The following is a 56792-nucleotide window of genomic DNA, read 5'->3' as shown; positions in this document are numbered from 1 at the left end:
CCTTTTTGATGGCTTTTTCGGCTGTTTTAGAGGTTTTCTCCGTCTTGGTGGTCTGCTCTGCCTTTTTTGCTTTGGCATCGGCTTTCGCTTTCTTTTCAGCCTCTTTCAGCCCTGCGATACGTTCGTCCAATCGGGCGTTTTTCTTGCCGTATTCCTCTTTGTGAGTGCTTACAATTTCTTCCGTCTTTTCGGGCAGATGTTGTTTTGAGAACGCTAATAACATACCTCCTTTTTCATCGCCTACGGTTCTTGTGCCGTCCGTAAGGTGGCTATACAGATAATCACGGCGTACAATGGTTTTCTGTTCTTCGGTCAGCAAAGATGCGATATTGAGTTTCTTCTCGTCCGTCAGATAGCCGTAATAGTCGTTTTCTTTCAGTCCTACGGCTTTGTAGTTATGACGGCGTAACTTGGTAAGCATAAAGAAATACATTGCCGTTTCTTCATCGGCGGTAAATGCCGACTGTGGTATCTGTTCTGTGCGCAAAAGTTCCTTTAAGCCCTCGGCGGTCTTTTCGTCCGCCAGTTCGTTATTCCGCTTTTTCTTGGCTGTAAGGTCGGAGATTAACTGCTCGTTGCTCTTGGTGTCTTTGGTGGCAACCTCTTTGTAGTACATTCTTACATTACTATCGCCGATTTTAGCATACACACGGATTTTGCCCTGCTCTTTCAGTTCTTCAAGGTGTGCCGTGTGCTTGGTGTACTTTTCCTGCTCCTTGCCGTATTTCTCCTGTGCCTTGTCGTAATCTTCGGGCTTTTTGTACTCGGAGGCTTGCGGTGCTGTCGGTGCTGTGGGATATGAGTTAAGGTTATACGTTTGCACGTTCTTAAACTCATAACCGCCCTTTTTGATTATTTGGGTAGCCTCGTTGTCGTGGCTGTACTGTTCGCCGACAAAAACGAGTTTCGGGTCGGCAAGGGCTACGGCTTGCGCCTGTTCTACAAGGTATGCCGTTTGCTTGTCCGACAAACATTTTTTGTTGGTACACTTGCCACAACCGCCATTCTCGGCGAACAGGTCGAAATTACTTGAATTGTGAATACATTTAAGGCACTTGGATTTATCGAAACTATAATTATCGAGGTTGTTCGTATAGCAGTTCCGTATCTTGCCCTCCAACGCATTAGCAGAGATATTACACCATTCGCCTGCGCCGTCCTTGCCTAATCGGTCGTTCAAAATATCCTCCTGTATCTTCTTGTCGTACTTGCTAATGACTATCCCTGCCGATGCTGTCAGTTTGCCCTCTTTTACAAGGTTGGCAATACCTTTAATGAGGTCGCAAAGTTTCAGCGTTTGATAGATATGCCTTTCGCTTTTACCATATGCTACGGCGAGGCTTGCAATATTGTACCACTTTGTGTCTATAAGGCGTTTGTAAGCCTCTGCCGCCTCCATTGGTGGCACGTCCTCACGCTGTAAGTTCTCGGAGATTGAAAGGTCATACGCCTGTTCGTCTGTTACTTCCCGAACGATGCAGGGGATTTCTGAAAGTTTGAGCATACGGCACGCCCTAAAACGGCGTTCCCCGCAAATGATTTCGTAATGTTCGCCTTTCTCGCCCTTGCGCCGTACTGTAATGGGCTGTATCAGTCCATGAACGGAGATACTTTGCGCCAACTCTTTGAGCGCATCGGCGTCAAAGGTTTTTCGAGCGTTGTAATTGCTTGGCTCTATGAGGTCGGATGCGATGTTTACGGCTTTGCGCTGTCCGTTGTCGGGAGTGCGTACCACTACTGCGGTTACTACTTCGTTTGCTTTCTCTGCTACTGCTACGGCTGTGCCGTTGTTTTTAATTGCTGTCATAACTGTAATTTTTGAATGATTATTAATTGTTATTTGCTTTTTGCTATTTTTTGATTTAACCACTTATCCCGCCTTTCTCGGCACTCCGTAAGGGTCGGCATCACTACGCTAAAAAGTTCTCCGTCCGTATCCCGGTAATCGTATTGGTAGAGCCATTTCCCGCGAAAATCCTTGTAACGCTCGTGATTTTCTTCTCCTGCTGGGCATACTGATACTCCATGCAGGTTCATTTTAGGCTGTGTCATATTACTGTCTGTTTTTAGGGTTATTGGCACAAATGGGGCATATAACAAGGATTTCCAAAATGTCGTTATCCTCTTTGTCGGTTACATCGAAACTGCATCTTACGCTGTCGCATCCGCATTTTCGGGGGGTATGCTCAAATGAAAAACTGTTATTCGGATAATTGTTTGCATACTCGTTTAACGAGCCTAACGAGTTGAAATACTTTGGTTTCATGTCTTTATGTTTTAGAAAATTAATACTATCAAAAGGAGGATAAAGCCCACGATAACGATAAGGGAAATAAGACAGGACAAAACGCCTTTAATGATTGCCCACGCTAAATAAATCCCTGCGACAACCGCCACGAACGACCACCCCCAGAGGGCAAAACCCGCCACCGCAAAAGCTATTTTCAAAACCCAACCTATGCTGATTGGAAGGTTTGAGAATCGTTGTTTCCTGTTTTTTTCTGCTGTTCGTATCATAATTCTGACTTTTTTTTAGAACGCTATGCCGTATCGGAGCCGGTTATGAGTGATCGAGTTTCAGGGGCAGAGAAAGGTAGTGTTTAGCCGATGCAAGTTTTTCGAGAATAAATACGCTCGCCGGAACGGAAAGAGGAAGATTTTTCACGAAACCGCTCTGCGGCTTGAACTTGCTTCGGCGTGAGGAACACGGAAATACTTTCGCGCATGAAATCGAACACTTCATCGGCTAAGTCGGCATTCCGCTAAAAGAGGAAGAAGTTATAAGATACGGGCAGTAGAAAAAATCACCTTTACCCCCGGATAGTCTGAACAGGGAGTACAAAAAAGGGGCATATTTTGACCGCCGCCGGAATCTGTTTGCACTTTAGGTATAGACAAGTGCAGACGAAAGCTACCAGCCCATAAGGGATTGGTATGTATTGTTTTTTAATGACTTACCTTTGTTATCCCGTAATCATAGTATTAACGAAAAAGGTAAATATTATGGAGATAATAAATATAGAAGCCCGCACTTTCGAGGCAATGCTTGGGCGTTTTGAATCGTTTGTTCAGAAAGCCGAAAAACTGATTGAAAGGAACAAAAGCAAAGAACTTGACGGTTGGCTGGATAATCAGGATGTTTGTCTTATTCTGAATGTCAATCCCAATACATTACAGTATTTGCGAGATAAAAGGAAACTGGCTTATACGAAGTTTAATCGAAAGATGTACTATAAGCCCGAAGATGTGGAGCGGTTTATCAACAATCTGAAATCGGAGTAGATATGAGTACAGAGCTTGTAACAAAAGATAATGAGCGGATAAAATCTTTATTCTGTTCGCTCGATAGATTGTTAGACAGGATCGAAACCGTAATGACAGGGTATGAGCCGTCTTTGAGCGGAGAACGGTTTTTGACCGTTGCACAGGTATCGGAAAGGTTGAAAATCAGCCGGAGGGCATTACAGGAATACCGAACCAAAGGCAAAATCCCTTACCTTCAACTGGGTGGTAAAACCTTATACCGGGAGTCGGATATTCAAAAGTTGTTGGAACAGAACTATCGTGAGGCATGGGAGTAATTTATTGTCAGTTCGCTTTGCCTATCAATATTAAGCCCCAAAATCGTTTTGATTCCGGGGCTTAATATTGAATGACCTTACACTGCCTTTCTGCGTTCCACCTACCTTTCTATATTGGAATTGCTGTTATTTTTTCTCATTTATCCATTTGTCTATAAACTCATTAACCTTCAATATGTAATCAAGGGCATCTTGTTCGCTATTTGTTTGCCCTGAATGGCTTGCCAAGTTTCTTATTTCACGTATGTCATCAATTAAGTTTATTTTTAAGTCTGCTGGTGCCTTAAATCTGTTTGCTAATTCGATTGGGAGTTGTGCATATTCGCTGGCATTGCACTGAGGTAATGTTGTTGAGCCATTCTTAAATTTCTCTAAAGAACCTTGCATTACCCCTAACATCCATTTTTTTGAATTATCAATACTTAGGAATATTTCTTTTAACTCGTTTTCAACGGCACGTCCATATTGTATTATAACTGGGGCAAAATCGCTGCTTGTGTCGATGTTTTTTAACAGAAATTGCCCTGATATTAAATATTTTACACTAATTGGTGAAAGTTTAGAGGTGTCAAAGCGTTGAGTTATTATTTGTTGATAAACACTTATGTCAAGTTTGTTTGTATAGTCATCAATTTTTTGTTCTAATTCGGATAGCTTATTTTCATTCTCTTCTTTTGTCCTTTTTAGTTCTTCAAAATCGTGCAAAAACTTATCTCTTTGAATATTCAACAAACTTAATTCAAGAGTATCATTTTCGTCAAAAAAACCTCCATCAAAAATTCGATAATCAATGCTACCGTCTGGTTGAATATTAATGTTGGAGATCTGTTTTTTATCTTGACTTACATCTTCTGGATGCCTTACATAGAATATTTTAATTTTCTCTCCGCTTATCTTATTATTTGCCACTAAGGTTTGAAGCTTTCTTATTATATACTCACTATGAGTTTCAATTACAAACTGAATATTAAATTGATTGTTTGCCTCAACAAACATTTCTGCTAATAAAGATTGCCACTTGGGATGAAGATTTGTTTCAGGTTCTTCAACCAGCAACATACTTGGAATATAGATATCATGCATATATTCTCCTTCATCATCATAATCCTCAACCGTTCTTCTGTTTTTTTCTGCTAATACACTAATTTGAATCAGAATTAATATAAGTTGTTTTATGCCATATCCAAAATCAACTAAGTCTCGTTCTATATTATTTAAAGTAGTAACAGAGACGGTGAGGAGCTGATGCTTTTGTGTGTAATTAACATTAATCCTATTCCCTATTCTAAAAGCTTTTAGGTATTTATCAATGAAACTTGAATATTGAAATTCTTTCGAATTATAATCTTTCAATAATTTAATAAATGGGGAGATGTTTTTGGCAATATAAATCCGTGAATTTTCTTCTCTTATGGTTGATAAATAGCTTATCGAATTAATTCTTTGAATTAATTTCTTCCAACTAACGTCAAAACAACTCTCAAGAACTGAAAATTTGTCATCAACATTTTTAGAACTATTCCAATTTAATTTTTCTTTCAAAATTTTCAAAGCATTATGATAGACCAGATCCTCTATCTCTGGACGTGAAAAAAAATAATCTTCTGCTTCTAAATCTCTTTCTCCAATATGTTCTTTACCACTAATTGAATCTTTCTTATCAATCTCATTTTTTATAAAATCATCCCATATATCAATATCAAGTTCACCCTTGAAAGAATTTATGAACTCCGAAAGGATTAACCAGCTATTTTCAAGATGCTTATCCGCGCTTTCAAGCCACATCCTTTTGTTCTTGCTTTCTAAATATAGTTTATAAACTCCCAATATTTCTTCTAAATACTTTTTAAGGTTATCCAATTTAATATTCCAGTCTATATATCCAACCAATGGATTTTCAGTGGGCGGAAAAAGGAAATAGGATGAAAAAATATCTATTTTCTCTTTATCTTGTTTTGTTTTCTTTTTTTTATATTCTTCTTGTTCGTTTTTGAATTTCTCGTTATAAGCTTCTTTTTCTAAATCCGTAGCTTCTCGATATTTAAAAGAGAAAATTTTCGAATTATCCTTTTTATCAATAATCTCAATCTCTCTTAATTTTGCATGGTATGAATTTTTGGAAGAAGGCACTACAAATTTTAGAGAAATATAAAAGCTTTTTATTCCTAAGAAGAGAAAAGGCAAATAAATAGCAACTTCCCTATTTTTCTTATTAAATAATACATTATCAAAGTCTCCTAATAAATGCTCCTGCGCTGTTAAATCTAAATCAAAAGGAGTGTCATTTCCTTGCATGCTATCTTTAAGCATCTGGAGAAACTTAATAATTGAACTCTTTCCGGCATTGTTTGCTCCCGTAAGGACACTTATTGGGGCGATCTCCTCCAAAAATCCCTTTTCATCATCAAATATCCTGAAATTCTTTATTCCAATAATGTCAATTGGTTTCATAAATAGATTATTTTTTATTTATTAAATAACACGCAGAACCTAAATATTATCTCAATAAGTCCTTAGCGTCCACAAAAGTACCAAATACTTGCGAATCAGTCGCATTTCTATCTTAGAACCTTTGTCCTCTCTTAAAAAAGGACTACTGTAAGGTGTGGGATAACATGTTGTCATATTATTTTAAGCCCCGAAATCATTTGATTCCGGGGCTTAATGTTGAATGACCTCACATTGCTTTTCGCCGTTCCATCAGCTTATCCATATCCTCGGAAATTTTCTGGTCTGTTACTTTCGCATAAACTTGTGTTGTAGAAATATTGGTATGTCCCATCATCTTGCTGATACTTTCTATGGGAATACCCTCTGAAAGCAAGAGCGTTCCGAATGTGTGGCGGCTTTGATGATAGCTCATATTGCCCTTTACACCAGCAAGGAATCCGATTTCAGTAATGCAATACCATATCTGGTCGCGGTTAGGCAATGGGAACACAGGCTTCGTATCGTCTTCCGTATTGTAGAGCGACAGGATTTGTTCGGCAACCGGATGTAAGGGAATGTAGGCTTCAACCTGTGTCTTTTTTCGATGGATTCTGATAAAAGGCTTACCCTCTGCCGTTCGTCCGATATGGCGGGGGTACAATCCTTTCAAATCGACATAAGCAAGTGCCGTAAACGCAGAAAAGATAAAGGCTCGGCGAATCAACTCTTGAAACGTATTTGGCATCGGCTTTTCCATAATCAGCTTCAATTCATTTCTGCTTATGTGCTGTAATTTGGGCGGTTCTTTCTTTTCATACTTCACATCAGCAATCGGATTAAACCGGAGAATCTCTTGGTCAACGGCAATGTAAATCAATCGGTTCAGCCATGTAAAACAATGGTTGATATGTCCCGACTTATATTCTTTGCCTTTTAGAAACAGTTTATAGCCTTCGCCGAACTCTTCGGTAATATCAGTAAAAGCAATATCTTTCATTTTCAAGGAAAGAAGATATTCCCGTAAGTTATTTTGAGAAATCTTAGACTGGCGGTAGGTAGAGGTAGAGTTTATTTCCAATGAACGTACCCTTAGCCGTTCACGTTCCGCCTCGCCCGCCAATAATAGCATAGTGGGGACAGTATGTATTTCGAGAATCGCATTTTTAAGTAAGTCCACACTGACAACACCATATTTTTTTAGCGTGTTCTCATAAGCCTGTTCAATGCGCTGACGAAATGCTTTCAGTTGGTGGTTGGCTTTTTCGTCTTTGACTTCTCCCTTTTTACTTTTCCAATCGTTAGGGTTACAAAAAATACCTGTTGTAATTACGGTTTGTTCGCCATCAACAGTAATACGGCAAAATATGGCGGTTGTACCGTCTTTTTTCACTTTACCCCGGTTTATGTAGAATAATATTTTAAATGTAGATCGCATGATTGTAATGTTTATTGATTGTTATAGAACTAATTTTAAATCTTTGGTTGCCTCGATGTATTTGTCCATATCCTCAAAGAGTTTTTTCGGGGTAACACGGGCGTAAATCTGTGTGGTCTTTATATCCGAATGACCAAGCATCTTGGAAACGGTTTCTATGGGAACACCGCCTTCAAGCGTAATCAGGCTGGAAAACGAGTGTCGCCCCATATGATAGGTCAATGCCCCTGTCATTCCGATTAGCTGGCGTATGCTTTGGAGATTCCATTTCAGGGCGTTATATTCCATTTTAGGGAATAAGGTTTCTCTTGATGGATTCTTATACTTTTCGATTAACCCGATGGCTTCGGGAAGCAGCTTCACCCGGCACAGCTTGCCGTTCTTGCCACGTTGATATTTGAGCCATAAATCGCCCGCATCGTCTTTAGACAGGTTATCGTTGGTTATAGATACTACATCGACATAGGCAGTCCCGGTATAGCACGCAAAAAGGAACATATCACGGGTGGTAATATGCGACCATCGGTGTTCTTCAAACTGTAAATCCCGTATCTTTTCAAATTCTTCACGGCTTAGGGTACGAGGTGGATTAACTTTTTGCTTTAGCAAAGGATAGTTTACAAAGTAATGCCTATCGGAATGCCCCACCTTGAAGGCAATCCGGCAGATTTTCTTTAATATCGCCAAATAGTGGCGCACAGTTTCTACACCTAAATTTCTTTCAAGAATGAGATAATCCTGAAACTCCCGGATAAACTGTTCGTTTAGCTGGCTGAATGCAAGGTCTTTGACGTTGTAGTTTTTGCTGACAAACTCGCCTAATCTTCTCCGGGTGTAGAGATAATTAGGGACTGTACGGTGGGAAACATCTATTCCGACACGCGCCCTTACCTCTTCAATATGGCGGTCAAAGAGCCGGAACAGTGTCATCTGTGTAGCTATGCCACCTTGAAACTGGTTCTTTACATCTGTGGCATCGAACGGTATATTTCGTTCGGTTAGAATGCTGTAAGCCTCGTTGATACTAAGCAGTAGCTTATCTATCTTCTCGTTAATTTCGACTGCTTCCTGACTTTTTCCGTTCAAACGGCTGGCTCGCGGATTCCAAAGCGAGAGAGTGCAGGAGAGTTTGCTACTGAACTGTGCAACGGTATCGCCGACAGTTATTCTTCCCATAATCGGGGTCTTTCTTGACTTGTCAAGAACACTCTTTTTCAGGTAGAGTAATACCTTAAATTTTTCATCTTTCATACGCTTATATTTTGTGGGTAAAGTTACCCGTTTTATAAGCGCTCTTAATCATGTAAAATGCAGCATATCAGCGCAAAAGAATAATTCCAATTACCTGTTTTCTCTTGGAAACAGACAGGCTAACGATTTGGTAACTGAAATGTAGCACAAATCTGCTTCAAGATAAACATTTCAAATAGCTTTAGAATAATGCAAGCCTGTTCATTTCAAATATATTACCTGCCGAACTACTTCAATCTGCTTTAGTATAATTCACTGCTTTTTATACATGTTAGAAGACACACTTTCGCCACTCTTACGCTTACAAAAGGAGTTTCCATTGAAAGTGTATCAAAAATGTTAGGTCATACAAACATAAAAACTACCCAAATTTATGCAAGAATTACCGATGTTAAGGTAAGCAACGATATGGCTTCTTTTGCTGAAAAACTTGAAGAAAGGCGAATCAAATCTAAATCTAATTTAGATAAACTTTTTGAATGCCTTTCATTGCATGAAAAAATGGCTTTATTTAATCTTCCCGGCACTCTGTCTGATGATCCCGAAAGATTAAAGCGTATATCTGTCATGTGGCATAGCCTTTCAGAAGAAGAAAAATTATCTCTCTGGTCTAATACTTTTGAAAATGAAGGCAATCTCACTTTTAAATCGGAAAAAGCCAATACTCAATTAGCTGTTTAACCCACTAATTTTTAATAGTAATGAAAAAAAATGAATATTCAACAGTAATAGCTCTGTTCGACGAGTATAATAAGAATGTATATAAGGTTAAAGCCTTATCTACCTACCTGAAATATGAAGCGGTGAGAAACTATATCGCTGATTACATTAAACAACGATATGGGAAAGTTGATTACTTGCTGTCCGAAATCGACGTCAATTTCATAATAGGTTTTGAAAATTACCTGATGAAGTTTCGCAAATATAACGTAAACACAGCCGCCAAGAAAATAGAATTATTCCGTCGTATTGTAAATATAGCCTGTGAAAAACAGGCTATATCCAACAACCCTTTTAGCCATTACCGGATTAAAAGGCAAGAGGTAGTTCGTGCCTTCCTTTCGGAAAAGGAGTTACAGTCTATTTTGAGCAAAAAGTTTTCGACTAAAAGACTTGAACAAGTAAGGGATGTATTTATCTTTTCCTGTTTTACAGGTCTGAATTATTCAGACTTATCAATGCTAACAACCGAAAATTTTGAAACAGATAAAGACGGTAATCCTATTATCAAAATTATGCGGAGCATGACATATACACCTGTTATAATCCCTTTGCTTTCAGTTCCGCAGAAAATTTTGAATAAGTACAGTCAAAATTTACCGATAGCAAGTAATCAAAAGATGAATGATTATTTGAAAGAAATCGGTGATATTTGCGGTATTGGTAAAAATCTCACTTTCAGGGTTGCAAGAAACACATTTGCGACTACTATTACCTATATGAATGGGGTACCCATTGAAACAATATCCCGAATGTTAGGACATACCAATATAAATACAACCCAAACATTGGTACGAATGGATAACGGAAAGATTGGGCGGGATATGTTGAAATTATCAGAACACCTTACAGGTATGGATACTGCATTAAACCTCTAAAAATATTTATCATGGAATTACAAATTATTCAAAGCAAGATTTATGAAATCCGAGGTATGCGAGTTATGTTGGATTACGATTTGGCTGAATTATATCAGGTTGAAACCAAAAATCTGAAACGTTCTGTTCGTCGGAACATAGACCGTTTTCCTCCGGATTTTATGATTGAACTCTCAAAGGAAGAGTACGATTTTTTAAGGTGCAATTTTGGCACCTTAGAAAATCAAGGACAAGGGCAACACGTAAAATACTTACCTTTTGCATTTACTGAACAGGGTATAGCCCAACTGTCAAGCGTTCTTAACAGCACGTTGGCCATTCAGGTTAATATATCTATTATCAGAGCTTTTGTCGCTTTACGACAATATGCACTGGGTTATGCGGAATTAAATCGTAAATTGGAGGAATTTATGGTGGAAACAAATATGCAGTTTAGTGATATTTACCAAGCTCTTACCGAACTTGCATCACAAAAGGAACTGGAAAATAAACCCCGTAAGCGTATTGGTTATAATGTTCAACAGGATGAAGAATAATATATTATGGAACGAGGATATATAAATATTAAAGAAAATAGTGAAAATCAACTGATTGTTGAAGCAAAACTTGTAAATTGCACCCTGTGGGTAACGAAACATCAAATTGCCGACTTATTTAATGTATTTGTCAATACGATTGGTAACAATCTACGGAGTATATTCAAATCCGGCTTGCTCCGTGAAGAAGATGTTACCCGAATACATAAATTTGAGAGCAACGGGCACCCATGCGAAACGGTACTGTATAATCTGGAAGCACTGATATTTGTCAGCTACCGTGTAGCATCTTTTGAAGCAAAAGCATTTCGGGAATGGGTAATGAAAGCATTAACCGAATATACCCGGACTGATAATAAAAAATCAACAGAAGTTCTGATAGTATATAACCTACACTCAAAACTTCCGGCTATTTCGATGAATTAATAAACGTTTAATACATTTAGATATGAAACACGTATTTTATTTACTTATCGCTGTTTTTATGGTTTCCTGCGGTTCAAACTCATCAACGAGTAATTACGAAAAAACCATTACTGATAACCTGTTAAAAGGGAGCGACACAAAAGAAAATCTCAACTTCAAAATTATTGAGATTAGCGAAACCGGCAACGTTACGGTTGCCGACAGTATCGCCTATCTTACTGATGAATTTCAGAAAAATAATCAACCTAACATCAGTAAGATTGAGCTGGCTAAAAAAATGAGTGAAGATCTACTGGCAAGAGAAAAAAATCAAGCTAAAATTGATAAATACAATGCTGATATTGCACGGATGAGCAATACTATTGATTCTCTAAAAAATCTTACTCCGGATAATCTTAACGGATATGACAGTAAGAATCCGAATGATGTTCTTGCCGTAATTGTTAGATGCAAATACTCAATCGCTCCGGGTGGAACAGCCGTTGAAGAAACATTTGATTTCTACTTATCTCCTGACGGCAGCAAATGCTACGGAAAAACCAGAGCAAAATAAAAATACATATCACAATCCAAATGGAGCCTGTATCGTAAAAATCGGTACAGGCTTTTTTTGTATATAGCTTTCCTTTCTGTGAGGAAAGTTCTGCGTTTTATTATGATAAACGCAAAGCAGACAACCAAATTTCCTTTTTTCTGTACTTCCCTCGGTATAATTTCTTCCTCATTTAGTTATGACCATAAAAAAGGAGGGGTTCGGAGTGAACGAGTATCAGGCGCGAATTTATTTCATGTTTATTGGCTGCACAAGATCAGACGTGTTTTTAAAAAAATCTTCCTCGATTCAAAATCTCTTTTGTAATAGATTTTAAGAAATTATCCGGGCAATAATTATAGCCTCTTTTCTTAAAGAAATGTATCTGCACCCCAATCAGGTACAGGAAAGCGAGTGTATTTTTTTGAAAAATCTTGATGCTGCCAAAAAGCACTGCGTGAGTAAGGCACCTGAAACTCGATCACACCTCACCCTCTCCATACTGGCATAAAAAAAAAGTCAGAAATTATGAGAAGTACAGAAAAAAATAGGAAACAACGACCGACAGCCTACCATCCAATTAGCATAAAATTGGTTTTAAAAATCGTTTTGGCGGTTTTGGGCTTCTGTGTGTGGGGAACAGGGTTTATTTGGGCTTTAGTGGGCTTGTATCTCTTTCTTCCTGTTATACGGGGTATCCTCTCCTTTTTCGTGGGTATGGGTGCTATAATCCTCTTTATTCTCGCAATGCTGACCTTTTTATAATCCCTTAAAATTTAGAGTTATGAGCAAAGTATTTTTATTAGGAGCAAACAAGGAAATTGACAAGGCTATACAGGTTGTTCAAGTCAATCAGGTTATCCAAATGGAGGGTTATAGCTATGACAGATATGTAGTCTATGACATCGTTAAAAATAACTGGGGTATCACTTACAAGCTGATTAACCTACGGAAAAAAGTTTTTCAGACAGCAGACATAATCAGACCATTAAGCGAAAAATTCGGTATCGGTTATTATTACGACAGCGAAAATCCTGAATTTATGGATGGTTTTGAAGTGGCGTTACTTCTTCAGGAAGCGAAAGACATAGTTAAAGCGGAAACAGACGAAGCCGAAAAAGAGAAGATAAGAGTAGAAGAAGTTAAGGTAATAGGGCGTAAACGTTTTGCCGAGATATTTCCCGAAGATGCGCAAGCGGTAATCGTGGCACGTCTGAAACAAAACGAAAGCGATAGTCAAACCGACTATTACGGAAGTAGCACACAACGCACCGTCATTTTAGGCTTTTCCAAACATAAAAGGGATATTTTTTCCGAAATGCGTAAATACGCATCAAACTTCGAGGAAACCGCCTATTTAGCCGAGTTTAACGAGGATTACGAAAATAGGGAAAAATACTCTATGGGTGCAGGGTATTATTTAGGAGAATATAGGCATAGCGGTTGGATAATTAAAAAAGTGCCAGTATATAACCGTGAACGCACTATTGAAGATTTTGCATACACAGCAGGAAGCGAAGATAATATACATATCAGTAAGTCCAACACAACGCCACCAACCAACCAGACAGGGGAAAGTAAATGCGGTTGTACAATGGTTGAGTATTCAGCCAAAGCAGTAGCGGTATTCGGGGAAACCAAAGCAATTAAAGACGAACTAAGAGCAATGGGAGGACGCTTCAACAGTCGATTAACCTTTAATGGGAAAAAAATTAAAGGATGGATTTTCCCGAAATCACAAGAGCAAAGGTTAGCCTATTATTTCGGATTGGATTAAACAATGTAGAACACAGGGCAGAGCCTATCTGCCCTACTAAAAACAATCACCATGAGAGTAGATATAGATATGAAATTCATCCACAGGTATAATAAAAACCTATCCTGTATAATTCTCGCAGAAACTGCAAAAGGGTGGAAAGTCAGCCAAACGGAAACCTTTGCCAACCCAAGAAAGAAGCCAAAAGTAACCGTCCAATTCTATCATGCAATTTGGTTTGATGACCAAAAAGGAGAATGGGACGCAGTAAATAATTAACAATCAAAAAACAATATATCATGTATTACGGATTAAAGAACCCCAATAGAAAACAAGAGTTCATTAATAGAATGAACCAACAAATTAAAGTAAATGAGAACCTTATAAAAGGTTTGGAAACGTGTGAGCCGTTTATCAGAGCCTTTAATGGCAAGGTAGCCAATTCAAAGCTAATTAAAGCCATATACACCGCAGAGAACCCGAACAACCTTTCTTACAGCATCACCGAAAAAAGAGGATGTAAAGGCATTGCAATCGGTATATCTGACAATAATCACAGAATGTATGCAAGTGTGGAGGGCAAAACATGGAATTATCTGACATCATACAACTGCGTTTTTCTCCTGCCAACAACCAAGCCTGATGAAAATTCACAAGACAGGATAAATGCGGATGAAGCAATCAAGCAAATTGAAATAGAAAAAGAATACCTCACAATTCTAATACAAGAATGTAAAGCCGATTTACAGATGTATGATGAAGAAATAACCGCATGGGAAGAACTTGAAAGGCAGATTGAAGCCTATGAACAAAAGTTCTCACCCAATCTGCGAGGAACTATAACAATGAGTGCAAGATAAAAGAAGTCAAACACGGGGCAGTAACCCTGCCCCACAAAATAACAGTCATGAAATACAGAGAATTGTCAGCATACGAAAAATTGCAAAAGATACAGGACATCAATTTTTGCAGGGCAGAACGCCACAATGTAGCTATATATCTGAACGCATTAAGACGTAACGACAGGGCGATAATAGAGGAATACGAGAGTTTTGGAAATACCCCTCGCCAGTTATTAATGAATAAACGAGAGTACGAAAGACATTTAGTATTTGGCTTCATTAAAAAGGAATTTAACGAATACGGTTGGTTGGAAAGACCTGATTTTTTGGAACGTGAAGAAATACAATTCCCACATCGGGACGGTTGGGCGGTATCTAACCATATCACACTGGGTAAAGGCTTAAACGGAAAATGGACTTATGGAATGAGTTACTCTCACAGTACAGGCGGATCAGGCTATGGGCTTAATGTATGGGGTAAAATATTCGACAATAGAAAAGACTGCCTGAAAGCAGCATTAAATGAAATGCTTACAGGACTTGAAAAAGACAGCAGTAAGACCGACCGATATGCAATCAATGTATTAAAACAAGCGAAAGCCTTATTTGACGAGATTACAGGGCGTAAACCTGTACAATTAGAATTATCATTCTTTTAATAAATCCAATCAATATGAAACCGAATAAAATAGCAATTATGTATAAGGGAGTTGTACATTTCCTGAACAGGGTAACAGGCGAAAGCAAGCATTATCAAATAGCTTTTGAAACTGACCGTTGGAGCATCCGTTTTTATCTGTTACAGAACGGTCAAATCCGAATAATCATAAATAAGTCTATCAAAAAGAGCGAAACGGAATATCATACGCATTTCTGCTATGACTGTTATTGCACACTTGATAAGAATGGTTTATTTCTCGATGACGTTCACGATCCTGCCACTTGCCGAAAGATAACCAACCCTACTAAATGGTTTACCATTGAACCCATGTTAAGGGATATTCACAACCAGTTAAAAGAAGAACTGGAAGCCTTGCACCCTTTCGACCTGATACACGATATAAGAGATTTAGAACACTTCATATACAGGAAAATGGAAGAATACGGAAAGGTAGAATTTACCGTAAACAACTCCCTACGTTTCGGTATCGGTGAAAATGCCTATACCACAAGCGAAGAAGCATTGAAAGCCAAAGAAAAAGAACCTGTTGTTTTGCTAAATCTATTCAATGGCAATCATATAATATCTAAAGACACTATCATCTTTTTCCTGTACTGGCTTTTGGACAGGGATAAAGAATTAAGTGTATCAGACGGACAAAAATTGAAAACGGTTGTCAGATCATTTGAGGAAAGTCCCAAAAAGCCGAATGAATGGTCTTTGCAAACTCTTAATACGTGGTGGCAATGGCTTAGTTTTGATGAATTTGAAGATATTACAGGTATAGAGCAGGACAGAGACGGCAATAATGAAATAGATGCAAAATTCCTTGATGATGCCAACCAATTTTGGCAAAATAAAACCTTTCAAGAAAAAATCAAAATTTATCAATCCAATTCACACTTACATGAGATTGTAAAAGAAAGGATTGAAGCATATGAATAACCAAAGGGCGGAGTAATCCGCCCATAATCTCAAAAAGCATGAAATTGAAAGTAAATAAAACAAATAAGACCTGCACAATTAGCGGACTAACTTCAACCGAAGTTGATGTAATATTGGGAATCGTAGATACTGCTAACAGGCGATGTTTCCGAGAACAAGAAGATAGCGGAGAATGGTATAGCAACGATGATTTTGTACTATCACTTACCGATGAACAACGACAAGCGTTGTCAAAAATCGGAGAAGAAATACAGCAAATTTATAACAGTTAATTATCAATATCATGGCACAGGAAAAAATAGACGATTGGATGCAAGATGCCAAAGACCTTGCAAAAGCGGAACGGGAACTCAAAATAGAACATTGGGTATATATAACCTTTGAAGTAAGGGACGAGGACAGAAACCGTGAAATACTACATATAATCGACATCCCTCGTGCCATGTTAGACCGTTGGCGGTGGGTTATTGAGTGGCGCAGGGCAAAATTGGTATGTAAATACCCCCGTAAGAAAATTTGGGTATATCACTGTGCATACGACAAGCGGACGGGATTGCAAACAGGTTTTGACTTCCTTTTAGGCAAAGTAGCTTCGGCAAAAGCGCAGATAACTAAGGTAGAAAGGGCAATCGCCAAATATATCGACTATATGACACACAATGACCTGTTTTTCAATCTTGAAACGGATGAAAAGTTACTCAAAGCCAAAGCCAAATTGGAACAGAAAAAGAAAAATTATAATGAAGCGTATGCCATTTTACAGGCAGAAGTCATCAAGCATAAACAGAACAGCACCATGTATAAATTATTTATTGGATTCAAAAAGTTGGGCGAGTTCAGCTCTATAATGGAAGCCAAGAAATACGCAGATAATAGCGGACTATCAGGTACTTTTAACCTGATTGGAGACAAGTATCAAGATAATTGGTATGTTTCCTCAATGCAAGTACAAACCTCTAAATAACAAAGAATATGACAACTATAAAAGACATAGATGGAAACATAATTGAAGTAACAGATTTGAACGCCGCCATTGACGAATGTAAGCGTTGTAAAGACAGTCCGTATAAAATGGAAAGCGAACACACCGTAGGCGAAAATTATGCCTATATGTTGGAACAACTGCTCCCGCTTCAACAACAAAGCCGTCGTTCACGTTGGTTGGAAGGTACAGAAATGCGCTACAATCAGGGCAAGCGTTTTACAAAAATGGATATTGCCTATGAAATCGGTCGGCACGAACCGTATCACCCTGCCTCTCTCTATTGGGATAGCCTGCGTCGAGAGGAACTTGTAGCGTTCTTCAATGAAATGTTCGGTACAGATATTCGTTGAATTTTCCTCTTTATACACGAAAAAATCCCGACGGAACACCGTCGGGATAGCTATTATATCACTAAATATTTTTTAGATTATCCTAATACAGTGAGTATTAAAATCTTTTAGTTAAATTCACGCCGTAATAAAAGTTATACAATATGTCAGAATCAATTAAAACCAACAATATACCAGAACAATGGGTTGCTTATTTCAGCCACATCGAAGATCATCCCGCTAACGTCCTGATGAACCTCGCGCTGGTAGACTTAGCCCCAATAGATAACCTCAAAGAGTTGCTGCTATTTACTATTCAGATGCTCTCCGCAGATGAAAACGGATTATTCACGGCAGAAGAAGAATCCGAGGTACTACACAGCATCCAAGAAGAAATCATCGAGGCTACCGAAAAGAAAAATGTCATCGTCGCAGGAATCGTTAAGTCAAACGGTCTGATGAATATGTACCTTTATGTAAAACACGGAAAAGAATGCGAGGAACTCTTAAAGTCCGTCATGAATGTACATCCCGAATACTCGTACAACATTGAAGTGCAGAAAGACAAGGATTGGAATACCTACTTCGACTTGTTGTACCCATCCAAATACGAACTGCAAACCATAGAAAACCAGTCGGTCTTATTCCAACTGGATCAGGACGGCGACGACTTCAGCAAAGAAAGGGAAGTGGATCACTTTATCTATTTCCCGACCGAAGAAGGGCGAGAGCAGTTTATTCGGGAAGTCGAAACGCTCGGATATAAAGTGGCGCTAAAAGAAACCGTAGATCATGGCGATTCCTATCATTTCGCATTGCAAATCTCCCGGCTAAACAATGTCATGCCCTCAGAGATTAACGAATATACATGGGAGTTAGTAACATTGGGTAATGACTACGGTGCCAAATACGACGGTTGGGGATGCTGCCCACAAAACAGCAGATAAAATATAGCTGATATAAAATAAACAGACGCGCGGTTTCCGCCCGTTACTATTCTTATGAGATCTGCAAATTATTTGAGAGAAAATATACAAATAATTTGCAGATCAAATGACATTATTTAATTTTTAGCAAGTTTCAATATCCTAATTGCCCCTCTTATAACAATAAGGAATACAATACTACCGATAATAAGGTCGGGTATCTGATTATTCAACTGCCATACTAAGAATCCGGCAAGAATTACCCCTGCATTTATTATTACATCGTTGGATGAAAAGATGATACTTGCCTGAATATGGGCATCTTTGCTCTTCGTCCTTTGAAGTAAAAGCAAACATATAACATTAGCAATCAAAGCAAGTACGGATATACCTATCATTGTTTGAAAAACAGGCATTTCCTCTGTACCTGTAAACCGTCTGATTACCTCTATAAAACCAACGGCAGCCAAAAGTATCTGGAAATATCCGCAAATCATAGCAACACGCTTCTTACGGCTTACGGCTGCACCGACTGCAAACAAACTTAATCCATAAACAAAAGCATCAGCAAGCATATCAAGGCTATCAGCAACCAATCCCATAGATTTGGATATAATACCCGTTGACATTTCAATCAGGAAAAAGCCGAAGTTAATAGCCAGTACAATCCAAAGGACTTTACGCTGTTTGCTATTTTCCTCTGCCTGGACTTCTCCTGTTACTTCTTTACTTTCAATAAAGCGTGAACCGAGATTCAAGGTAGCAAGCTGCTTTTCGATTTCCTGATAGTCGCCTGTATGGTAAACAGTAAATATCCTGCCTTTCAGGTCAAATTCCTGCTTTGCAACACCCTCTATATTTTGGAGTTTCATCCGAATGAGGTTTTCCTCACTCGGACAATCCATTTGTTCAATTTTAAAAATTGATTTATTCATTTTACAATTTAATTATAATCCCGGTATTCAGGATGAAACCGTCCAACGGTGCATAAATGTCCCGAAATTCAGGATTAGTCATCGAACCCGTATGAATGGTATCAAACCTTGTCTGCCGTCTGTCGGTAAAGTTCTCAAAGTTAGCATATATTGAGAACTTTTCCCAAATTCGTTGCATCATTAATCCGAAGACAAGGTAATCCTTACCTGTTTTACCGTCATTCAAATTTTGTTTTCCGGTATAATAAGCTTCCAATCCGATTTTCCATTTATCTTCCACCTCATACATTAAAACAGAATTGATTTTATGTTTCGGGGTTAAGGTTTTTTGGTAGCTTCTGCCGTCTTCCTTTACATCAGCATCCGTATAGGTATATCCGAGAAATAAACCGAAATCCTTATACTTAATTTTCATATTGGTTTCAGCCCCTTTACTATCCACGTGACCGTTAATGTTATTAAACTGCCAACGATTATTTTCAGCAGCTTGCAGTTCAAGCGGATTTTTCAGGTAAGTATAAAAGAATAACTGGTTTATACTTAAAAATACTTGGTCGCCGAACAAACCCGTTTTATAAGTAAAATCCACATTTGCCCCATAACTCCTTTCCAGTTTGTTCCTGTTGTCATCTATCGGCAAGACATTCTGAAACTGGATGCGTTCGCTATCTTCCGAAAAAATGGTAGGTGCTTTATATCCGAACCCACCACCTACACGGGATGAAAATTTCTCCGTTATCTTGAAATGAGAAGATATACGGGGTAGAACTGCAAAACCGTAATCGTTAATATAATCGGTACGCAATCCGCTTTCAAGATTCATCCAGTCCGTTATTTTCGTATTGTTCTGTACAAATACGCCTACGGTAGTCATATTGTAATCACGTAAAGGAAAATCGGTCAGTTTTTCTTCGGTAAACTTATCCGTCCACACATTCGCACCCGCTACCCATTCCGTTTTTTCTTTTGTATGTATATAAGATACTTCTGAAAAAGACGATAACTGGTCGCCGTCAAATTTGAAATCGGGAATCTCAATCTTACGGCTGAAATAAGTAATGCTGTTCTTTACATTTAATCTGTTTTGTTTGTCGAAACGATGTTCAAATGTAAGTTGGCTTGAATGCCTTTGTGTCTTGTTTCTTTCAAAATAGGAATGTTCTTCGTTTCCCTTATCTTTTACATACTCCATATCACCACCCAGACGGTTTTCAATCATGGAGTTTATACCGAAATTAAAATCTGTGTTTTCAGACAGGTACAAGAATAGCTTAGGATTAAATACAAACCTGTCGAACTTTGGTATTGCCGTAAAGCCAACATCTGACGGATCATAAGCCCAGTTACGGTTATACGATGCAAAAACGGTAGTACCTACCTTGTTGAATTTCTGACCGAAAAAGCTGTTTACATCAAGCCCTTTACCTGTTGTCCCATTCAGGTGGATTGAGAAATCCCTTTCCTTTTCAGGCGTTTTCGATATAAGGTTTACCAGTCCCGCAATAGCACCGCCACCGTATAAAGTAGAAGAAGAACCTTTTATTATTTCAACCTGCTTTAAATCGAGCGGTGGTGTCTGTAATAAACCTAATCCGCTTGCTGCACCTGAAAATACGGGAAAACCGTCTTTTAGTATCTGTGTATATCTACCGTCCAAACCTTGAATGCGAATAGATGAATTACCCGATATGGCTGATGTTTGTTGTGTCATAATACCCGTGCTTTCATTCAGAAGCATACGTATATCTCCGGGTTTCATCACTCCTTTTTCGCCTAACTCTTCGGCATTTATAAATTCAATACGGGTAGGAATATCTTTAAAAGTACGTGTCCCCCTTGTTGAAGAAACAACTACTTCCTGCAATGTTTCTTCATCAGGCTCAACCCTGATAACGATAGGTTCATCCGAAGCCAACGGGAATGTAAATTCTTTTATGGTCTTTTCATATCCTACATAAGTAATTTCAAACCTCTGTTTACCGTCTGGAATATTGGAGAGTACCGCTAATCCTTCAGCATCAGAAGATGTTCCGTTCGTAGTATTTTGAAGTATAATATTAGCACCGATTAAAGGCTCTTTGTTATCACAGTCTATTAGTTTAACGTTAAGTGTATTTTGAGCGAAAATATTGGAAATGCTGAATACTAAGAATAGCATCAGTATAATTTTTGTTTTCATTTTATTTCTTGTTTTTAAATCTTCAACTATAAATGATATGAGGATTACGATATTACAAAGAATGTATTATCGTAAAAATTGCAGGGCATATTCACAACGACCTGTATAATAAAAATTAGTTTATGCTTTTGGCGGTTGCCAGATTGAAGATTTATAATCAGAGAGAGCGTTTTTTACTATATAATCTGATTTATAATCAGGTATAGAGCCTAAAATTATTATTATTGGATTATAAAAACGGGCTTCCGGAAATCCGGAACAGGTATTACAATGTAGAAAAGGGGAACAACAACTATCATCGGAACAGTCGTCACAACTATTGCCTATGTCATTGCTCGTTTCAACGGTATCTGTATATATAGCTAAACATTTATCCTCAAAACAACATGGCATTACTGATAACAGTAATACATATATGGATAATATGAGGGACAAATATTTCATGCTGCAAAGATAGCGATTATGTTTTGCAACTTAGTTGCAAGTTTCGTACTATTTTCACAGATTATCTACTGTTTAATTTACGATTCTATTTCGGCTATTGCTTTTTCAATTTCAGCAAAGGCTTCGCTCATTACTTCCTCTACCAGTCCGCCGATTTGTGCTGCCATAGCAACCGAATTCATGCGCGAAATACGGGTTATACCATCAGAAGTCTGATATATAGATATGCGACATGGAAGTAATGATGAATAAAGACGTTCCATATCATGCTCCAATATTCTGCCGGAATATTTGGGGTTGCACAATTCTATGACTTTTATCGGTAGCACTTCTTTCCCATTTTTGCGAAGCGTTTCCTGCATATCATGAATATGCTGTATTTTCCAGTTTCCGAGAGACTGGATTTTTTCGGATAGTTTATCGAAGGTTTCGTCATAACTGTAACGGCTTACGTTTTCTAAAAACATTGCGCTCTCAGGTTGTTCTGTTGATTTCATGATTCTTTTTTTATATTACTCTATGTTATTATTTAAACAATTTTCTTGCCAAAAAGGTTGCATAATACGTTTATTATCCGCTTTATTTTTACTATTTACATTGCATGAAGATACAAGCACCTTACATAATTTTATAAAGATTTTGATAGTCAATTTTTAACAGCTAAATATGCTAAAAGTCTGATTTTCTTTAAAAATGGATGTACATCATCATTAATTTAAAATAAAAAAGATTGATGAAAATCGAAGATTTTTAAAAGATCTGCAAATTATTCGTTTATTTTCTTCAGAATAATTTGCAGATCGTTCTAAATTACACTTTTTCCTTCCATTCAATAACGGCAAAGTTCCCGTCTGAAATCTCCTTCACTTTATTAATCCATTGCACTTCACTTAATGCTTTAGCTTTAAGGAATGGACTATTGGTTGAAGTCAGCAAAAGACTGGAATTAACCACCCACCATTTATTCTTAATTCTGGCACGTTGTAAGTCCTGTTGCAGTCTTTGTGCTTCAAACACAGGTGTTGTTTCCGGCAGGGTTACGATAACCACTTCCGTTTCCTTTTCGCTTCGCAAGCGAGGTAATAGGTTTTGAACCGCAGGGGTGATATTTCCCTGTGTCCGTTCTACTTCCTTATGATAACTTTGGGTTGAATCCAGCAGCAGCAACGTGTGTCCGGTTGGTGCAGTATCTATCACAACCACTTCATTATCCGCTTTGGCAACTATTTCGGCAAAGGAATTGAAAACGGCAATTTCCTGTGTGCATGGGGAACGCAGGTCTTCTTCGATATAACTTAAATCAGCATCACCCATTGTTTCCCTTGCTTTGTCAAGCACATTTTTCTGATAGGCAGCAAGCACCGCTTTTTCATCTATATGGCTTACTGTGATGCCGTCTATTTTCGTTTCGATATAAGCCAAATGGTTTGCAGGGTCAGTTGTAGTCAGATGCACTTTCACTCCTTTTTTAGCCAAACCACGAGCAATATTCCCGGCAATGGTAGTTTTGCCTACACCGCCTTTACCCATCGTGAAAATCACCCGTTTACCTGTTTTGTAGAGGTCTTCAATAACGCTGTCAATCGTATTGAAACTACGTTTCTCAATATCCGGACTTTCGTTCTTTATGGCTACATCCGCATTCAACATATTACGGATATTATCAATGCCTGTCATGTTATAAGAACGAAGCGGAACAATATAGGTGTTCAGTTTTAGCAAGGCTGCCGAACGGTTATTCAGCGCATTTTGCTGGTGTTCATAAATCTGTTTGGAAATACTATCGTCTGCATCGTAGTTTTCTAATACGCCATTTATGATTAAATGCTGTGTTTCGATACCTATATCCGACAACTCATTGGATGAACGTTCGACCTCTTTCAACGGGCTGTCTTCCGGTCGGCTGACAAGGAAGAGCGTTGTTTTAGACTTATCGGTTAGATTTTTTACCGCATGTTTATATACATCTTTGCGGTCTTCCAAACCTGATAATTGTCCTAAGCACGAAGCTCCGGTCGTATTTTCGTCAATAAAAGTATCCCACGCAGAAGGAAGTTGCAACATACGGAGTGTATGACCTGTTGGGGCTGTATCAAAAATGATATAATCATAGTTTTTGCTCTTATCTTCGTCAGTGATAAAATCAGAAAATTCATTGAACGCTGCGACCTCTACTGTGCATGAACCGGATAGTTGTTCTTCCATATTAGCAATTACACTTTCAGGTAATTTACCCCGATATGGAGCGATAACCGATTCCCTGTATTCGGCAGCCGCTTGTTCGGGGTCAAGGTTTACAACAGTCAAGCGGGGTACATCTTTAATGGGAGTACCTTTATTGTCTAACGGCATATCAAATACATCCTGTAAATTGGATGCCGGGTCGGTACTCAACAACAATACTTTTTTTCCACTATCTGCAAGACTTACAGCTGTAGCACAGGCGATAGATGTTTTGCCTACACCGCCTTTACCCGTGAAAAATATATACTGGGTAAGTTTTTCGTTTGAAGGATTATACTTTTTCATGTGGGTTATTTTTTTATTGTTAGTTCATCTTCTGAAATATCGAGCCATTCTGCAATCTGCTTATTTGATGGATACGCCTTTTTTATAGCAATTTCACCATCAACTGTGATTAGAGGAAATACGTCTGCTCCTTCTGCCATAAGGCAATCATTGACAACCTTCGTGGTTACATATACCTGAGGATGGTCTCGCAAGTTAAAACGTTCAACTATAATTCCTTTTTGTTTCAATGTTTCAACCACAACTGCTATACGCATCAACTCAGGGTCGATATTCACTCCGCACAATCCGGTAGGACAGCATAATGCAGGGTCATAAATTTTAATTGTTTTCATTTTTAATATTTTATTTGTTATTAATTCTATTTATTCAATGTTCGTAATGTAGCGAACTATTTGGTTAAAAAAATAGACGCTATCTGATTCAAAACAGCATCTATTCAATGCGTACAATTCTATCAATTACAGTAATCCATTGTTGCTGCATCACCAAAGTAACTGATTGCAGCAGTAGGGCAAAGAGGTTCGCAACCATGACAACCAGTTACACATCCATCAGGATATACAACTACTGGTTTCTCATTTTCTATCGCATAAACTCCTTTCTTGCATTTTTCAAAGCAAGCGGAACATCCTGTACATTTTTCCGAATCAATAATCGGATACCATGTGCTGCTCATAATGTGATGTTTTATAGATTCAGGGATTTCTTTATTTCTTCTTCACTCGGAACATACCCTTTCAACTTTACTTCTCCATCAACAACAACCGCAGGTAAAGACATAATGTTATACTTCATAATTTCAAGTATATTTTCTTCCTTCTTCAAATCGGCAGCAATGTTATTATCTGCCAACACTTTCCGGACAGATTCATAGGTTGTTTTACATTTGGCACAACCTGTACCTAATACAATAATCTCCATATTATTTATCTTATATTGTTATTTCTAATTAAATGCTTGTAATTATGTAGTAAATACCCACTATTATAAAAACGGCAGCGACAATCCATTTAAACCATTTCTGGAAGACACTCATCTTATTGTAGAATTTGCCTACGTTGCTAACACTGTATGCCAACAGCCATGCAATGATAATTACAGGCAACCCGGTAGCTATGGCAAATACAGGGGGAAGTAATAACCCTGACGGGCTGGCAATAGTCATCGGGATTAATCCACCAAAGTACAATACACCGCTATAAGGGCAAAAAGCCAATGCAAACAGCAAACCGAGCAGGAAAGCGTCGAGGTAGGTTTTCTTTCCTTTCTTGTTTTCTATTTTTGAGGTTAGCTTATTCATTCCCGGAACCTTTATTTTAATAATGTCCAACATGAATATCCCGATAATGACTAATGCTATCCCAAGCCACATTCCCCCAACATTCTGCAAAAGTTTAGCTACCTGAAACTGACTTGCTCCAAAATAGAAAATCAAACCAAGTGCCGTATAGGTAAACATTCTGCCGAGTGTATAGAATACGCCATTAAACATTACTCTTCGCTTATCGCCTATATCTTTACTAAGATAAGCGGTAGCTGTAATGTTGGTTGCCAATGGGCAAGGACTGATTGCAGTCATTAAGCCCAAAAGAAACGCCGTTAGTAATGGAAAGTTAGAGCCATCCACAAGATTCTGTAAAAACTCCATCATAATCTTTTATTGACTTCGGTTTTGATCAGGTCAGTGAGGTTTTCGGGAGTATTCAAAGCGTTGGCAAATGCCTTGTCGGTAATATCTATGGAATTATCCCCTTTGGCAATAATAAGGGCATTCCATGTTACTTCATATTTTTCTACGAGTGAAGCATTTTGTTTTTCATCGGTTTTTACTTCAATGAATTTCACGTGTGGATTGTCTGCATAAAGTTCTTTTATTGTCTTCTCTGTTACATCGCCTACCGCAATACAGGTTTTACAGCGTTGTTTACCGTGGAAATAGTAAACGTTCACCACAGAAGCATCCGCTACTTGCTCTTTAGCTTGCGTTTCAGTGGCTTGTCCGTTGTTTTTTTGTGCATTACCACCACAGGCTACCAGCAATATGGCAAAAAGCCCGATTAAAATACTTTTTTTCATACAATGTGTTTTTATTAGTTTGTACTATGTTTATTTATAATATTTCTTCCGAAGCCAAAAAGCCAAGTTCACTAACAGGATTAATACCGGGACTTCGACCAATGGCCCGACTACTCCGGCAAAGGCTTGTCCGCTATGTAATCCGAATACGCCGATTGCCACTGCGATAGCCAGTTCAAAGTTGTTTCCGGTTGCAGTGAAAGCAATAGAAGCATTTTTATCATAAGAAGCCCCCATAAACTTACCTGCGAAGAAACTAAGCAGGAACATCACGACAAAGTAGATAAGCAACGGTATGGCTATCCGAACCACATCCATTGGTATTTGTACAATCAATTCACCTTTCAGGCTGAACATAAGAACGATTGTAAATAACAGTGCAATTAAGGTTATCGGGGATATTTTCGGGATAAACTTTTCCTTATACCATTGTTCTCCTTTCAATTTCACTAATATAAGTCGGCTCAATATTCCCATTAAGAAAGGAATACCTAAATATATAGCAACCGTTTCGGCAATCGTACCGATGGAAATATCAACGATAGCCCCTTCAAACCCGAAAAGGGGAGGAAGTTTCGTAATAAACAACCAAGCATAGAAACTGTAAAAGAATACCTGAAAGATACTGTTCAGGGCTACTAAACCTGCACCGTATTCCGTATTTCCTTCCGCAAGGTCATTCCACACAAGCACCATTGCTATACATCTCGCTAATCCGATAAGGATTACACCTACCATGTATTCAGGGTAATCGTGTAAGAAGATGATGGCAAGTACAAACATTAATATCGGCCCGATAATCCAATTCAGGATTAACGAAACTGATAATATTTTTACGTCCTTAAAAACCTTCGGTAATTGTTTATAATCGACTTTTGCCAATGGCGGATACATCATTAAGATTAAACCGATGGCTAAAGGGATGTTTGTAGTTCCACTGGATAATGAATCTATTGTAGTGCTGAAAGATGGGAAAAAGTAACCCAGCCCAACCCCGATAGCCATTGCCAGGAATATCCAAAGAGTGAGATTCTTATCTAAAAAACTCATTTTCTTCTTACTCATTGCCTTTTATTTTTTCTATGTATAATTTATAAAATGCTTCTTTTATTTCATCCCGTACCCGGATATATTCCGAATGGATAAATTCTGGTGACCCTTTTGCTTCTGACGGATCTTCAAATCCTATGTGCAAACGGTTTTTCACTTTACCGAAAAAAGTAGGACAGTTTTCATTTGCCCCACCACAAACCGTAATGACATAATCCCATTCTTCATTCAGATACTTATCTACACTATCGGAAGTATGGCTGGATATATCTACTCCGGCTTCTTTCATTACTTCTATGGCTTTGGGATTAACCTTTCCGCTTGCATTTGTCCCTGCAGAGAATACTTTTAATGCAGGGTCGAAAGATTGCAGGAAGCCATGTGCCATTTGGCTACGGCAACTATTGCCTGTACAAAGAATTAAAACTTTTTGTGCATTCATATCAAAACATTATTAACAGCATCCGGAACTACAATCGCAAGCACTTTCAGGTTTTACACCTGTTACTGTAATAGAGAATATCTTTGAATTATTCTCCTTGTATTCATGGAATGATTTTTCATCAAGATGCTCTTTTAGGATATCATCAGGGACAACGATAGGTTTTTCCCTTTGTATTTTCACCTGTAAAAAACCTGCACTGAAAATCTTAACCATATATTGTTCTTTAGGAATTGCTCCTGCAATGCATCCGGCGTATAATTCTGCTACTTGTTTGATGGATTCAGGTAATTCACCTTCTAAAACCACATCCGAGATGCAGAAATGCCCACCGGGTTTTAAAACCCTGAAAATTTCATGGAAGATTTTATCTTTGGTTGGTAATAGGTTTAATACGCAGTTACTTATTACAACGTCAACGGAATTACCACCAATAGGCATATCTTCTATTTCACCTTTGCGGAAAGTGACATTTGTAAAACCTCTCTTTTGTGCGTTATTTCTTGCCTTTTCTATCATAGCATCTGTAAAATCAATACCGATGATTTTCCCTGTTTCTCCGACTTCAGCGCGGGCTACAAAACAATCATTTCCTGCCCCGGAACCTAAATCCACAACAAAATCGCCTTTTTTTAATCCGGCAAAAGCTGTAGGAAGTCCACATCCCAGACCTAAATCAGCATCTGCTTCATAGCCGTCAAGCTGACTGTAATCCTCATTCATAATGTTATACACATTATCAGAGGAACAGCATCCAGAGCCACAACAAGACGACTGGTTATCATTTTGTAAAGCAAGTGCGCTGTATTTTTGCTTTACCATTTCTTTAATTTCTTTATTTTCCATATATAATAATAAGTTTATCAAAAATTCAATTCGCTTTAAAGCGAATTGTCTGTAGGTTCGCAAACATACGAACTTTAAAGATAAAAAATTATGTATTACAACAATTGTCTGATATTTCTACTTCAGTCAATAAAGCTTCAAATAATCTTTTCGCTAAAGACCAGTTTTTCTGATTAATGCAATACTTAACAGATGGCAATGTAATTTCACCTTGTATCAAACCGGCATCTTTTAATTCATTCAAATGTTGCGATAAAGTGCTTTTCGCTACTGGTAACACTTCAGACATATCTCCATGATAACAACATTCTTGACTTGCTAACAATTGCAGAATAGCAATCCGTACAGGATGCGAAAGGGCTTTGGCGAAACGTGCCATTTGCACCTGCTCAACCGTATATCTTTTCTTCACTTTTTCCATCTTCTTCATTTTATAGTTCGCAAATATACGAATAGTTTTTTAATTCGCAAATATACGAACAGTTTTTTCAGACAACAAACTGATTAGTATAATTTGAGTTGTATAGTTCATTATTCTTTATTACGGCAAACATGCGGGCTACGAGTTTGGCTCTGATAGCATTTAGTACTGACATTTTATTTTTGCCCTCAGCAACTTTTCTATCGTAATATACCCTTAATCCACTATTCTTATTTTGAATAGCAGATAAGGCTGCTAAATGGAGTAAAGATTTTATACTTTTATTTGCTCTATGGGAAACCCGATTTTTAGAATGCTGACTACTTCCTGATGAATAACTGAATGGAGCAACACCCGCATGGCAACAGAATTTACGACTATCTGTAAATCGTGTAAAGCCTTGTGTTTCCAGTATCATTTTTAAAGAAGTTTTTTTACCTATTCCTTCAATGCTCAATAATAATTTCATCTGATGAGATAATAAAGCATCCTTTGCTACAATATCCTCAATCTCCGCTTCAATATTAGCTATTGCTTTATCTAATTCTTTAATAAGCAGAGATAATCTCTTTGACTTCAATTTATAGACTCTATCAGGCATATATTCTTTTTGATCTGATAATTGAGCTTGGTATTTAGCTCTATCAACACATAGCATATTTAATTCTGTTGTTAATAGCTTTATTGATTCAACACTTATAGTTGGGTGGTTATATATTTTAAGTTTATCTATATAACGATAGGCATATAAAGCAATACGCTTTGCATCTACGGGATCATTTTTTCCTCGTTGCAACCCTGAACTGTATTTTATTTGAGTAGGATCTTCTAACCAAAGTTTATAGTTTCCGGCTTGACAAGAGATTGTTAAAGGATAAATATATAATCCTGTAAATTCAGCACATACTACTATTTGTTCTGCATCTATATTTTGTTCTGCACAAATTACAGATAAGTAGTCCTCGATACTCTTTTGATGATTTGAAATAACATCTTGTTTCACCACCACACCATTACTCAGGAGGCAACAATCCAAGTTCTTTTTACTCACATCAATTCCAATAAAATAATAGTTTCCCATAATAAAGTGATTTAATGATTTATAATTTGGAAAGGCATTTGAATATATCCTAAAAACCTTAAATATCTTTCAGATAAAATTCTTATATAGGTCTAATCCAAGACAAATAACAAGTTCGTTATAGTAACATAAGTTATTCCTATTTTCCATGCTGATTTACTTGTTATTTTCCTTTCTTCTTAATTCATAACGTAAATCATTAAATATTCTTGAAATTAAATGAATAAAATGAGTCCCAAATAGTAACATAGACTTTACATTTCTCTTTTTCCATACGGTTCACTCATTATAGTTTATAAAATAATTACAATGCAAACCTAAGGTTTTCCATGAGTAAAAGTAATCTAACGGAAGAAAAAGTAACAAAAAGCCTTTTAAACCTATTTGTTTTCATACATTTGAACAAATAGGTATTTTTGTCTTGAAATCTCAATAATATGCCTGTAAAAATAGAAAAATGGGTAGTTGCCCAAAAAAAACATAAATTGTCAGATAAGCACGTCCAGATGGCTCGTGAGTTGGGACTAAATCCCGATAAATTAGGTAAAATAGATAACCATAAACAGGAAACATGGAAAGTTCCGTTACCCCAGTTTATCGAAGATATATATATCAAACGGTTTAAACGGGAAGAACCTGTTACTGTTCGCTCTCTGAATGACATTATCGCAGATGACAAAGCAAAAAAAGAAAAGAAGAAAAAAGAGAAAGCTAAAAAGCGTGCTTTACGAGAACAAACCGATAGTAGCGAAAATAAATACATAGAATAATCTACAAATTCCACTATGGAAAGTAAATTGTAGATTAACAGATATTTAAAAAGTTAAATGAAATCATCTATGATATATATAAATTCTCTACTTTTGCATAAAAAGCGATAAGCATGAAGGTTGAACATATAACATATAAAGGCTCTACACTTGTTAGAGATACTGATGATATTACAGAGGAAACAATAAATTTACTCAAACCCTTTGAGGACATTAATAAGGAAAAGAGCAAATTGAAATTTCCTTTAACTAATTTGGAAGTCGTTACTACCATAGCCAGCAACGTTGCTATTTTTAACTTTGAAAAAAATAATATCCCTTTGTATATGAACTTTTGCTGTTTTGAAGCAAAAGACGCATCTATGGTATTGGAACTGGTTGATAATTTTATAGAGAAAAGAGGATTTGAGAAATTGACTACTACCCCCAAAGAAAGCTCTTTTATATATACAGTTCCTTGCTATCCTTCCGCTTCGCTTACAAGCGGAGAAGAAGAAATGATAATGGGCGAAGTGGAACTATACATATATTATTCCTTATATCTCAACGATTACCGAAAAAAAACAAATAACACACATTCTGCTGACACTACATCAAAAGAAAAAATAAAATACGAGGTGGGTAAGAGATTCCCTGATGAAAGATATTTGAATCAAATAGAAACAACTGCTGCTATTATTAATACAGCATTTTTTGATGTTTTTTGCAGTTTCCATGAACCAACGACAGAAGAAATAAGACTATTCCGAAAGGGGAAATTAGATGTTTACTTATATGAAAACTCTAACATTCCATTTCTGATTTTTGACATGGGTTTTTCTTTTGAAGTGAGTATTGATGTAACTAAAATTCCAGAGGAAAAACAAGACGATTGGTTAAATTCAGAAGCAAATATAATAACAATGTTTCTTGTGGATGCCGGAACCGGAATCATGCAGGGAATAAGAACAATAAGTATTCCCCCCAATTTTGCAGAAAAAATTAGGGATATATCGGAAAAGCAGTTACAGGAGGACATAAATGTAGAACAAGCAATAGATCAGATAACGGAACAACTTTCAACAGAGCAAATGATGAAGAAATCAACTCTAAAATATACCGTGAAATAAAAAACAAAAGAAGCATTAAAGTTAAATTTAATGCTTCTTTTGTTTTATCGAGGTCTGTCAAAATCATTTTCCATTTCCCACCTGATCCAATCCTCCAGAGAATCAAATTCGTGAGGCATCTTGTCCAATGAATGCCTGTCAATCTTCAGTTCCTTTTGTTTCTCTCTGTAATGTCTGTCTAATTCCTGCACCTTCCTTTGGTATTCCTTTTCCATTTGCCGACTATCAATTATCCACCAAGTTGTAAAGCCTACCACGAACAGGATAAATACAGAAACGAAAAGTATCTCCCCTTTTGAAATGTAGCCCATAGCCCGCAAATCCTCAAACACAAATTTCTTATACTCAATATAGTCTTTTACTTTAGTATAGATTGTCTTTATTTCCATAAACGGGGTTTATTATGGGTAACTGAAAACATATTAAAATAGGTTCTCTCCGGCTTTTCCTTAGATAACAAATGAACAAAGCCCGTGCGGGTTACAATCTCCACATAAACCTCTGTTTCGTCCAGATGTACTATGTCTTCAAATCGAATACAATCCCGTGTACTGACTAATTCTTTTTTCCCTTTCATTGCTTCATAGACATACTCATAGTCAGGAAAAATAAATAGTGATTCTTTAATCGAAATTCTGTGTAATACCAGTATAGGACGGATTTTATCACAAACAGTAAACTTATTTACAGGTGATTGCCTTTTAAGGTAAAGTTTAGAAATGGCTTTTTGTGCAAAATTCATGATCTCTCTGTAATATTATGTTAGTACCAAAAAACAGGCGCAAGAATTACTAAATATCGGCTTTGAGGTACCGCCAAGCACCCACTCACTCAATAGATAATAACCTCACGCCCTTGCCGGTATATGCGAGTAACATATATACAGACTGACGGAAGCTAACATCCATTACCATGTGAGTGAGTTCTAAAATATTTGGCGGTTTTCAAAACCTCACTATAATGCTGCTATTTCCTATGTAAGAACCATCCGATGACTGGCATCGTTATAAATGATCCTGTGTGCAAAAATACACAAAAACAATGGAATATTACTGATTTTGAAAACATAAATCAATAGCACGCCACTGTAAACTATCCTATTTGCTTGTTGATTTCTCGCTTGAATGTAAACGGACGAGCGATAAAAGGATAGCTACTGATAGCACCGCCAGTCGTTACTGTAATAGTTCCAAAATTAAATATACGTCCCAACACGTTCTGGCTTACATGCAATCCTTCGCATTTAGCCAGGACAAGTTCGACCGTTCTGCGGCTTATTACACCCGTTTTCAAAATTACTCGTTTATTAGTAACGGCATAAATCGAACCAACCTTTATCAAAACACGCTGTACAAGGGAAACCAACCCCAAGAACAGCAATGTTACACCTAAATAGCGTGTCATCCGGGCATCATCAAGATAACACATATAGCCAATACCCAACAATATAGCGGGTTGGAGAAAAAGAAATATATGTATTTTTGCCCTGTATTTTATTTCTTCTCCGGGCTGTAAATATGTAGATAAAAAGTTCATATTTTTGTTTTTTAGATTTTCCGCCCTTTCCCTTTTCGGTCTGGCTTTTTATTGATTTGGATAGAGTTTTTTTGTTTTTCTGCGGTAGTTTGTTCCACAGATTTGACATTTAGGTTTTTGCTCTTTGCATCATACCTTAATTCTCCAATTTTCACAAAACCATTAGATGTTTGTATATCCTTAACTCTAATAGATTCTCCATTATATAGCTGCTTATGCTGATCGTATGATAAGGGCTTATTTATTATATTTTCCACTCTTTTGTGGAATGTATAAATGTTATCGCCCTTGCTAATCTCTTCTGGAATATTGATGTTATATCCCTCAATAGCTTTTTTAGTAAATAAAATCATATCAGCAGTCCTCATATTAGAAGGAACCCAACCTAATGAACTGGGATCACTCTTAACGGCTGTTTCAGCAACTTCGGGTGTCCAAGCCTTTTGCGGTATAACGTGAAAACTTCTACCGCTCTTTTGTAAAGCATCTTTTGCTATTTCCGGTGTGATTAAATCATGACTAACAATATGTAACAACAAATCCACTTTTTCGGGATTAGTATGAGCTTTAAATACTTCCAGCAACATTTGAGATGATGTAACAGAATTAACAACAGAGAAATCGTTTTTATCTTTCCCGAAAGTATTGTCCAAAGCAATCCGACACAATTCATCGGTTCGGTCTTCATAAGGAATACCTATTAAGTTTTTCGGATTATCTTTTACCATTTTTCGATATTGTTCTTCCCCTTTCATTTCATCCAAAATATACGGAATGGCATAAGGACTGCTTTTTATAGCTAACTCACATAATTCTTTTGTTTTTTGGCTTTCTGGAATATGTGCCAAGTATGATCCGTCACGTTTTACAGCAGCTTCGCATAATTGTTTATCCTTAAATTGGATGGGGATATTGTAAAACAACTCTGGTTGTTTCTCAAAAATTTTATATGCCAAATCCTGTTTTATATAATCAGGCTTCATATTCTCCAAAAATTCTTTCGTAGTGGAGTAATCTTTGCATTGTTCATTGAAAACCTTTAGATGAATATCCTCAAACGGTATAAATGACAATATACGGGGATGACTGGCTGTATTTACCGCTTCCAGACAAACTTCATGTGTTAGTTTATCCGCAGGGAAATACTGTATTGCAAAAGCGTCTTTCTTTAAAGCCTGATTACATAGTTCCGTAGTTTTCATTTCATCGGGAACATATCTCAGGCTATGAAAGGTCGAATTAATTGCAGCCTCGCATAATTCCATCGTTTTATCTTTGTCAGGAATATTATATAGCCGCATACCATCACCTTTAACAGCCTCCATTCTTAACTCATAAGAATGAAGATGTTCCGGAATAAAGCCTAATACTCCCGGTTCATCCTTAACACCATACATGGCCATCTCCGCAGTCATAATTTGCGGATTGATGAAGCCGTATATATCCATCATATTAACCATAGAATTTTCATATAGCTTTATCCCATGCATACAAACGTCTGGATAAGGGATGAAAGCTAACACTTCGATACCCTCTCCCGTAATATCATAAGCGGAATGAAGGGCTCTTCGGCACATTTGTTCTGTTTTCATTTCTTCAGGAACAAACTGTAATGCCCAGCCGCTATTCTCCACAGCAACATTACATAGATCGGATGTTTTCATATTATCAGGTATGTACTCCAATGTTAAACCATCACCTTGAAGTGCCTTTTTCATAAGTTTTTCATTCAGAATATTTTCAGGCACATACCTTATATTATCGGGATCAACTTCAATGGCAGCCAGAGAAACACTTTCAGTTCGTCTATCTCCGGGTAGTGTCATAAATCTGTCTTTATCCTTACTGACAAATTCAGCATCTTGTTTTTCTTGTGGATTCATTTTTATTTATTTTTCGTTGTTATAATTTCAAAAAGGCAATAACACCATTTTTGGGGATTCAGATAGCGCTTACCTTTTCTTACTTCGTAATGCAGATGGCTACCTGTCGATACTCCTGTATTGCCTACACAGGCAATCTGTTGGGTTATACTTACCGAATCCCCTGCATTTACCATCGTCTTACTCAAATGGGCATAAAATGAATGGAAACCGCCTGCGTGTTCAATCTCAATGTAGTTCCCATATCCCGAACAAAAACCCTTGCGAACTACTATCCCGTTACCAGTGGCATAGACTGGGGTACCTTTGATTTTAGGAATATCAATCCCGGTATGAAATTTTTGTATTTTATAAACAGGATGATAACGCCTACCAAAGCCCGATGAAATATATAGCGGTTTTTTTATTGGAAAAATCACAGGATAGTCGGATAACTCATCAATAGACATTTGCAAAGAATCCGCTATCTGTTGGAACTCATTTATAGAATAGGCAGATTTCGTACAGTCTTCTATTTCCGATTTTCTGTTTAGAGAATCAAACGGCTGCCCCCATAAAGGCAAATGCAGCAAAACGGTGACGAATATTAGTAGGTATTTCATAATCAATCTGTAAAAACAGTAAGTACCCGAAATAATCCGGGTACTTTACTTATTCAACTTCCTCACCCCACAGATCTACGTCTGTCGGTGCATTATTCAACGAATGGGCTATCCATAGCCAGCAGAGGACGTTTAACACGATATAGCTGCATATAATCATGGACTGATACTTTTAGTAAATCATCATCTTCTTCATCATCCCCCTTGTCATTCTGCCAACTAAATGTTTTTTGCACGACCTGACCGAATGAATCTTCGATATATACGTCGATAACCTGCTGATCCGTACTGTGTGATGTATAATAGAGCCGGAATGTCGTTTTATTCAACGGATATAGGTCATTCGGTAGAAATACCGTTCCGTCATCCATCCGCAGTTCTCCTTTTCCATCACTTTGAAAATACCTGATAAAGAACCGGGCGTTATCATAGTCACCTTCCTTTACCAGTTGGCATCGAATCTCCGCACTCTCGCCCTGAACGATTTTTTTCTGGACGGGCATAGTAACAAGATCAAATGAATAAGCCTGCTGAATATCCAAATCGTCACTACAGGCACAGACTATTGCCGATAGCAATAGCGTGTATAAAAAATATGCTAAAAACTTTTTCATGTTTTTTTATTTTAAAATATTTATTGTTTTGTCATTTTATCAAAGACAGCATCAATACCTCTAACCTCTTCCTTGAAATCAGCAATAATATTATACTTGTCTATTTCCAGTTCTATTCTATCTTCTCCAATATTAAGGAGCATACGAGTTTTATCACTGTCATTAAAAACGTAGTTTACTTCCTTCGCTATTTTTTCAAAATCGTCTTTTGAAATAAACCATTTTAATGTGAAACCAACCCCCGCTGACAAAGCAGACATATTATACATATTCACAGGGACAGTATCATCCTGCGATAAATGTTCATTATTCCAGAATCTTAAAAATTCTAAGAGGTTATCTGATGTTGTTGCTATCATTTCTTCTCAAAGTTTAGTTTATTATAAATTTTAACCCTAATCCGTACTGGAAATGAAAATGCCCTGTTGATGTTCCCCACAATATCCGTTCACGGGCAGTCAGGAGCAATACAACACGGTCTGATAAATAGGTTTCCATTTCCAACGTAATAGCACCCCCATAAATGAACCGGTCTTTATTCCGGAGTGTGGAACCGTCAAAAAGTGTTTTTTCTCCCCAGTTGCTTGTTTCATATCCGGCAAGAGCAGATCCGCCCAAAGAAAAAAGGACTACTTTATTATGGTCGGAAAGAAATTTCAGGTAATAACCACCCTCTCCAGTGAACTGGCTGACAGGTATTCTGTCATCTTTATAAGGGTAATATTTATTCAGGAACTCGGCACCGAATACCCACTTATTTGCATGTTTGGTATAGGTGGCCATCGACAACCCGAAATAATAGCCCAGTTCATTCTTTTTGTCTGACAAATGGAATCCATCTACCATTCCACCAGTTACCTGTATGCCTTGCATACCGGGCAAACAACGCTGTGCGTGTGCTTGGTCTGCAAAGACCAGGCACAGCACAAACGTTAGTATAAGTAATAGCCGTTTCATGGTTATTTAACTTTCAATTCGTTGATAACTTTCGCCCTTATCAGGTCGGCATTTTCGACAACAAAACTTTGATGCCGTCCGCCCTCTTTTTCGTTCAGTTCGATGATAAGGTGCTTATCATCCGGTATCGTAAACTTCGGCAAAGTGAAAATCACACGTTCTGTCCGTTTTCCACCTATCAATGTCAGGTTATTATGCGCCCGGAGTGGTACAATTACCTGTTCCTGAATGGCTGTACGTTTCGCCAGTTTTTTATCTACAATCTTGAAAGTGATAAAATCTACATCAAACGGCACATTGGATGAGTTTTTGAGTTGCATGTGGAAATAAAGCAATCCGTTATGCGTGTAAATTCCTTTGAGTGTGTACTGAATACCGAAACGTTTGGAACCGATGTGCTTTATTTCCCTGTCATCATTTTTATAGATAGATTTCATTATCAGTTTAACCAGTAACGGCGATTCGCTACCCAATTCCCTCATGTAAATCTCCATAGCGTTATTTGGTCTGTTCACGGCTTCTCCATCATGGATAAAGTCGGTCATTTCGACACTCAATTTCACCGGTTCATCGGCATATTTAACATTAAAGGTATAGTATGCGCCATCGTCGGTAATGACCGCCAAATTGCTTTCACGAGAGAAGTCCCGGAGAGCAGCTTTTACACGCAATACGTTTTCCGCTCCAGCAGCTTTGGCTGCCAACAGGTCGGCAGAACCCAAATCGACATATCTTATAGCAGACGGGAAAATGATATGCACTGTCTTTGAGAATGTAACCTCCAGTGCGTACGGTGGTATCATCCGGTTAAAGGTTAGCGGTCTGGTCAGACCGTCAAAATAATCTCCGGTAGAGGGAGAAATATTTGCTGTTTGCTGTTTTTCTACGCTCTGTTTTTCAACATCCTGAGCGTTCGCTGTGAATACGCACCCGATAATAGCGAGTGCAAAAAGAATTTGTTTCATACGAAAAATTGTTTTAATTGTTAATTACTAAATACTATTGGATTTTTTTAGTGGTAGGCTTACGCCCTGTTTTATACCTTTGGAAGAAGTAATACCTGATGATTAGCTTTCAATGTTACTTCCACTTTACGCATTTTTTTACTGACGTATTGCGACAATCCCTGAATGGCGCTTCGCCCCAAATCGGCGGCAAGCTGTGAACCTGCGTCGTCTGTTATGGTAATGCTACTGCCCATCGACGTACCCATGTTGGCTGCAATTTCTTTAGCTGCGTTCATTTCATCCGAACCCGGAGCCGAAAATCCCCGCAATCCGTCTAAATCGTAAACATCCATTTCAACAGGTATCACATTATCTGCATACTGTATAGAAATGATTGTTACCTGAAGCCGCTCCCCGCTAATCTTCGCACTTCCTGTCAGAATAGTATTAGCAGGAATCAGAATATTTCCGGCTCTCATAGGCTCCAGTAAACGCAGTTGCATTTCTTTCCCATCGGAAAGTTTTATAGTCTGGCACACACAAGCCTTGATACCGTTTTTCTCCCTTACGCCTTCCTGTCCGGCAGCCGTGATAAATCCCATGTTACGGGGCTTGCTGTATTGCTCCAGAAACTCGTCATTATCCATTGGAGCTGCCAAAAGCGAAACAACACTGTGATGTACCTGTGACACAGGCTTCGGGGTTACTTTCTCACGCAGGTTGATTGTGTTATCCCCATTTTGTTGCTGCTGTCCGTCAGGCGTTACCTGTCCCTGTGCATTGGGCGTGTATTTGGCTGCAATCTGATAAGATTTTTCTATCAGTTCCAGTTGTTTATCCTCCGCACTTTTCGCAGCTTCGGCTTCTTCCAGTTTACGCTCCAATTCCTGCATACGCCGATCCAAAGCAAGCTGCTGTTCATCGGCTCCGCTTGCGGGTTGTTCATACCAACTGTTTAACTGGCGGTTTACATCCTGATAAGCATGGGCTGAAGATTGGATAGGAGAAGCCGCACTACGGGAGTTATCGGGAGAATCGGGAGTAACAGGAGCCGTGCGCACCTGTTTTTCGTAATCTTCCTGCGTTTTGCGGTCTTCATCTTCACCGAGCGAAAATGCAAAGTCTTGTAAACTACGCCTTTTATTTTCTTCTTTGTTACGCATGGCTTCCTGTTCGTAAGCTGTCCGCTTATCCCCTACAATACCTTCGTCTTTAGGGATGGGTAGTTCAGGGTTAAACCCGTCGGGTTGCTTTTCATCCTTTCCGCCGGAGGGCGCAAAGATGAGCCACATAGCCCCGATGAACAGCAAGACAAACAAGGGATAGACAAGCATCTTTTTCCGCTTCTGAATCTCCTGCGGCGTAAGCTCTTTTTTAGGCTTACTCTCTTTCTTTTTTTCAGTAACTTCCGGTTTCGGTTCGTTACCTTCGTTTTCCTTACTCATAATCAAATCTGTTTATTTGGTTGATACTATCTGCTTTCTGCTGATACTCCAGTTCCAGTTGCTTGATATGGTCTATCTGCATTTCCTGACCGCTTTTCTTTCCCATATTATATATGGAAGAAACCGTCATGTAGATGGAACCTGCGCCAAACACGAAAAGCATTACAAGGATTATAATAATCCGTCCGTCGGGCGTTATCTGCCCTAACAATGACCGCAGACCGTCTTCCATCCAGTCCCTTACGGCTGTAAGTTTTTTCTTTATCATGGCTTATCGGTCTATTGTTCTTAAATCCCTGTTTTCTATTATCTCAAAGCGTTCCATAGTGAACCCATGAGGATTATTGTCGCTTCTGACAGAGTTTATCAGGTCGCAGCGTGTAACAAGGCTTCGCTCCGTTACATTACTTGCCCTGATAATCATTTGCCGGGCGTAGGTCATTACCTTATAGGGATAAACATCGAGATTACATGCCACAGAATCAATCTGAATAATCTGATTGATATTACCCGACACAATGCGGTTGTAGTAACCTTTTTCCGACATATCCTGATAATAGCGGAAAGCACTTTTGTCCACCAGAAAGAGTGCCCTGTTGATGTTTGATTCAATGGCGCTTTTATCCGGTGATAAGGTAAAGAACAGTTCGTGAAATCGCTTGATATGCTCCCTTGCTTCAACAGGACGGTTTTGAGATAAGTCCTGTGAAAGAGCCAACATAAGCGATTTTCCTTCATCCAATACATAGATTTTCTGCCGTTGTGCTTCCGCAAAGCTGAATGAGTTCCAGACTGCATATCCGGTAATTCCTGCACACAGCACCACAAACACAATGGCGATAATCCTTATTTGCTTGAAACTTGTTTCAATATTTTTTAAACTTTTGAACTCCATGTTTTTAATTACATTTATTGGTTATTTACCAAGCAAACGACCGCCAACGTTTCCGGCTACTGATCCCGCAACGCCTCCGGCAATTCCACCTGCTTTACTTGCTGTTTTGTTTACTGCGCTTCCGTATGCACCCGCTCCACCTGATTGAATAATCCATCCGGCTACGGTCGGGATAGTGAAGTATCCGATAATTCCGATAATCAAGAATACGATATACACACCATTCGAGCCGTCGGGAATATAGTTCGGATCTTGCAACAAGGCTATATCCTGTTCAAGCATCAAAGTCTGTATGCGTGCCAGTACGGAAGAAAAAATGTCAGAAATAGGAAGCCACAGATATACGCTTATATAGCGTGTAAGCCACTGGGTGAGCGTTGCCTGAAACCCGTCATAAATGGAAAAGGCAAACGCAATAGGCCCCAGTATGGCTAACACGACAAGGAAAAATGTGCGTATCGTATCAATGACCAATGCGGAAGCATTGAACAGCAGTTCAAAGAAATCCCTGATTACCTGCCGGAACCATGCCTTGATATCATACCAAAGGCGTTCTCCCCACATACTGATAATTTCAGGCGTATCGGTAATACCGAGGTCTTTCATTTTTTGATCGTACACTTTATCATCGACAAGCCACGCTTTACCCTCACGGACACGGGCTTCGTACTCCAGATTATCTTTCTGTTGCTGATAGGCTTTCATATCCATTGTCTGCGATTCCAAAATGCTATGAGTACCTGTAACAATGGGACTCATAACCGCATTGATAGTTCCCAAAACCAGTGTAGGGAAAAACATTATACAAAGCCCTATCGCAAAAGGACGGAGAAGCGGAAACACATCAATAGGCTCCGCACGGCTTAACGCCTGCCATACCCTGTATGCTACATAAAAGAGTGCGCCCAATCCTGCCAACCCCTTTGCAACCCCAATCATGTTGCTGCAAAGAGGTATCATGTCTTGGTACAGATTCGCAAGAATCTGATGTAAGTTGTCAAAATTCATAACTGACTACATTTGTTTGATTACCAATATCTTTCGGCAGGACTACCGTAAAGAGATAATACCCTGTCCGTATCGCCTTTTTCTTTGGCACGGATATACGAAACCGATATACTCTTTTGGGTATAATACTTAGTCAGGTTACGATAGTCCAACATCTTAGTATAAATGTCATCTATCGCATCCATCCGTTCTTTATCGGACAGGGAAAGCCCGTTGCTTCCGGTAACTACGTTTTTCAAATCCGTTACCAACGCTCCCCCTTCCTCCAGTAGTTTGGCATAGCCTGTTGAGATTGCCGCCAGTTCATTCGGGGTAAAATTGGGATCACCCACCATTTTATTAAATCCGTTCACGTAGATGTCCGTAATTTCGCTGACCATTGAAATCGTCTTTTGTACCTTACGGGCATCTTTAATCAGATTGTGGACAGACTTCAAAGCGTCGTAGTATTCCTTTCCCTGATTGTAGATTTTGATACTTTCTTGCAGGTTTTTTATCATATTACCTGCCGTGGATGTACCTTGTATCGCACTTGTGATATTTTGCACAAGATTGGTCGGATCGGTTACAACCCACTGCGCTTTCGCCTGAAATGAGAACATAGAAAGTGCCACTATCAGGCACATAAATATTCGTTTCATACTTTTTATTTTTTAATGATTATTGATTTTGTGTACCTTAATCGTACACCCTTTTGTATTCGCCTTCGGTAGTAAGCAGAAGCATATCCCGCTCATCATCGTAGGCAATGCGAATCATACCGTAGAAATAGAAAAAGGTAATCCCCCAGCTCTGGCACAAAGGGACGGTAAACGCCGTGTTTTGTTTGTAAATAAACTTCAACCGGAACCGACTACCGTCATGGAATATTTTAAGTCCGGGGGAACCGCAAAGGCTTTCCCATGTCCCGCATATCTCTCTCATCGGGAAATGGGTATGAAGTTGCGGTGCCGCAAACGGCTTACTGTTTTTTCTTTTCATGGCATCTATCCTCCGTACTCCTGTCGCTTGCTTTCAGCAATCTGCTTAATCGCCAGTTCCATATTTCCATCCAGTTTTTCAGCCAGTTGCATCACTTCCATTTTCTCCGATTCTTCGGTTGTATAGGTGTAATATTCTTCCAGACTTACTTCTGTGGCATATACGGCACTTTGTACACCTCCTAACCCAAACCAGACTTCCTTGTATTTACGACTGGGTACATTGGACATATTGATAGAGAGTACCTGCGATTTTTCCTTTTCGGTCAATCCCAACAACGCCTGAATACTGTCAAATTTGTTCATGTATTTTCTTTGGTCGAGCAAAATTTTACAGTCGCTATTGTTGATAATACTCTCTTTCACAATAGGAGAAGCGATAATATCATCGACCTCCTGTGTAACGACAATCGCCTCTCCGAAGAATTTCCTCACAGTCTTAAAAAGATACTTAATGTACTCTGCCATACCCTCTTTAGCGATTGCCTTCCATGCTTCTTCAATCAATATCATCTTACGGATGCCCTGCAAACGGCGCATTTTGTTGATGAACACTTCCATGATTATGATCGTTACGACGGGAAATAGGATTTTATGGTCTTTTATCGCATCTATCTCAAAGACAATGAAGCGTTTAGATAATAAATCCAGTTGCTTATCCGAGTTCAACAGGAAGTCGTATTCACCCCCGCGATAGTACGGCTCCAGTACATTCAGGAAATTCGCTATATCGAAGTCCTTTTCACGTACTTTCTTTTCTTCCAGTACCTTTTTGTAGTCATCACGGACAAACTCATAGAATGTGTTGAAAGACGGTATCAGTTTTTTATCGGTTTTCAACTTTTCTATATACTGGCTGACTGCATTGGAGAGGGCAACTTCTTCCGCCCGTGAAGGCGGCTCATTATCCCTTTTCCACAGGGTAAGGATCAGCGTTTTTATACTCTCACGCTTTTCAATATCGAAAACATTATCATCCGTGTAAAAAGGATTGAAAGCAATCGGATTTTGTTCCGTGTAAGTAAAATATACTCCATCCTGACCACCTGTGCGCTTGTTGATTAGGTTGCATAATCCCTGATAAGAGTTTCCTGTGTCCACCAAAACGATATGCGTACCCTGTTCGTAGTATTGGCGCACCATGTGATTTGTAAAGAAAGATTTGCCACTTCCCGACGGCCCAAGAATGAATTTATTCCTATTTGTAATAATTCCTTTTTTCATGGGCAAGTCGGAAATATCCACATGGAGTGGCTTACCTGAAACCCTGTCCGCCATTTTGATACCGAACGGACTGGGTGAACTCCGGTAGTTTGTTTCTTCCGTGAAAAAGCACAAGGCAGGTTCGATAAATGTATAGAACGCTTCTTCCGCAGGAAAATCCCCACTATTACCCGGCATTCCTGCCCAGTACAAAGTAGCGGCATCCACAGTATTGTGTCTGGGCTTACATTCCATAAGAGCCAACTGGCTACCTACGTCATTGCGGATATGTTTTAGTTCTTCCACATCATCACTCCACGCTATCACGTTGAAATGCGCCCTGATGGAAGTCAGCCCGAAGCTATGCGCTTCGTTTAGATACTGGTCGATCCACTCCTTATTTATTTGATTTCCACGACTGTACTTTGAAAGCGACTGCATATTCCTTGCACTCTTTTCAAACTTCCGAAGATTCTCCGCACTATCCTCAATAAATAAATACTGGTTGTAGATATGGTCGCATGAGAGAAGTAATCCTACCGGAGAAGCGAACGACAAACGGCAATCACTTCTATCGGTCGATAGTTTTTCATACCGCATATCCGTTCCAATACGTCCGGGCAGATCTTCTGCATCCGAAAGCGTATGCAGGCAAATATGTTTACTACCTACCCGAAGTCCGTCGGCACCCAGTTCCATATCCTGCAAGCAGGTGGTATCATCGAGCGACAAGGCGAAATACTTTTCAATAAGCCCTGCCTTTTCATCCGTTCCTGTAATCTCATCCGAACTGATACGGGTAAGCGTAATAAATCCGCTATCATTCATTATCCGTTCAAATTGCCCGACAGCTTCCAGAAACTTCACACTCGTATCCTTATTGACTTCTTTAGGAATAATGTTCCCACGACAAAGCGATGAGAAGTTGCTTTGCATTCTCATTCGCTCTTTCGTTGTTTTAGTCAGGAACAGGAAACATGAGTGATTCAGGAAAGGACGTTCGTTGAAGTGCTTTTCAAAACTGCGGGATAAGAAACTCATATCATCCTTATCAGTCTGTGGTTTGTAGGTTTCACGCACAAACCAATCTTGTTTATGCACCACACTGTATTCAGGAAGGACTTTTACTGCTTTCGTCCAGGACGAGTGTATCGCTTCATATTCCGTATTGGTTACTGTAAACAATTCCGGCAGCTCCACATAATAAGCGACCGTAATATCCGCATCCTTTGAAATGATGCAGTCATGTTCGACAGCCAGTAACGGGAACTTGTTTTCAATGGTAGATGCCTTCATTATATTACGCATATCCTACCTCCTTTCTTTTCCGTTTGAACAGGCGGTGCGGAGTTTTCCTGTTTATCAAATAGCGGGGATGCTGTTTTACAGCCATGACTTTCATTAAGCCATGTTCCCCGTATTTTGTATTCAGGTTAAAGGTCATCCATACCAATACCGATGCAGCGATTACACCGAAGCCGATACACACCCACTGATCCACGCCTGCCATATACATAATGACAAAGACAATGAATACGGCAAGCAAGCCTGCGGCAAATATGAAAAGGTATTGTGATTTTAAACCTTTGAACTCCACGCTTTTGCCTATCCCTTTGTTAATATTAAACTCCATAACTCTTATCTGTATGAAGCTGATTAAAGGAAGAAGGAGCGCAGGATGGTAGCGGCAACTATAAGAAATATACAGGCACCGAACCACGACGCGGCCGTTTTCGATGTATCGGGATCGCCGGAACTGAATTTTCCGTACACCTTTACACCCCCAATCAAACCGACGACCGCACCTATGGCGTATATCAATTTTGTCCCCGGATCGAAATAGCTCGTTACCATGTTCGTGGCCTCGGTAATGCCGCCAATTCCGTTACCTTGTGCGAATGCACTTGAAACAGCAGCCAGAATAAAAGCTGCCGACATTAGAAATTTTTTCTTTGTCATAATGAGAAATTGTTTAAAAAATGGTATCGGGGTGGATAGTCCCGATACCGGGTTGATAAATCTTGTTACTATTGAATTTTTTAGTGGTTGATAGCGCGAAAGCTATCCGTAATCTCTTTCTTTCATCTTTCTTTGTTTTACATTATTATTAATACTTTTCGCACTATGCGAAATCTCTGATATTAAAATTGTCGGGAGCCTTTTTGCCGTTTCCGGCAGTTCCGGCTTCCTTGTCTTTCCGCTCATAAAAAGCCGAAAGGCTTTCAGCCATAAGGTCGGTAACGATTCGCTTTGCATCGGGCTTACCAGAAACCACCTGTTCAAACATATCAGTCTGCCGTATCTCCAGTAAAGTATCGCCCGCTTTTCGTTTTTGCTCCGGCGTTGCTTCATTCGTCCGGTTTACAGTGCGGACTGCATTACCCAGATCATCGAACTGAATACCTGAAGCGAGTACGGCTTGTGCCGTTCCTTCCACTTCTTCCGTTTCTTCTTCGTCTTCCGGCGCATCTTCGTTTTCGTCCGTCATTTCATATTCGAGCGGATAATCTATATCCATAGGCTCGTTTTCTTCATCCGGTGGAGTGTCGGAAAACGCTTCTTCCAATTCCTCCGGCGGCACTTCCGCTGATGGCTTTACCTCGTTAGGCGAAGCAAATATATCGGGATTTTCAGCCTGATTTTCAGATTTTAGCGAGGTGGCAGTGAGTGGCTCCGATTTGGCAGCGAGTGGCGTCGATGCGCTTAAATCAAATGTGCTTTTCCCGACAATATTTTCCTTCAAACGACCTGCTTCATGAATGGAGCTACCCTGACCGATAATGTTCTTTTTTCGTCTTTTTCCTGCTCTTGCCCACAAGAAATAAATTCCGACAAAAAGGGCATACAGGATAACTACGGTTATAAATATCTTTTCCATCCTTACTTTTTAGGGTTTAGGTAATCATCATTGTTATTCTTCTTATACTGTTCTGAAATCTCATCCTGAAAGGTTTCAAAATGATGCTTCAGGACATTGTCTATGTAACTGAATATGGTTACTTCATTTTTTCCTATAACCCCTACAATCTTTGAAATCCGGTTATGGTATTCCTTACGGATACTTACTAATTTTCCGTTTCTTGTCGGGATACCTGCATTGACAAGAAACTGTTTCTTATAGCCGGAAGATTCGGGTTTCGTTTTATCACCCGGAACGACTATCATTTCTATTTCAGGAGCCGTTTTTTCTTCGTATTCTTTCCGCATACGTTTCTTATAGCGAATAGCTTTCGGCAGAATAATTGCCGCCAGTATCACCAATCCCCAGAGGACAATTCCTATTATTGCCTTATCTCCGCTATCTATTAAAAATGGACTGACTATCATAATTTGATTGTTTTATTGTTAGAAAATTCCTTCGTTGTTTTTATTGTACAATTCCGTTATCTCATCCTGATAAGCAGCAAAATGTTGGGACAGTACATTATCTATATAGCTGAATAAAGACACCTGATTTTTACCGATGACCTGAACGATCTTCATAATCTTTTCATGGTGGTCTTTGCGTATGTAAACAGATTTTCCGGTACGTGCCGTAATGCCGACTTCCTGAATAAACAGGCTTTCGTAATCAGGAGATTTACTGCGTTTCCGTTTGGTTTCCTCACGGGGGGATTCTTCCTGAATAACTTCCGTTTTTTCAGGTTCCACGCTTTCCGCTTCCTGTTCCTGTTTCTTTTCGTGTTCAGGAACTAATGCTCTGGGTATGGAACTCGGATTATTCCGGCGTTCCTTATTCTTGAATGAGGATATGACAAAACTGGCATCAATCTCATTCAGGTTTACTTCTTCTTTCTTTTTCGCCATAATCGGTTATTTTAAAGTTTCCAACATTTCATCTATCAGGGCATCGAGGTTACTGCCTCTTACCAATGCTTTGTCCGCAGGGAACAGTGTAGAGCGGAACAGGGCTTTGTGGTTTACCGACTGCTCCCGGCGGAACCGCTTACTGTCGGGCAGGAATGTTTTGAAAAGCGGGAAACCCAGTTTATCAATCACATCTTCATACACTTCGTAGAGTTCGGTTTTCTCCCGACCATCAACGAGATTCCAAAGCAGGTACAGCCCTTTGATTTTTGCTTTGCCGGGCGTAATCAGGGCATCATTGACCGTAATCACATATTGCAGGGTGCTTTCCAGTACCAACCTGTCAGCACTGATCGGAGCAATAATGTAATCCATGAGTGAAAGCGTGTGTACAACTGCCGGATTGTTGATTGTTCCGGGCAGGTCGAAAAATACGAAGTCAGGCTGCAATACTTCAATAACTTCCTGTGCATCTTCCATAGCATTTTCTGGGCTGCTTTCGATAACTTCATAAGCCTTTTTACCCAATGCAGAAAACTGTTCGTAAGCCATGAGCTTGTAATGGTCATCATCCATCGACATTTTTATATCACGCTCACGCATTTCCGCAATCGAGTGTTGTGGAAAGTCGCAATCAATCACGGCTACGTTATAGCCTTTCACATAGTGCAAGTAAGAAGCAACCAACACCGTAAGAGTTGTTTTTCCGGCTCCCCCCTTTTGGGTACTGAAAGCCACGTTCAAAGTTTTCTTTTCCATTGTCTGAAATTTTTAATTATTATACATCGTTTGTATCTCTGTCCGGTTGAACAACCGTCTGTCTGTTCAGCCATACGTTTGATTAGTTATCCGTTCATCTGTCCGTCCGTTTGACCGTTTAGCCATTTGGCTGTTTGTCTGTCCGTCTGTTTAGCCGTTGGAACGTTTAGCCGTTTAGCCAGTCATTTGTTTGTTCAGCCATTTGTTTAGCTATTAATCCGGCTGTATCTCCATATAGCCGACTGTATGTTTTTATATCCGTACAGCTATTCATTTAGCTATCCGGCTGTCTGTTCATACAGTCATTTTCTCTGCAAATAAAAACCTATTTATTAGCAGAATCATCACTTTTTCACGAGGTGGCAGTGAGTGGCGTCGATTTGGCAGCGAGTGGCTTCGCTGCTTGGAATACAGCACGTTACTTTAGCCTATAACTTTGCTGCATGAAATGTCGGGAGATATCCGACCGCCATTTTCGCTCGTTTACTCGCATTCATATCTGTCCCTGTTCAGGACAGATTTTATTTGCGTCATGGCAAATAGCAAGCTGTGTTTTTTGCTGCACGAAACAAGTTCTGCTGCAAAAAACGCTTGCCCCTCCGGGGGGGCGCAACCTCCGAAGTCGGTTGCTTATAATGAATCATTCGGGCGATGATTGTTAAGGCGGCAAGGGTGCCTAACGACGGATTATACCACTAAAAAATCCGACGTATGAATGAAAAAGCAAAGAATCTCCCCAAAAGGGGAAAAGGGGGTAGAAACCCCAAGAATGATCCGGCGAATTACCGTTATTCGGTAAACTTCACCGCAGTAGAACATGCCCGGTTCCTCACCATGTTTGAGCAATCAGGGCTACAATCGAAGGCTCGTTTTATCGCTGCCCGTGTTTTCGGGGACGAGTTTCGAGTGGTAAAAATCGACCGTTCCGCTATGGAATACGTTACTAAACTCACATCTTTTTACGCACAATTCCGTTCCGTTGGGACGAATTACAATCAGGTTGTAAAGGAATTGCATACCAATTTTTCAGAAAAGAAAGCACTTGCTTTGCTCTATAAATTGGAAAAGGCAACGGTAGAACTGGCAGAAACGGGGAAAAAAATTCTGGAATTATCGGAAGAATTTAAGGAACAATGGTTGCAAAAATAAACATCGGTAGTAACCTGTACGGTGCATTGACGTACAATCAGGAAAAGGTTGATAAAGGTCTGGGAAAGATATTAGGTGCGAATCTTGTGTTTGAACCTGCCGATGGACACTTCAACGTTATTGATTGTATTGAGGACTTCATGCAGTTTATCCCGTCGCACTTCCGTACCGAACAACACGTTTTCCATGTATCCCTGAATCCACATGAGGATGATGTTTTGACAGATGACCAACTGGTAGATATCGGAAGGGAATACATGAAACGATTGGGGTATGGCGATCAACCTTATCTGATATTCAAGCATGAGGACATTGAGCGGGAGCATATGCACATTGTATCGCTTCGGGTAAAAAGCGACGGAAAAAAGGTTTATGATGGAAAAGAACATGAACGAAGTAAGGCTATAACAGAAGATTTGGAACGGGAATATAACTTGCATCCGGCAGAAGGACAAAAGCAGGGTGAACAATGGGAACTAACCCCTGTCGATTTTTCAAAGGGAAACCTTAAAAAGCAGATTGCATCCGTTATCAAACCGCTGGCTTCTATGTATCACTTTCAAAGCATGGGAGAATATAAAGCCGTCCTTTCCTTATATAATATAAATGTTGAGGAACTGAAAGGCGAGGCAAAAGGAAAGCCTTATCGGGGATTGCTTTATTCCGCTTTGGATAGTGAGGGCAACAAGGTCGGCAATCCGCTAAAGTCTTCCATATTCGGGAAGTCAGTCGGTTACGATGGACTGGAAAAGCGTATGGAGAAATCTGCCGAACGCATCAAAACTAAAAACCTGAAGACACATACATTAAAAGCGGTATCGGAAGCCAAGCAGGGCAGCCAAAGTGAGAGCGAGTTCCGAGCGAAGCTAAGGCAGCAGGGTATTGATGTTCTGTTTAGGCGGAATGATGAAGGACGGATATATGGCGCTACATTCATAGACCATACTACCCGCACCATACTGAACGGTTCCCGATTGGGTAAAGAGTATTCCGCTAATGTTTTCAATGACCTGTACGGTGGAAAACAGGAACAAGCACAAGAGCCAGTCAAAGACACACGCCTTTCTGATGTTTACAATAATATTCAGCCAGGCACGCACCATGATAACAGTTACACTTCGGATAGTGTAACCGGTGGGCTTTTCTCAATTCTTAATCCGGAGCCGGAGAACCATCCTAAAGAAGAAATGCCATTACCACGTCGTAAGAAAAAAAAGAAGCGCAGGTATGGCAGGCAGATGTAATAAAATATAGGTTTTGTTTGTCATTTCACCTATACGATAAAAGACGGAATCAGGTTATTGATTTCGTCTTTTATAATTAATAACTTGCCCATTAGGATGTTGAATCAACAAAGTTATTGTCTGTAATTAACTATATTTATTCTGGATCTGCCGTGTGTTGCTTTTTTTTATAGTCAATTAAATCTTTACCCGAACCTTTCATCAGATCAATAGCCCATTTTGTTATTACTACCGAGCTTATTATACCACTCAAACAATCTAACCAATATATCTGCCAAAACATTCCGATAGTTAGGGCAATAATAGCGGTTATACTTGTTAATCCGTCAGCCAATACATGTAGGTATGCCGAGTGGATATTATGGTCACGATGCTCATGATCGTGATGCAGGAATACTGCACTTAGAGCATTTACAATCAATCCAACAATGGCAACGATAATAGCTTCCTTGAAAAATATATCTACTGGATTCATTAACCTTTGTACGGATTCAACTGCCATCAATACAGCTACAATCAGCAATGCTACGGCACTCGTATAGCCGGATAAAGCCAATAGTTTCCCTTTATTGAATGAGTGATTTTCTGTTTGTGAATACTTACGGGCTGCATAGTAAGCAACCCATGTCAGACCTAAAGCAAGTACATGGGAAGCCATGTGCCAGCCGTCAGCTAATAATGCCATTGAGTTAGTCCAGTACCCGAAGCTAATTTCTACTACCATTGTTGCGGCTGTCAGCAAAACAACCCATTTGGTTTTCTGTTCGTTGGTATGTGTATGATTTTTAGTATGCGGATGATTATTCTCCGCATGATTATGTTTATCTCCCATGATGATTAATATTTTATTTGGATAATCGTCTTATTATTTAGCTAAGAAGTTATTTATAAAATATTATTCTTGGGTGGATGCCAGATTGAGTTAATAAGATTTTGAGGAATATAATATGTGTGATCCGGTATTTTAATATCGGATTTTATGGCAAATGGTTTTTCAGGATTGTCGAAAGAATGTTCCGCAAATATAAAAGGATTAATATGTACTGTATTAAGTGAGTTATGAAAAGGCAAAGATGCGTGATTGTGATTTGCCTTTTTTTTCGTTTTATGCTCATTTTCGGAATAATGCAGTTTAAAAAAATCTTTTAAGTCAATGGATGTTTCTTCAGTGTGTTCGCAATAATGTTGGATTAAAAAAGGCAAGCGATATATTTCCTGCAAAACAGTATTAGTGAATCCTATTTGCAGGGACAGTAAAGTAACGACTATGATGGTCAAAAATTTCACGCCTCAAATTTAGCAATATTCCTTAAAATAGTAAATCACTATTTTAAGGTATTTACTTATAAGGTACCTCTTATTCCATTTTAGCGCCACTCGCTGCCAAATCGAAGCCACAAGCGACCACATGACAGAAAATCAATCATTTACAAGAACAACCTCTCTAATTTCGCTTCTCAAACTTTTAATTTTTAAAGATTATGCAACAAGAAGATGATTTAAGAGGACTTGCCAAAGTGATGGAGTTCATGAGGGCAATCAGTATTATTTTTGTAGTGATAAACATTTATTGGTTTTGCTATTACGCTTTGCGTGAATGGGGAATCAATATTTCGGTAGTTGATAAGATACTACTGAACTTTGACCGGACTGCCGGACTATTCGGTAGTATTCTTTATACCAAATTATTTGCCGTTGTTTTCCTTGCCCTTTCGTGTCTGGGAACTAAGGGAGTTAAAGAGGAAAAAATAACTTGGCCGAAAATCTATGTTTTTCTGACAATAGGTTTTATCCTGTTCTTTATGAATTGGTGGATACTTGAATTGCCATTACCTGCATCGGCTACAACAGGTTTTTACATCCTGACAATGGCAGCAGGTTATCTGTTCCTTTTGGTCGGTGGATTATGGATGAGCCGTTTACTCAAAAACAATATGTTCGACGACGTATTCAACACGGAGAACGAGAGTTTTATGCAGGAAACACGGCTATTACAGAGTGAATATTCCGTGAACCTGCCTACGAAATTCTGGTATAAGAAAAAAGAATGGCGGGGTTGGATAAACGTTGTAAATCCTTTTCGTGCAAGTATTGTGTTAGGAACTCCGGGCAGTGGGAAGTCATACGCTGTTGTTAATCAATACATTAAGCAACAAATTGAGAAAGGATTTTCAATGTACGTGTATGATTTTAAGTTTCCTGACCTTTCTACAATCGCTTATAATCATTTACTGAACAATCAATTAGGCTACAAAAAAGTCCCCACGTTTTACGTGATAAACTTCGACGATCCGAGCCGTTCACACCGATGTAATCCAATCAACCCTTCTTTCATGGAAGATATTAGCGATGCTTACGAATCGAGTTATACAATTATGCTTAACCTTAATAAAACATGGGTGCAAAAACAAGGCGACTTCTTTGTGGAATCTCCGATAATTCTGTTTGCTGCTATTATATGGTATCTCCGAATTTATAAAGACGGAAAATATTGCACATTCCCTCATGCGATAGAGTTCCTGAATAAAAGGTATGAAGATATTTTCCCTATTTTGACAAGTTATCCCGAACTGGAAAACTACCTAAGTCCCTTTATGGACGCGTGGCTTGGGGGCGCAATGGAACAGTTGCAGGGACAGATAGCAAGTGCTAAAATACCGCTTTCAAGAATGATTAGCCCGCAATTATACTGGGTAATGAGCGGTGATGAGTTCACGCTTGATATAAACAACCCTGATGATCCGAAGGTATTAGTCGTAGGCAATAACCCCGATAGGCAAAATATATACGGCGCAGCTTTGGGACTTTACAATTCCAGAATAGTTAAATTGATAAACAAAAAAGGGCAATTAAAGAGTTCGGTCGTAATCGACGAATTACCGACAATTTATTTCAAAGGTCTTGACAATTTGATCGCAACAGCCCGTAGTAATAAGGTTGCTGTGCTTTTGGGCTTTCAGGATTTTTCGCAGCTAATAAGGGACTACGGGGATAAGGAAGCAAAAGTTGTGATGAACACCGTAGGAAATGTTTTTAGCGGTCAGGTTGTGGGAGAAACTGCAAAAACATTATCCGATAGATTTGGTAAAGTCTTACAGAAACGCCAGTCTATGACTATTAACCGCAATGATAAATCGACCTCTATAAGTACCCAGATGGATAGCTTGATACCACCGTCCAAAATCAGTAACTTGACACAAGGGATGTTTGTCGGAGCGATTGCCGACAACTTTGATGAACGTATCGAGCAGAAAATTTTCCATTGTGAAATAGTTGTAGATAATGCAAAGGTAGCTGCCGAAACTAAGGCTTATCAATCTATTCCTATTATTACCGACTTTAAAGACGAAAACGGAGTAGATAAGATGAAAGAGCAGATACAGCTCAACTATAACCGTATCAAAGAGGAAACCAAACAAATTGTTGCAGAAGAACTACAACGCATTAAGGATGATCCTTCATTGGCTCATTTATTACAGCAACAAGAATAAATATACATATATATATAATGTAGGAGAGCCGGATTTCCGGCTCTTTGTTTTTCCTATAACGCCACTCACTGCCAAATCGAAGCCACAAGCGACCACCTGCCGAAAAATCAACAGCTAACCTCTTGATTACCGCTACTTTTATTCTGCATTAATAGTGATGCAGAACAAAAACAGTTTTTATTATGGATGAAAAATTAAATCCGAAAGACAAAGTTCTCCTGATGCGAGATGAAGGAGAAGGCAACAAACTCAAAGTCGTGAAAGGCATCGACAAAAAAGGTAAAATTGATGCCATTGATCCCATGAAGGCGAAGCAAACCGATTTTATCAAAATTGACAAACACGCCGATCCCCTTGAAAACTTTTTCAAAAACTTCTTTAATCAAGCTAAAAACCCGTCGCATACAGGATTCTATGCGGTTACCGTCGATATGCTTGATAAAGTATTAAAACTAAGTGATGAAGATTTGGAGAAGTATCGTATCAATCCGAAAGATTATATGAATCAGCAGGAACAATCCACCAAAGAGAGTGAAAAGCAAGTTCAAACCGAAAAAAAAGAAGAAAAAATGGAAGCAACACCAGCAACCGAACAGAAGACCGAATTTAAGCAATTCGACACAAGCCGTATCCCTGAAAGTGAATATCAGAAATACGGTATCAAGCCCGAAAATCTGGAGGGCGAACTCAAAGCCATGAGTTACGGGTATAAATCTCCGCACCTTGTAGATATCAACCCCAAAATAGAGGGAGTAGAATATCCCATGAAAGCCCGTCTTTCACTGGAGGAACAGCCGGATGGCAGCCTGAAATTTACCCCGCATCCATACCAACAGCAGGTTGATTTGGAAAAACCGTTTCAGGGCATTATGCTCCCCAATGACGTAAAAGAAAACCTGTTAGCAACGGGTAACAGTGGTAGGGTGGTAGAACTGGAGCCAAGACCGGGCGAAAAAGTACCGTCGCTTATTTCTATCGACAAGCAGACTAACCGTTTGGAAGCCGTACCCCTTGATAAGCTCACAGTATCTCAAAACCTGAAAGGTGTTGAGTTATCTCCTGAACAACAACAGGCATTAAAAGAAGGGAAAAAGGTACTCGTAGAGGGTATGACCTCCAAAAAGACAATAGGTACCGATAATCCTAAAAAATTCGATGCTTATGTTCAGTTTAATGCAGCCAAAGGCGGTTACGATTTCAATTATGACGGATTAGACCGCAATAAGTATCAGCAGAACAATAGACAGGAACAAAGCCAGAACGGAGAACAGCAGAACCAAGTCCGTATTCCTAAAAAACTTTTAGGCGTTGATTTGGACGATAAACAACAAAGTTCTCTCCGGGAAGGAAAAGCCGTCTATGTTCAGGGTATGATGAAAGACGGAAAGGGCGAGCCTTTCAATGCCTATGTAAAGGTCAATCAGGAAAAAGGCAAACTGGATTTCTTTAAGTGGAACCCGGACAGAGCCAAAAAGCAAGGTGCGGATGTGAAAGTTGCCGAAGGCAATAAGACACAGGTAGCAGTCAATTCACAGGGTAAAACCAATGAAGCAACCAAACATTCAAATGAACCCCTGAAACAAGGTCAGCAAAACCCGACCGAAAAGCAGCAAGAGCAGAAGCAGATTAGGAAACCTGTGAAAAAGTCCACAGGACATAAAATGTAATACCAACCACTAAAAAATCCAATAGTAAATGAAAGTAATAATTGCAGAAAAGCCAAGCGTAGCCCGTGATATAGCGGCTATCGTTGGTGCGGATAACCGCAAGGACGGTTATTTAGAAGGGAACGGATATTGTGTAACGTGGGCATTTGGCCACCTCATAGGACTGGCAATGCCGCAGGACTATGGTATTACAGGATTTCAGGCTGAAAACCTACCGATACTTCCTGCCGAATTTAAGTTATTGCCTCGTCAGGTAAAGGACGGTAAAGAATACAAACCTGATCCGGGCACAATGAAACAACTTAAAGTTATCAAAGAGTTATTTAATAAATGTGAGCGTATAGTGGTTGCGACCGATGCAGGACGTGAAGGGGAGTTAATTTTCAGATAGTGCGCCCATAAGGCTGCATAATAAATATCTCTTTAGCAAGAGATTGGGTTCGTGTTCTTTGAGATAACAACCTACCACCAACCGACTTATCCGGAG

General features: G+C 39.0%; 65 protein-coding genes and 3 pseudogenes (1 of these 68 running past the window's edge). 24 read left to right on the top strand and 44 right to left on the bottom strand.

Going from position 1 to position 56792, the window contains the following annotated elements:
- The 4 genes in view from D0T60_RS12410 to D0T60_RS12395 are tightly spaced (at most 29 nt apart) and all read right to left on the bottom strand, a layout consistent with a single transcriptional unit that may run on beyond the window.
- Positions 1–1807: the 5' portion of a ParB/RepB/Spo0J family partition protein gene (locus D0T60_RS12410; protein WP_163218427.1), read on the bottom strand. Its footprint begins 182 nt before the window's first position; only the first 1807 of its 1989 coding nucleotides appear in the window; its start codon is at positions 1805–1807; the stop codon falls past the left edge of the window.
- Between the two features lie 29 nt (positions 1808–1836).
- The gene (locus tag D0T60_RS12405) at positions 1837–2052 is read right to left on the bottom strand and encodes a DUF3873 family protein (protein ID WP_163218426.1); all 216 of its coding nucleotides are present in this window, start codon (positions 2050–2052) and stop codon (positions 1837–1839) included.
- A gap of 1 nt (position 2053) precedes the next feature.
- A complete protein-coding gene (locus tag D0T60_RS12400) occupies positions 2054–2266 on the bottom strand; it encodes a hypothetical protein (protein ID WP_163218425.1) in 213 nt (70 codons plus the stop codon).
- Between the two features lie 11 nt (positions 2267–2277).
- Positions 2278–2517: a hypothetical protein gene (locus D0T60_RS12395; RefSeq protein ID WP_163218424.1), complete on the bottom strand. Its 240-nt coding sequence runs from the start codon at positions 2515–2517 to the stop codon at positions 2278–2280.
- Positions 2518–3003: 486 nt separating this feature from the next.
- Here D0T60_RS12395 and D0T60_RS12390 point away from each other — a divergent pair, with 486 nt between their 5' ends.
- Both D0T60_RS12390 and D0T60_RS12385 read left to right on the top strand, forming a co-directional pair.
- Complete coding sequence (locus D0T60_RS12390) at positions 3004–3282, top strand: helix-turn-helix domain-containing protein (protein WP_163218423.1); 279 nt, start codon at positions 3004–3006, stop codon at positions 3280–3282.
- 2 nt (positions 3283–3284) lie between these two features.
- Positions 3285–3581, top strand: coding sequence for a helix-turn-helix domain-containing protein (locus D0T60_RS12385; protein WP_163218422.1), 297 nt, complete (start codon positions 3285–3287; stop codon positions 3579–3581).
- A 126-nt stretch (positions 3582–3707) separates the two neighbouring features.
- Here D0T60_RS12385 and D0T60_RS12380 read toward each other — a convergent pair whose 3' ends face one another.
- The 3 genes from D0T60_RS12380 to D0T60_RS12370 all read right to left on the bottom strand — a co-directional run bounded on the left by D0T60_RS12380 (position 3708) and on the right by D0T60_RS12370 (position 8697).
- A complete protein-coding gene (locus D0T60_RS12380) occupies positions 3708–6032 on the bottom strand; it encodes an AAA family ATPase (protein WP_163218421.1) in 2325 nt (774 codons plus the stop codon).
- A 226-nt stretch (positions 6033–6258) separates the two neighbouring features.
- Positions 6259–7446, bottom strand: a complete 1188-nt coding sequence (locus D0T60_RS12375; RefSeq protein ID WP_163218420.1) for a site-specific integrase — start codon at positions 7444–7446, stop codon at positions 6259–6261.
- A gap of 21 nt (positions 7447–7467) precedes the next feature.
- Positions 7468–8697: a site-specific integrase gene (locus tag D0T60_RS12370; protein ID WP_163218419.1), complete on the bottom strand. Its 1230-nt coding sequence runs from the start codon at positions 8695–8697 to the stop codon at positions 7468–7470.
- 258 nt (positions 8698–8955) lie between these two features.
- Between D0T60_RS12370 and D0T60_RS12365 the strand changes: the two are divergent.
- The 15 genes and pseudogenes from D0T60_RS12365 to D0T60_RS12295 all read left to right on the top strand — a co-directional run.
- Positions 8956–9378 (top strand): annotated as a pseudogene (locus D0T60_RS12365) (tyrosine-type recombinase/integrase); the annotation flags it as partial.
- Between the two features lie 20 nt (positions 9379–9398).
- Positions 9399–10295 (top strand): site-specific integrase, encoded by an 897-nt coding sequence (locus D0T60_RS12360; RefSeq protein WP_129733282.1) that lies wholly within the window; start codon positions 9399–9401, stop codon positions 10293–10295.
- A gap of 11 nt (positions 10296–10306) precedes the next feature.
- The gene (locus D0T60_RS12355; RefSeq protein WP_129733283.1) at positions 10307–10831 is read left to right on the top strand and encodes an ORF6N domain-containing protein; all 525 of its coding nucleotides are present in this window, start codon (positions 10307–10309) and stop codon (positions 10829–10831) included.
- 6 nt (positions 10832–10837) lie between these two features.
- On the top strand, positions 10838–11257 hold the full coding sequence (locus D0T60_RS12350; RefSeq protein ID WP_129733284.1) for a virulence RhuM family protein: 420 nt from the start codon (positions 10838–10840) through the stop codon (positions 11255–11257).
- A gap of 22 nt (positions 11258–11279) precedes the next feature.
- Positions 11280–11810 (top strand): hypothetical protein, encoded by a 531-nt coding sequence (locus D0T60_RS12345; protein WP_129733285.1) that lies wholly within the window; start codon positions 11280–11282, stop codon positions 11808–11810.
- Between the two features lie 507 nt (positions 11811–12317).
- On the top strand, positions 12318–12554 hold the full coding sequence (locus D0T60_RS12340; protein WP_203558333.1) for a hypothetical protein: 237 nt from the start codon (positions 12318–12320) through the stop codon (positions 12552–12554).
- 19 nt (positions 12555–12573) lie between these two features.
- On the top strand, positions 12574–13566 hold the full coding sequence (locus D0T60_RS12335) for a fusion protein (RefSeq protein WP_129733287.1): 993 nt from the start codon (positions 12574–12576) through the stop codon (positions 13564–13566).
- A gap of 51 nt (positions 13567–13617) precedes the next feature.
- The gene (locus tag D0T60_RS12330; protein ID WP_129733288.1) at positions 13618–13824 is read left to right on the top strand and encodes a hypothetical protein; all 207 of its coding nucleotides are present in this window, start codon (positions 13618–13620) and stop codon (positions 13822–13824) included.
- A 20-nt stretch (positions 13825–13844) separates the two neighbouring features.
- The gene (locus D0T60_RS12325) at positions 13845–14405 is read left to right on the top strand and encodes a hypothetical protein (RefSeq protein ID WP_129733289.1); all 561 of its coding nucleotides are present in this window, start codon (positions 13845–13847) and stop codon (positions 14403–14405) included.
- Positions 14406–14452: 47 nt separating this feature from the next.
- Entirely contained in the window at positions 14453–15046 is a 594-nt protein-coding gene (locus D0T60_RS12320) for a hypothetical protein (RefSeq protein WP_129733290.1), read from the top strand.
- A 14-nt stretch (positions 15047–15060) separates the two neighbouring features.
- The gene (locus tag D0T60_RS12315; protein WP_129733291.1) at positions 15061–15993 is read left to right on the top strand and encodes a hypothetical protein; all 933 of its coding nucleotides are present in this window, start codon (positions 15061–15063) and stop codon (positions 15991–15993) included.
- 38 nt (positions 15994–16031) lie between these two features.
- On the top strand, positions 16032–16265 hold the full coding sequence (locus D0T60_RS12310; RefSeq protein ID WP_129733292.1) for a hypothetical protein: 234 nt from the start codon (positions 16032–16034) through the stop codon (positions 16263–16265).
- Between the two features lie 11 nt (positions 16266–16276).
- Positions 16277–16957 (top strand): hypothetical protein, encoded by a 681-nt coding sequence (locus D0T60_RS12305; protein ID WP_129733293.1) that lies wholly within the window; start codon positions 16277–16279, stop codon positions 16955–16957.
- 8 nt (positions 16958–16965) lie between these two features.
- On the top strand, positions 16966–17328 hold the full coding sequence (locus tag D0T60_RS18830; protein WP_239059558.1) for a hypothetical protein: 363 nt from the start codon (positions 16966–16968) through the stop codon (positions 17326–17328).
- Between the two features lie 143 nt (positions 17329–17471).
- Positions 17472–18254, top strand: coding sequence for a DUF695 domain-containing protein (locus D0T60_RS12295; RefSeq protein ID WP_129733294.1), 783 nt, complete (start codon positions 17472–17474; stop codon positions 18252–18254).
- 116 nt (positions 18255–18370) lie between these two features.
- On the opposite strand, the gene D0T60_RS12290 is transcribed toward D0T60_RS12295, so the two are convergent.
- The 14 genes from D0T60_RS12290 to D0T60_RS12225 form a co-directional block, all read right to left on the bottom strand.
- Positions 18371–19168, bottom strand: coding sequence for a cation diffusion facilitator family transporter (locus tag D0T60_RS12290; RefSeq protein ID WP_129733295.1), 798 nt, complete (start codon positions 19166–19168; stop codon positions 18371–18373).
- Position 19169: 1 nt separating this feature from the next.
- Entirely contained in the window at positions 19170–21347 is a 2178-nt protein-coding gene (locus D0T60_RS12285; RefSeq protein WP_129733296.1) for a TonB-dependent receptor, read from the bottom strand.
- 521 nt (positions 21348–21868) lie between these two features.
- The gene (locus D0T60_RS12280) at positions 21869–22288 is read right to left on the bottom strand and encodes a DUF302 domain-containing protein (RefSeq protein WP_229058434.1); all 420 of its coding nucleotides are present in this window, start codon (positions 22286–22288) and stop codon (positions 21869–21871) included.
- A 313-nt stretch (positions 22289–22601) separates the two neighbouring features.
- Entirely contained in the window at positions 22602–24320 is a 1719-nt protein-coding gene (arsA, locus tag D0T60_RS12275) for an arsenical pump-driving ATPase (RefSeq protein WP_129733297.1), read from the bottom strand.
- Positions 24321–24325: 5 nt separating this feature from the next.
- The gene (arsD, locus tag D0T60_RS12270; RefSeq protein ID WP_129733298.1) at positions 24326–24655 is read right to left on the bottom strand and encodes an arsenite efflux transporter metallochaperone ArsD; all 330 of its coding nucleotides are present in this window, start codon (positions 24653–24655) and stop codon (positions 24326–24328) included.
- 122 nt (positions 24656–24777) lie between these two features.
- On the bottom strand, positions 24778–24999 hold the full coding sequence (locus tag D0T60_RS12265) for an ATP-binding protein (RefSeq protein ID WP_129733299.1): 222 nt from the start codon (positions 24997–24999) through the stop codon (positions 24778–24780).
- A gap of 11 nt (positions 25000–25010) precedes the next feature.
- Entirely contained in the window at positions 25011–25244 is a 234-nt protein-coding gene (locus D0T60_RS12260) for a thioredoxin family protein (protein ID WP_129733300.1), read from the bottom strand.
- Between the two features lie 28 nt (positions 25245–25272).
- Entirely contained in the window at positions 25273–25971 is a 699-nt protein-coding gene (locus D0T60_RS12255; RefSeq protein ID WP_129733956.1) for an aromatic aminobenezylarsenical efflux permease ArsG family transporter, read from the bottom strand.
- Positions 25971–26399 carry a nitrophenyl compound nitroreductase subunit ArsF family protein gene (locus D0T60_RS12250; RefSeq protein WP_129733301.1) on the bottom strand — a complete coding sequence of 143 codons (429 nt, stop codon included), beginning with the start codon at positions 26397–26399 and terminating at the stop codon, positions 25971–25973. Before D0T60_RS12250 ends, D0T60_RS12255 begins: the two co-directional genes overlap by 1 nt.
- Before the next feature lie 30 nt (positions 26400–26429).
- The gene (arsB, locus tag D0T60_RS12245) at positions 26430–27464 is read right to left on the bottom strand and encodes an ACR3 family arsenite efflux transporter (protein WP_129733302.1); all 1035 of its coding nucleotides are present in this window, start codon (positions 27462–27464) and stop codon (positions 26430–26432) included.
- The gene (locus D0T60_RS12240; protein WP_129733303.1) at positions 27457–27891 is read right to left on the bottom strand and encodes an arsenate reductase ArsC; all 435 of its coding nucleotides are present in this window, start codon (positions 27889–27891) and stop codon (positions 27457–27459) included. Before D0T60_RS12240 ends, arsB begins: the two co-directional genes overlap by 8 nt.
- 12 nt (positions 27892–27903) lie before the next feature.
- A complete protein-coding gene (arsM, locus tag D0T60_RS12235; RefSeq protein ID WP_129733304.1) occupies positions 27904–28737 on the bottom strand; it encodes an arsenite methyltransferase in 834 nt (277 codons plus the stop codon).
- Positions 28738–28825: 88 nt separating this feature from the next.
- Positions 28826–29158 (bottom strand): helix-turn-helix transcriptional regulator, encoded by a 333-nt coding sequence (locus D0T60_RS12230; RefSeq protein ID WP_129733305.1) that lies wholly within the window; start codon positions 29156–29158, stop codon positions 28826–28828.
- Between the two features lie 67 nt (positions 29159–29225).
- Positions 29226–30239: an IS110 family transposase gene (locus D0T60_RS12225; protein WP_129733306.1), complete on the bottom strand. Its 1014-nt coding sequence runs from the start codon at positions 30237–30239 to the stop codon at positions 29226–29228.
- A 437-nt stretch (positions 30240–30676) separates the two neighbouring features.
- Here D0T60_RS12225 and D0T60_RS12220 point away from each other — a divergent pair, with 437 nt between their 5' ends.
- Both D0T60_RS12220 and D0T60_RS12215 read left to right on the top strand, forming a co-directional pair.
- Positions 30677–31009 carry a hypothetical protein gene (locus tag D0T60_RS12220; protein WP_129733307.1) on the top strand — a complete coding sequence of 111 codons (333 nt, stop codon included), beginning with the start codon at positions 30677–30679 and terminating at the stop codon, positions 31007–31009.
- Between the two features lie 113 nt (positions 31010–31122).
- The gene (locus D0T60_RS12215; protein ID WP_129733308.1) at positions 31123–32118 is read left to right on the top strand and encodes a hypothetical protein; all 996 of its coding nucleotides are present in this window, start codon (positions 31123–31125) and stop codon (positions 32116–32118) included.
- Between the two features lie 44 nt (positions 32119–32162).
- On the opposite strand, the gene D0T60_RS12210 is transcribed toward D0T60_RS12215, so the two are convergent.
- From D0T60_RS12210 to D0T60_RS12105, 22 genes and pseudogenes are all read right to left on the bottom strand, one after another.
- Positions 32163–32507 (bottom strand): hypothetical protein, encoded by a 345-nt coding sequence (locus D0T60_RS12210; protein ID WP_129733309.1) that lies wholly within the window; start codon positions 32505–32507, stop codon positions 32163–32165.
- Positions 32498–32860, bottom strand: a complete 363-nt coding sequence (locus D0T60_RS12205) for a hypothetical protein (RefSeq protein ID WP_129733310.1) — start codon at positions 32858–32860, stop codon at positions 32498–32500. The genes D0T60_RS12210 and D0T60_RS12205 overlap by 10 nt, the downstream gene beginning before the upstream one ends.
- Before the next feature lie 350 nt (positions 32861–33210).
- The gene (locus tag D0T60_RS12200) at positions 33211–33654 is read right to left on the bottom strand and encodes a PH domain-containing protein (protein ID WP_129733311.1); all 444 of its coding nucleotides are present in this window, start codon (positions 33652–33654) and stop codon (positions 33211–33213) included.
- An 11-nt stretch (positions 33655–33665) separates the two neighbouring features.
- Complete coding sequence (locus D0T60_RS12195; RefSeq protein ID WP_129733312.1) at positions 33666–35537, bottom strand: DUF4116 domain-containing protein; 1872 nt, start codon at positions 35535–35537, stop codon at positions 33666–33668.
- A gap of 2 nt (positions 35538–35539) precedes the next feature.
- Entirely contained in the window at positions 35540–36139 is a 600-nt protein-coding gene (locus tag D0T60_RS12190) for a M23 family metallopeptidase (protein WP_165359883.1), read from the bottom strand.
- A gap of 185 nt (positions 36140–36324) precedes the next feature.
- Positions 36325–36753: pseudogene (locus D0T60_RS12185) on the bottom strand (DUF3872 domain-containing protein); the annotation flags it as partial.
- A gap of 20 nt (positions 36754–36773) precedes the next feature.
- Positions 36774–37112 carry a hypothetical protein gene (locus D0T60_RS12180; protein WP_129733314.1) on the bottom strand — a complete coding sequence of 113 codons (339 nt, stop codon included), beginning with the start codon at positions 37110–37112 and terminating at the stop codon, positions 36774–36776.
- 13 nt (positions 37113–37125) lie between these two features.
- Positions 37126–37710, bottom strand: coding sequence for a conjugal transfer protein TraO (locus tag D0T60_RS12175; RefSeq protein ID WP_129733315.1), 585 nt, complete (start codon positions 37708–37710; stop codon positions 37126–37128).
- 2 nt (positions 37711–37712) lie between these two features.
- Positions 37713–38675, bottom strand: a complete 963-nt coding sequence (gene traN, locus D0T60_RS12170; RefSeq protein WP_129733316.1) for a conjugative transposon protein TraN — start codon at positions 38673–38675, stop codon at positions 37713–37715.
- 71 nt (positions 38676–38746) lie between these two features.
- Positions 38747–40102, bottom strand: a complete 1356-nt coding sequence (traM, locus tag D0T60_RS12165) for a conjugative transposon protein TraM (protein ID WP_129733317.1) — start codon at positions 40100–40102, stop codon at positions 38747–38749.
- Positions 40095–40370 (bottom strand): TraL conjugative transposon family protein, encoded by a 276-nt coding sequence (locus D0T60_RS12160; RefSeq protein ID WP_129733318.1) that lies wholly within the window; start codon positions 40368–40370, stop codon positions 40095–40097. Before D0T60_RS12160 ends, traM begins: the two co-directional genes overlap by 8 nt.
- A gap of 3 nt (positions 40371–40373) precedes the next feature.
- A complete protein-coding gene (gene traK, locus D0T60_RS12155) occupies positions 40374–40997 on the bottom strand; it encodes a conjugative transposon protein TraK (protein WP_129733319.1) in 624 nt (207 codons plus the stop codon).
- Between the two features lie 21 nt (positions 40998–41018).
- Entirely contained in the window at positions 41019–42005 is a 987-nt protein-coding gene (gene traJ / locus D0T60_RS12150; RefSeq protein ID WP_129733320.1) for a conjugative transposon protein TraJ, read from the bottom strand.
- A gap of 20 nt (positions 42006–42025) precedes the next feature.
- Entirely contained in the window at positions 42026–42646 is a 621-nt protein-coding gene (locus D0T60_RS12145) for a DUF4141 domain-containing protein (RefSeq protein ID WP_129733321.1), read from the bottom strand.
- 37 nt (positions 42647–42683) lie between these two features.
- Positions 42684–42986 carry a DUF3876 domain-containing protein gene (locus D0T60_RS12140; protein WP_129733322.1) on the bottom strand — a complete coding sequence of 101 codons (303 nt, stop codon included), beginning with the start codon at positions 42984–42986 and terminating at the stop codon, positions 42684–42686.
- Between the two features lie 5 nt (positions 42987–42991).
- On the bottom strand, positions 42992–45496 hold the full coding sequence (locus tag D0T60_RS12135; RefSeq protein WP_163218418.1) for a TraG family conjugative transposon ATPase: 2505 nt from the start codon (positions 45494–45496) through the stop codon (positions 42992–42994).
- Complete coding sequence (locus D0T60_RS12130) at positions 45489–45821, bottom strand: DUF4133 domain-containing protein (RefSeq protein WP_129733324.1); 333 nt, start codon at positions 45819–45821, stop codon at positions 45489–45491. The genes D0T60_RS12135 and D0T60_RS12130 overlap by 8 nt, the downstream gene beginning before the upstream one ends.
- A gap of 23 nt (positions 45822–45844) precedes the next feature.
- Positions 45845–46147: a DUF4134 domain-containing protein gene (locus D0T60_RS12125; RefSeq protein WP_018075063.1), complete on the bottom strand. Its 303-nt coding sequence runs from the start codon at positions 46145–46147 to the stop codon at positions 45845–45847.
- 163 nt (positions 46148–46310) lie between these two features.
- Positions 46311–47066, bottom strand: a complete 756-nt coding sequence (locus D0T60_RS12120; RefSeq protein ID WP_129733325.1) for a hypothetical protein — start codon at positions 47064–47066, stop codon at positions 46311–46313.
- 2 nt (positions 47067–47068) lie between these two features.
- On the bottom strand, positions 47069–47515 hold the full coding sequence (locus tag D0T60_RS12115; RefSeq protein WP_129733326.1) for a DUF3408 domain-containing protein: 447 nt from the start codon (positions 47513–47515) through the stop codon (positions 47069–47071).
- A gap of 18 nt (positions 47516–47533) precedes the next feature.
- Positions 47534–47995 carry a DUF3408 domain-containing protein gene (locus tag D0T60_RS12110; protein WP_129733327.1) on the bottom strand — a complete coding sequence of 154 codons (462 nt, stop codon included), beginning with the start codon at positions 47993–47995 and terminating at the stop codon, positions 47534–47536.
- A gap of 6 nt (positions 47996–48001) precedes the next feature.
- Positions 48002–48754, bottom strand: a complete 753-nt coding sequence (locus D0T60_RS12105; RefSeq protein ID WP_129733328.1) for a ParA family protein — start codon at positions 48752–48754, stop codon at positions 48002–48004.
- A gap of 711 nt (positions 48755–49465) precedes the next feature.
- Between D0T60_RS12105 and mobA the strand changes: the two genes are divergently transcribed.
- Positions 49466–49903 (top strand): conjugal transfer protein MobA, encoded by a 438-nt coding sequence (mobA, locus tag D0T60_RS12100; protein WP_129733329.1) that lies wholly within the window; start codon positions 49466–49468, stop codon positions 49901–49903.
- Positions 49888–51147, top strand: a complete 1260-nt coding sequence (gene mobB / locus D0T60_RS12095; protein WP_129733330.1) for a conjugal transfer protein MobB — start codon at positions 49888–49890, stop codon at positions 51145–51147. The genes mobA and mobB overlap by 16 nt, the downstream gene beginning before the upstream one ends.
- Positions 51148–51283: 136 nt before the next feature.
- Here the strand turns inward: mobB and D0T60_RS12090 are convergent, their stop codons facing one another.
- Positions 51284–51979, bottom strand: a complete 696-nt coding sequence (locus D0T60_RS12090; protein ID WP_129733331.1) for a cation diffusion facilitator family transporter — start codon at positions 51977–51979, stop codon at positions 51284–51286.
- A gap of 649 nt (positions 51980–52628) precedes the next feature.
- On the opposite strand from D0T60_RS12090, the gene mobC reads away from it, so the two are divergent.
- The 3 genes and pseudogenes from mobC to D0T60_RS12075 form a co-directional block, all read left to right on the top strand.
- On the top strand, positions 52629–54638 hold the full coding sequence (mobC, locus tag D0T60_RS12085; protein ID WP_185154804.1) for a conjugal transfer protein MobC: 2010 nt from the start codon (positions 52629–52631) through the stop codon (positions 54636–54638).
- Between the two features lie 182 nt (positions 54639–54820).
- A complete protein-coding gene (locus tag D0T60_RS12080; protein ID WP_129733333.1) occupies positions 54821–56305 on the top strand; it encodes a DUF3945 domain-containing protein in 1485 nt (494 codons plus the stop codon).
- A 28-nt stretch (positions 56306–56333) separates the two neighbouring features.
- Positions 56334–56693, top strand: a pseudogene (locus D0T60_RS12075) (toprim domain-containing protein); the annotation flags it as partial.
- Positions 56694–56792 lie beyond the last annotated feature (99 nt).

The sequence above is a fragment of the Bacteroides sp. 224 genome (assembly GCF_010500995.1).
Lineage (GTDB): Bacteria > Bacteroidota > Bacteroidia > Bacteroidales > Bacteroidaceae > Bacteroides.
The sequence above is the reverse complement of the archived record's forward strand: the minus strand, read 5'-3'. Positions and strand labels throughout refer to the sequence as shown.

Coding starts and splice junctions, on each gene's coding strand:
- D0T60_RS12405 (WP_163218426.1), bottom strand. CDS start 2,052: ATGACACAGCCTAAAATGAACCTGCATGGAGTATCAGTATGCCCAGCA.
- D0T60_RS12400 (WP_163218425.1), bottom strand. CDS start 2,266: ATGAAACCAAAGTATTTCAACTCGTTAGGCTCGTTAAACGAGTATGCA.
- D0T60_RS12395 (WP_163218424.1), bottom strand. CDS start 2,517: ATGATACGAACAGCAGAAAAAAACAGGAAACAACGATTCTCAAACCTT.
- D0T60_RS12390 (WP_163218423.1), top strand. CDS start 3,004: ATGGAGATAATAAATATAGAAGCCCGCACTTTCGAGGCAATGCTTGGG.
- D0T60_RS12385 (WP_163218422.1), top strand. CDS start 3,285: ATGAGTACAGAGCTTGTAACAAAAGATAATGAGCGGATAAAATCTTTA.
- D0T60_RS12380 (WP_163218421.1), bottom strand. CDS start 6,032: ATGAAACCAATTGACATTATTGGAATAAAGAATTTCAGGATATTTGAT.
- D0T60_RS12375 (WP_163218420.1), bottom strand. CDS start 7,446: ATGCGATCTACATTTAAAATATTATTCTACATAAACCGGGGTAAAGTG.
- D0T60_RS12370 (WP_163218419.1), bottom strand. CDS start 8,697: ATGAAAGATGAAAAATTTAAGGTATTACTCTACCTGAAAAAGAGTGTT.
- D0T60_RS12360 (WP_129733282.1), top strand. CDS start 9,399: ATGAAAAAAAATGAATATTCAACAGTAATAGCTCTGTTCGACGAGTAT.
- D0T60_RS12355 (WP_129733283.1), top strand. CDS start 10,307: ATGGAATTACAAATTATTCAAAGCAAGATTTATGAAATCCGAGGTATG.
- D0T60_RS12350 (WP_129733284.1), top strand. CDS start 10,838: ATGGAACGAGGATATATAAATATTAAAGAAAATAGTGAAAATCAACTG.
- D0T60_RS12345 (WP_129733285.1), top strand. CDS start 11,280: ATGAAACACGTATTTTATTTACTTATCGCTGTTTTTATGGTTTCCTGC.
- D0T60_RS12340 (WP_203558333.1), top strand. CDS start 12,318: ATGAGAAGTACAGAAAAAAATAGGAAACAACGACCGACAGCCTACCAT.
- D0T60_RS12335 (WP_129733287.1), top strand. CDS start 12,574: ATGAGCAAAGTATTTTTATTAGGAGCAAACAAGGAAATTGACAAGGCT.
- D0T60_RS12330 (WP_129733288.1), top strand. CDS start 13,618: ATGAGAGTAGATATAGATATGAAATTCATCCACAGGTATAATAAAAAC.
- D0T60_RS12325 (WP_129733289.1), top strand. CDS start 13,845: ATGTATTACGGATTAAAGAACCCCAATAGAAAACAAGAGTTCATTAAT.
- D0T60_RS12320 (WP_129733290.1), top strand. CDS start 14,453: ATGAAATACAGAGAATTGTCAGCATACGAAAAATTGCAAAAGATACAG.
- D0T60_RS12315 (WP_129733291.1), top strand. CDS start 15,061: ATGAAACCGAATAAAATAGCAATTATGTATAAGGGAGTTGTACATTTC.
- D0T60_RS12310 (WP_129733292.1), top strand. CDS start 16,032: ATGAAATTGAAAGTAAATAAAACAAATAAGACCTGCACAATTAGCGGA.
- D0T60_RS12305 (WP_129733293.1), top strand. CDS start 16,277: ATGGCACAGGAAAAAATAGACGATTGGATGCAAGATGCCAAAGACCTT.
- D0T60_RS18830 (WP_239059558.1), top strand. CDS start 16,966: ATGACAACTATAAAAGACATAGATGGAAACATAATTGAAGTAACAGAT.
- D0T60_RS12295 (WP_129733294.1), top strand. CDS start 17,472: ATGTCAGAATCAATTAAAACCAACAATATACCAGAACAATGGGTTGCT.
- D0T60_RS12290 (WP_129733295.1), bottom strand. CDS start 19,168: ATGAATAAATCAATTTTTAAAATTGAACAAATGGATTGTCCGAGTGAG.
- D0T60_RS12285 (WP_129733296.1), bottom strand. CDS start 21,347: ATGAAAACAAAAATTATACTGATGCTATTCTTAGTATTCAGCATTTCC.
- D0T60_RS12280 (WP_229058434.1), bottom strand. CDS start 22,288: ATGAAATCAACAGAACAACCTGAGAGCGCAATGTTTTTAGAAAACGTA.
- arsA (WP_129733297.1), bottom strand. CDS start 24,320: ATGAAAAAGTATAATCCTTCAAACGAAAAACTTACCCAGTATATATTT.
- arsD (WP_129733298.1), bottom strand. CDS start 24,655: ATGAAAACAATTAAAATTTATGACCCTGCATTATGCTGTCCTACCGGA.
- D0T60_RS12265 (WP_129733299.1), bottom strand. CDS start 24,999: ATGAGCAGCACATGGTATCCGATTATTGATTCGGAAAAATGTACAGGA.
- D0T60_RS12260 (WP_129733300.1), bottom strand. CDS start 25,244: ATGGAGATTATTGTATTAGGTACAGGTTGTGCCAAATGTAAAACAACC.
- D0T60_RS12255 (WP_129733956.1), bottom strand. CDS start 25,971: ATGGAGTTTTTACAGAATCTTGTGGATGGCTCTAACTTTCCATTACTA.
- D0T60_RS12250 (WP_129733301.1), bottom strand. CDS start 26,399: ATGAAAAAAAGTATTTTAATCGGGCTTTTTGCCATATTGCTGGTAGCC.
- arsB (WP_129733302.1), bottom strand. CDS start 27,464: ATGAGTAAGAAGAAAATGAGTTTTTTAGATAAGAATCTCACTCTTTGG.
- D0T60_RS12240 (WP_129733303.1), bottom strand. CDS start 27,891: ATGAATGCACAAAAAGTTTTAATTCTTTGTACAGGCAATAGTTGCCGT.
- arsM (WP_129733304.1), bottom strand. CDS start 28,737: ATGGAAAATAAAGAAATTAAAGAAATGGTAAAGCAAAAATACAGCGCA.
- D0T60_RS12230 (WP_129733305.1), bottom strand. CDS start 29,158: ATGGAAAAAGTGAAGAAAAGATATACGGTTGAGCAGGTGCAAATGGCA.
- D0T60_RS12225 (WP_129733306.1), bottom strand. CDS start 30,239: ATGGGAAACTATTATTTTATTGGAATTGATGTGAGTAAAAAGAACTTG.
- D0T60_RS12220 (WP_129733307.1), top strand. CDS start 30,677: ATGCCTGTAAAAATAGAAAAATGGGTAGTTGCCCAAAAAAAACATAAA.
- D0T60_RS12215 (WP_129733308.1), top strand. CDS start 31,123: ATGAAGGTTGAACATATAACATATAAAGGCTCTACACTTGTTAGAGAT.
- D0T60_RS12210 (WP_129733309.1), bottom strand. CDS start 32,507: ATGGAAATAAAGACAATCTATACTAAAGTAAAAGACTATATTGAGTAT.
- D0T60_RS12205 (WP_129733310.1), bottom strand. CDS start 32,860: ATGAATTTTGCACAAAAAGCCATTTCTAAACTTTACCTTAAAAGGCAA.
- D0T60_RS12200 (WP_129733311.1), bottom strand. CDS start 33,654: ATGAACTTTTTATCTACATATTTACAGCCCGGAGAAGAAATAAAATAC.
- D0T60_RS12195 (WP_129733312.1), bottom strand. CDS start 35,537: ATGAATCCACAAGAAAAACAAGATGCTGAATTTGTCAGTAAGGATAAA.
- D0T60_RS12190 (WP_165359883.1), bottom strand. CDS start 36,139: ATGAAATACCTACTAATATTCGTCACCGTTTTGCTGCATTTGCCTTTA.
- D0T60_RS12180 (WP_129733314.1), bottom strand. CDS start 37,112: ATGATAGCAACAACATCAGATAACCTCTTAGAATTTTTAAGATTCTGG.
- D0T60_RS12175 (WP_129733315.1), bottom strand. CDS start 37,710: ATGAAACGGCTATTACTTATACTAACGTTTGTGCTGTGCCTGGTCTTT.
- traN (WP_129733316.1), bottom strand. CDS start 38,675: ATGAAACAAATTCTTTTTGCACTCGCTATTATCGGGTGCGTATTCACA.
- traM (WP_129733317.1), bottom strand. CDS start 40,102: ATGAGTAAGGAAAACGAAGGTAACGAACCGAAACCGGAAGTTACTGAA.
- D0T60_RS12160 (WP_129733318.1), bottom strand. CDS start 40,370: ATGATAAAGAAAAAACTTACAGCCGTAAGGGACTGGATGGAAGACGGT.
- traK (WP_129733319.1), bottom strand. CDS start 40,997: ATGGAGTTCAAAAGTTTAAAAAATATTGAAACAAGTTTCAAGCAAATA.
- traJ (WP_129733320.1), bottom strand. CDS start 42,005: ATGAATTTTGACAACTTACATCAGATTCTTGCGAATCTGTACCAAGAC.
- D0T60_RS12145 (WP_129733321.1), bottom strand. CDS start 42,646: ATGAAACGAATATTTATGTGCCTGATAGTGGCACTTTCTATGTTCTCA.
- D0T60_RS12140 (WP_129733322.1), bottom strand. CDS start 42,986: ATGAAAAGAAAAAACAGTAAGCCGTTTGCGGCACCGCAACTTCATACC.
- D0T60_RS12135 (WP_163218418.1), bottom strand. CDS start 45,496: ATGCGTAATATAATGAAGGCATCTACCATTGAAAACAAGTTCCCGTTA.
- D0T60_RS12130 (WP_129733324.1), bottom strand. CDS start 45,821: ATGGAGTTTAATATTAACAAAGGGATAGGCAAAAGCGTGGAGTTCAAA.
- D0T60_RS12125 (WP_018075063.1), bottom strand. CDS start 46,147: ATGACAAAGAAAAAATTTCTAATGTCGGCAGCTTTTATTCTGGCTGCT.
- D0T60_RS12120 (WP_129733325.1), bottom strand. CDS start 47,066: ATGGAAAAGATATTTATAACCGTAGTTATCCTGTATGCCCTTTTTGTC.
- D0T60_RS12115 (WP_129733326.1), bottom strand. CDS start 47,515: ATGATAGTCAGTCCATTTTTAATAGATAGCGGAGATAAGGCAATAATA.
- D0T60_RS12110 (WP_129733327.1), bottom strand. CDS start 47,995: ATGGCGAAAAAGAAAGAAGAAGTAAACCTGAATGAGATTGATGCCAGT.
- D0T60_RS12105 (WP_129733328.1), bottom strand. CDS start 48,754: ATGGAAAAGAAAACTTTGAACGTGGCTTTCAGTACCCAAAAGGGGGGA.
- mobA (WP_129733329.1), top strand. CDS start 49,466: ATGAATGAAAAAGCAAAGAATCTCCCCAAAAGGGGAAAAGGGGGTAGA.
- mobB (WP_129733330.1), top strand. CDS start 49,888: ATGGTTGCAAAAATAAACATCGGTAGTAACCTGTACGGTGCATTGACG.
- D0T60_RS12090 (WP_129733331.1), bottom strand. CDS start 51,979: ATGGGAGATAAACATAATCATGCGGAGAATAATCATCCGCATACTAAA.
- mobC (WP_185154804.1), top strand. CDS start 52,629: ATGCAACAAGAAGATGATTTAAGAGGACTTGCCAAAGTGATGGAGTTC.
- D0T60_RS12080 (WP_129733333.1), top strand. CDS start 54,821: ATGGATGAAAAATTAAATCCGAAAGACAAAGTTCTCCTGATGCGAGAT.